The following is a 56,181-nucleotide window of genomic DNA, read 5'->3' on the forward strand; positions in this document are numbered from 1 at the left end:
TTTTCCTGATGTAGGATGAGAGCGCCACCGCATCAAGCGCGGCGGAAATATCCGCGTACCACTGGATGGGCGCAAAGGCTGGCCAGAATGGCAAGCGCTGCGCCGAGCGCGAAGCCTGCGAACAGCCCGCCGAGCAGGCCTGCGATCATCAACGTCTTCTTGCCGGGACCGTCCGGCTTTACCGGCGGCTCGGCTTCGGAAATCACACGAATGTTACTCTGCGGCAGGTTCTGTTCTTCCGCCGTCTGGCTGGAGCGCTTCAGCAACGTCTCGTAGATGTTGCGCACAGCAGTGGCCTTGCGCTGCAACTCATTGAGTTCCACCTGCTTGTCGGATGCGGTGGCCTGCAGCGCCTTCTGGATATTCAGTTCCTTGGCAACTGCGTCTTCTGCCTTCTTGGCCTGATCATATTCGGCCTTGGCCGAAGTCACCATGCGCTGCAGTTCACCCTTGATCTCGTCGCGGGTGCTCTGCAGGGACGAGCGTGCCGCCTGGAGGCGCGGATGGCGGGCGCCCATCTGGCTTTCGAGGCTGCCGACGATGGCTGCCTGCGTCGCATATTGCTGCCTCAGGCTTCCGAGCGCCGAGTTGACCGAAGAGCTGCCGCTCTCTGTCTGGCCGCTGGCGACGACCGCTTCGAAACTCATGCTGGCGGCGGCATCGGCACGTGTCTTGGCCTGGATCGTCTTGTCCTGAGCGGTGACGAGCAGCGTATTCAGCGAACCAAGGCGCTGGTCGGAGATCAGCTTGCCGTCGGTTTCCGACATGTCGTTGTCGGAGCGGAAGCTTTCGACCGCCTGTTCGGCATCCTGAACCTGCTTGCGAAGATCGGCGAGCCGCCCGTCCAGGGTCGCGGTGGTGTTTTCGTAAAGCCCGGTCGAGGCACTGCTTTCCTCCTGCATGAAGGAGGCAACGACCTGGTTTGCCAGTTTGGCCGACTTTTCGGGGTCATGGGTGACCGCCGTCAGAGAAACCACGTAGGTGCCGGTCTGGCGGGCAATGGTCAGCGACTTCTGAAGTGCGCTGATGACAGCCGCGTCATCCGTCCGCCCGCCGTTGAAATCGGGATCCTCGTTGAGCTTCATCGTGTCGGCAACGCGCTTCAGCACATTGCCCGAGGTCAGGATCTGCACCTGGCTGTCGATCATCGACGAAATCATTTCGGGCGAGATCGTCGATTGCTGCGTGGAAGGGTCGGCAAGCCCGATCTGCCGGGGATCAAAATAGAGGCTGGCCGTTGCAGTGAATTTCTGCGGCAGCATCGGCAAAACGGCAGCGCCCGCGACCGCGCCGAGTGCGGCGAGTGCGGCAATGAGCAGTTTGCGGTTCCAGATAGCGAAGATCGCCGAGCGGACATCGAGCAGCGGTTCATCGGCATGGATGACGGCGATGACGGGCTCAGGACGGACGACCGACGCTTCGACCGCTGCCGGCGCGGGCGGTGCAGCCTGCGGAGCCGCGGGCTCGCTGCGCAAGGCCTCGGGCTCCTGCGGCAATTCGGCAGTGACCTTGGCAAAATCAGAGGGGCGCAGGACGGGCGAACGCGGACGCACGGGTTCGGATGCAGCCTGCGCGGGCTCGAAGCTCCGCCAGCCCGGCAACCGGCTCACCCTGTTCCTGTCGAATTGGCTCATCAGCGCTCTCGTGGCCCGCCGGCAGACTGCAGCGGAGGTAGGTTAATTTTAGAAATCCTTAGCTAACGGACCGTTAAGATGCGCCCACCGATATTAGCGGCTACTTCTGAAACCTGGGAAAACCATGAGAGCCACCTCCTGCCACTGGCGCCGCCTGCTGACGATCGCCGCAGCACTTCTGCCGCTGCAGGCGAGTGCTGCCGGCACTGCCGGCCCATGCCTCCGAGGAGTCAATCTCTCCGGCGCCGAATTCGGCAACCCCGATGGGACGGTTTTCAAGGACTATGCCTATCCCTCCGAGGAAACCGTTGCCTATTTCCAGAAGAAGGGCATGAACACCGTGCGCCTGCCGTTCCTCTGGGAGCGGCTGCAGCCGGAGCTTGGCCAATCCCTGAACGAAGACGAGCTTCAGCGGCTGAAGGATGCGGTGGCGCTGCTGCGCAAGCACAAGATGACCATCATCCTCGACCCGCATAACTATGCCGAATACAAGAAGACGCAGATCGGCAACGCGCCGGTGACGACGCTCGCCTTTGCCGATTTCTGGACGCGCCTGGCGGCCGAATTTTCCGATCAGGACGACGTGGTCTTCGGGCTGATGAACGAACCGCACGACATTTCGGCAGCCAAATGGCTCGAGGCCGCCAATACCGCCATTCGCGGCATCCGCACCGTCGGCGCCAAGAACTATATCCTCGTTCCCGGAACGCGCTGGACCGGCGCGCATTCCTGGCAGAGCGGCGATGACGATGCCAACGGCACCGTGATGCTCGGCATCAAGGATCCGCGCAAGAATTTCGGCTACGAGGTTCACCAGTATTTCGACAGCGACTCCTCAGGCACCAAGGACGAATGCAGCGGCAACGCCAGCGCCAAACAGGCCATTCTCGACATGTCCGACTGGGCCCGCAAGAACGACACCCGAGTGCTGCTTGGCGAATTCGGCGTCTCGCAGGCACCCGAATGCGTTGCAGGGCTGAAGGATGTGCTCTCCGCCATGCAGGACAATGCCGACGTGTGGCTCGGCTGGACTTATTGGGTGGCGGGCGACTGGTGGCCGGAGGCCGAACCGCTCAACGTACAGCCGCATGATGGCAAGGACCGCAAGCAGCTGGCAGCCTTGCAAGCCGCCGCCAAGGCGCCCGCAGCCGCCAAAGATGCATGCGTGCTGATGGGCAAATGACGCGATGAAGGCGGCGGGCACAAAAACGGTCGAACCGATACAGTGGGGCATTCTCGCCGCCGGCGTGCTGTCGGTGACCTATAACGCCATCCTCGCCTTCATCAATCACAACATTATGCCGCTTTCGCCGGCCTATGTGGTGCTGAGCGAAATGCTGATCCTCGGCTACAGCTTTGCGTTCATCCTGCGAAAGGGCATTTTCGAGGAAGATCTTGTCCCGCTCGGCTACCTGCTGGCGACGATCGTGCTGACTGTTTACGTCATGGCGATCAGCAAATCGGCCTACATTGACCACCTGCGCAATATCCTGATCGTCTTTGCCTTCGTCGTCATGGGGCGCTGGACGAACGAGCGGACGCTGAAGCTGGTCTTCAAGATCTGCTGCCTGGCGGTTCTTTCGGTGCTGATCTGCGAAATCGTTTCGGTGACGGCCTATGTGGCGCTCTTCCATCCTGCGGAATATTTCGAGAATACGCGCGGCGTGCCGCGAGCAACTTATAGCGATCTCGGCCTGTTTCGCGGCGCGCTTGGCTTTCCCGATCGCTTCTCCTTCGGCATCATCGACCACCGCTCGTCATCGATCTTCCTGGAACAGGTTTCGCTGGCAAATTTCTGCGGTGTGATGGTGATCTATCTCGTCAGCTTTTCGAACCGGCTGACGTTCTTCGATCGCATGATCTTCGTGGCGACTGTCGTCCTTATCCTGCTCACCAATGACACCCGCACCATGCTGATCTTCAGCGTCGTCTGCCTTGGCGGCTATGTCATTTATCCCTGGCTGCCGAAAATCCTCGACTTCTTCATGATGCCCGGCATCATCGTCGTTGGCTTCATCATCCACGCCTTCAAACCGAACGCTCATGACGACGACTTCGTCGGCCGCATCAGCGGCACGGTGCGCAACATCATCGCCATGGACCTCCCGGCGACGCTGGGGCTGGAGCTCGAAAAAGGACTGGGCTACGTCGATAGCGGCTATGTCTTTATCACCTACAGCGCGACGATCTTCGGGCTCCTTCTTTTCTGGCTGTTCGTTTCCTTTTTCCCGGCGGGAGAGACGCCGAACCAGAAGCGGCTCAGCCATTCGCTGTCGCTCTTCATGTTCCTCAATCTGATGATCGGTTCGACAGCGATCTTCTCGATGAAGACCGCAGGGGTGGCATGGCTGCTCGTCGGCTTCCTGAAGGTCAATGAGGGAACGCGCCGGGCACCGGCACGAGCAACAGGCCCCGCCGTGGTGACCGCTGCCGTCAGATAGCTGCGCGGCGGGGATATGCGACGACGCAAGCGGAACGGACTTTCTTCAAGTCAGCGGTCATTGATAGATGCATCGACAGAATGCGGGAGCTTGCAAGCGCCTGATAGCTTGCCTTGCAAAATGTTGCACGAATGAAAGAGCCGTGGCCTATTCGACGGGCGACGTTTGATCTAAGCAGCCTGCCGGCGAAGCCGCGAGAGGGAAGACGGACATGACGAACTATGTTTTGACGGTGACGTGCAAATCGACGCGCGGGATCGTCGCGGCGATTTCCAACTACCTTGCCGACAAGGGCTGCAACATCGTCGATTCCAGCCAGTTCGACGACCTCGACACCGGCAAATTCTTCACCCGCGTCTCCTTCATCTCCGAAGAGGGCGTGAAGCTGCCGGCTCTCGTCGAAGGCTTCAAGCCGATAGCCGAGAAGTTCGAGATGGACGCCGAAATCCACGACGGCCAGAGCCGCATGAAGGTGCTGCTGATGGTGTCGCGCTTCGGCCATTGTCTGAACGACCTTCTCTACCGCTGGAAGATCGGCGCGCTGCCGATCGACATCGTCGGCGTCATTTCCAACCATTTCGAGTACCAGAAGGTTGTCGTCAATCACGACATTCCTTTCCACCACATCAAGGTGACCAAGGAAAACAAGCCGCAGGCCGAGGCGCAGATCCTCGAGATCGTCGAGCAGACCGGCACCGAGCTGATCGTGCTGGCTCGTTACATGCAAGTGCTGTCGGATGCGATGTGCAAGAAGATGTCCGGCAAGATCATCAACATCCACCACTCCTTCTTGCCGAGCTTCAAGGGCGCCAACCCCTACAAGCAGGCCTATGAGCGTGGCGTGAAGCTGATCGGCGCGACGGCGCATTATGTCACCGCCGATCTCGACGAAGGCCCGATCATCGAGCAGGACACGGCCCGCATCACACACGCGCAGTCAGCAGACGACTATGTCTCGATCGGCCGCGATGTCGAGAGTCAGGTTCTGGCCCGCGCCATCCATGCCCATATCCATCACCGGGTCTTCCTGAACGGCAACCGCACGGTGGTGTTCCCGGCGAGCCCGGGCTCCTACGCATCCGAACGTATGGGCTGATTGCGCCCGAAAGGCGTGCTGCCAGACGCTTGCCCATAGCATGCATTCGATTATCTGCTTAGTGTGAACAATCGAATCATGCCCTGGGGGATGCGATGACCGACGAAGCGCTCACCGATCGTATGGAGCTGCCGCGACCGGACGTGACGCCGGATGAAGCCTTAAGCATCCTCGAAACCCGCTACGGACTGTCGGGTACGATCATCGAGCTCGGCAGCCAGCAGGACCGGAACTACCGGCTCGACACCGGCAACGGCCGCTTCGTCCTGAAGATCTGCCACATGGCCTACGAGACTTTGGAGCTCGAGGCGCAGAATGCTGCCATCCACCACCTGACCACGATCGAAGGCGCACCGCGCGTGCCGCGGCTGCTGACATCGACCGACGGGCAGGAAATCATTGCGGTGGCCGTTCGCGAGCAGACCTATCAGGTTCGCGTGCTCGAATATCTGGAAGGCGAAAGCCTCACCCATCGCAAGTATCTGCCGAAGAATTCGGTGACGGCTCTCGGCGCCCTCTGCGCCCGTTTGGCCCAAGCGCTCGCTGATTTCGATCATCCGGGTCTTGAGCGCAGTCTTCAATGGGATCTGCGCCGGGCCGGACCTGTCGCCGTCCAGCTTCTGTCGGCGATCACCGACAGCGCGGCCCGAGACCGGATTGCCAAGACGATGGTGCTTGCCGTCCGCCGCATCCAGCCGCTGGCCTCGGCGCTTCGCGTTCAGGCCGTCCATCATGACGTGACCGACGACAATGTCGTCAGCCTTCCCGATGCCCATGGCCGGCTGATCCCCGACGGGGTGATTGATTTCGGCGACATCATTCGCGGCTGGCTGGTTGGCGATCTGGCCGTGACATGCGCTTCGCTGCTGCATCACGCCGATGGCGATCCGCTCTACATCTTGCCGGCCGTCAAGGCCTATCACGAGATCTACCCGCTGACGGCGGAGGAACTGAAGGCGCTCTGGCCGCTGATCGTGGCGCGCGCCGTCATCCTGGTTGCCAGCGGCGAGCAGCAGATTTCGATCGACCCTGGTAATGACTATGCCCGCGGCAATCTGGAGCATGAACGCATCATCTTCGACACGGCGATGTCGGTGCCGTTCGAGCTGATGGAGGCCGCGATCCTGAAGGTTGGCGGAATCGAGCCTGCGCTCCCGGACAATTCATCCTGGCTGCCGCTTCTGCCCGATATCAACACGGCCGACATCACCTATCTCGACCTCGGCGTGCAAAGCCGCCATTTCGCCGGTGGCAACTGGCTGAATGCGGAGATGGACTGGCGGCTGCTTGCCCGCGTCGCCAATGACAGCGGCGCTGCGGCAACGCGATACGGCGAATACCGGCTGTCGCGCGCCAGCACGCTGAGCGCCAGGCCACATTCGACCTTCGCGCTGCATAGCGATATCTGCCTTTCCGGCGGCAACCCGGTCGCGGCTCCCTTTGCGGGGCGGATCGATCTGAAAAACCATCACCTGGTGCTCGCAGGCACGGGCGTCAGCCTGCATCTCGACGGCATCGAGCCGACAGTGGAGGATGGCGCAGAGGTCGAGGCCGGGCAGCCGATCGGCACGGTTTCGGGTGACAGCGCATCGCTCGGCGGCCTGCGCATCCAGCTTTGCACCGTTGCCGGCCTGGAGCCGCCGCTCTTTGCCACGGCAGGCGATGCTGGCGCCTGGGCAGCCCTTTGCCCCTCGCCTTCGCTGCTACTCGGCGATGGCTGCAATGCGCCGAAGCCCGATACGGAGAGTTTGCTTTCCAAGCGGCAGGCGCATTTCGCCAAACCGCAGAAGAATTATTACGACCAGCCGCCGCAGATGGAGCGCGGCTGGAAGGAGCATATGTTCGATGTCGAGGGACGCGCCTATCTCGACATGGTCAACAACGTGACGATTCTCGGTCATGGCCACACGCAACTCGCCGACGCGATCGCCGACCAGTGGCTGAAGCTCAATACCAATTCGCGCTTTCACTACGAGGCGCTTGCCGATTTCTCCGAGCGTCTCGCGGCACTCGCGCCCGAAGGGTTGGACAGTGTCTTCCTCGTCAACAGCGGTTCGGAAGCCAACGATCTGGCTCTGAGGCTTGCCTGGGCGCATAGCGGCGCGCGCAACACGCTTTGCCTCCTTGAAGGCTATCATGGCTGGTCGGTGGCGAGCGATGCGGTTTCCACGTCGGTGGCCGACAATCCGCAGGCGCTGTCGACACGGCCTGCCTGGGTTCATCCGCTCGCAGCGCCGAATACCTATCGCGGCGAATTCCGCGGGCCGGAATCAGCGCGCGATTATCTGGCCGCCGCCATTCCGGTGCTGCAGGCGATCGACAACAGCGGCCAGGGGCTGGCGGGCATCATCGCCGAGCCTGTCTATGGCAATGCCGGCGGCATTCCGCTGCCCGAGGGCTATCTCGCCGGTCTCTACGCGGAAGTTCGCGCCCGCGGCGGCGTGTGCATCGCCGACGAGGTACAGGTCGGTTATGGCAGGCTTGGCCACCACTTCTGGGGCTTCGAACAGCAGGGCGTAGTTCCCGATATCATCACTATCGCCAAGAGCATGGGCAACGGCCACCCGCTCGGCGCCGTGATCACCACGCAGGCAATCGCCGATTCGCTGGAGCGCGAGGGATATTTCTTCTCTTCGTCCGGCGGCAGCCCCGTCAGCTGCGTCGCCGGCATGACGGTGCTCGACATCATGCGCGAGGAGAACCTGCAGGAGAACGCCCGCGAGGTCGGCGACCATCTGAAGGCGCGGCTTGTGAACTTGATCGAACGGTTTCCGATCGCCGGTGCCGTCCATGGCATGGGCCTCTATCTCGGCCTCGAATTCGTTCGCGACAGGGATACGCTGGAACCGGCAACAGGAGAGACCGCGGCGATCTGCGAACGCCTGCTGGAACTCGGTGTTCTCATGCAGCCGACCGGCGATCACCTGAACGTGTTGAAGATCAAACCGCCGCTGTGCCTGACGATCGAGAGCGCCGATTTCTTTGCAGACATGCTGGAAAAGGTGCTTTCCGAAGGCTGGTAATGAGCCCGCCCAGCATTAACGAATTCGGTCATTTCGCGGCATACCGCTTTTTAATGAATTGCACCATTGCCGGAATCAGACAGGCTTCTATGTCTGCTGCGGTGATCGAAGGAGCTGTTCGACCGTCACGTGAATTGCACAAAGTCTTGATAAGTTCTTTCTGCCAATTCGGATATGATGGAATGAAATTGTTCCGATCGCCGACATTTTGACACGTTTCGGAATATGTTTCTGACTGACGATCCGCTATTCTCTACTAGGTAAGTAGATTATTGGAAGTCAGTCATCGCCGGTCCTGGCTCTACGGGACCATCACGAGTGCAACGCTAACGCAAGGAACGAGACATGATTGAAATCGATATTCTCGCCTATCTCCTTGGGCGCCCTGTGCTCGGCAATGACCGTCCGGGCGCCCTCTCCCGCCCGAACTGTCGAACGTGACGTTCGTCCCCCTTTCAACGGTACAAGACAAGTCAATTCGCCGTCGCTCGCGCAGTCCGCGCGGCAGGAGTTCTACGCATGAAAAAGCAAGTCATAGAATATGCAGGCGTTCCCGTCGGGATCGTCATTCCGGATGAAGACCGGCTGAAGTTCATCGCCGTGAAGTTTCACGTGCACGACCTCGACGAGCAGCGTTTCCGCTCGCCCGACGAGGTGAAGCTCGCGATTCACGACCTGATGACCCGCCGTCATCCAAAGCCGCTGCATGCCTGATTGCGGGCACGGGCTTCCCCAATTCGTTTCTTCGGAAGAATTCTGACCGGCCCCATCACATGGGGCCGGTCTTGTTTTTTGCCTGTTGTTGCGCTCCTAATCGCCGCACTCACCGGGGACCGATCTTGCTCAATCTCATCACCGATATTGCCGGAATTTCCATCGGCCATGCCACCGACCTGACGCTTGGCTCGGGCGTGACCGCCATCCTTTTCGACGAACCGGCCGTGGCGTCGGGCAGTGTGCTCGGCGGCGCGCCCGGCGGACGGGACACGGCACTGCTCGATCCCTCGATGACGGTCGAAAAGGTCGATGCCTTCGCGCTGTCGGGCGGTTCGGCCTTCGGCCTGGATGCCGCGGGCGGCGTTCAATCGTGGCTGCGCCAAGCCGGGCGCGGTTTTGCCGTCGGCGACATCCGCGTGCCGATCGTGCCGCAGGCGATCCTCTTCGACCTCCTGAATGGCGGCGACAAGGATTGGGGGCTGCACGCGCCCTACCGCGACATGGGCTACGAAGCCTGCCGCAATGCCGCCAAGGGCGTTTTCGATCTTGGCACAGTCGGCGCCGGAACCGGCGCAACAACCGCGACGTTCAAGGGCGGGCTCGGTTCGGCCAGCGCGCTCGGCAGCGGCGGGCACGTGATCGCCGCCATCGTCGCCGTCAATGCGCTTGGCTCGGCAACGATCGGCAGCGGCAAGCATTTCTGGGCCACGACCTTCGAGCAGGGTGGCGAGTTCGGCGGTCTCGGAATGCCTCCGTCTGTCGACCACCGCATGCGTCTCAAGGGCATGAATGCGCCGGCGACGACCATCGGCGCCATCGTCACCGATGCCATGCTGACCAAGGCGGAGGCGCATCGCCTGTCGATCGCCGCGCATGACGGACTGGCGCGGGCCCTGCTCCCCGCCCATCTGCCGCTCGACGGCGATACCGTCTTTGCCGCAGCGACAGGCGCCAAGCCGATCGAAACGCCCGGGACCTTCATGGAGCTTTGCCATCTTGCCGGTATCGTCATGGCCAGGGCGATTGCCCGCGGCGTCCACGAAGCAACGGCGCTGCCGCACGAAGGAGCGCAGCGCGCCTGGCGCGACCTCTAGCCTCGTTCGGCGCGATTGCCTAAAGAGAAGCGCAGAGCAGAAGGCGGGAGAGACGCATGCAGATCCGGGCGCTGATGTATTTCGACGAACTGGTCAGAACCAGCTCGATGCGCCAGGCGGCGGAGAACCTGAACGTTGCACCGACAGCCGTCAGCCGCCAGATCGAAAACCTTGAGGAATTCTTCGGCACGCCGCTCGTCGAACGCAGCGCCCGCGGGGTGACGCTGACGGCCGCCGGCGAATTGCTGGCCACCCGCGCCGGGCGGACGCTGCGGGAGCTCGAGCACGTCCAGCAGCTGATCGAGGACCTGAAAGGGTTGGAGCGTGGCCGGGTAACGGTCTTTGCAAACGGCGCCATCGTCGCCAGCCTGCTGACCCCGGCGCTGGCCGAATTCGGGCAAAGCTATCCGAATATCCGCTTCGAGGTGATCATCACTAGCGCGCGCCAGGCGATCGAGGCGGTCAATTCCGCTCAGGCCGACATGGCATTGACGCTCTTTGCGCCCGCGACGACAGAAGCCAAAGTCATCGCCCGCTCGGAAATCGCCTATGACGTCATCGCCTCCAGCCGGCATGCGCTTGCCGGCCTCAAGGAGGTGACGCTGCGCGAGCTTGCCCGCCATACGCTGGCGCTTCCTGAAAAATCCTTCGGCTTCCGGCAGAGCTTCGATGCCGCTGCCGGGCGGCAGGGCCTGGCCATCGAGCCGGCATTCACCGTCAGCGCGCTTGAGATGCTGAAGGAACTGGTGCTGAGCGACATGGCGGTGACGCTGCTGCCGCAGCTTTCCGTGCGGCGCGAGATCGAGGCCGGGGCGCTGACTGCCATAAAGCTAGCCACCGAAAGCGCGATCCGCACTCATGCCGAACTCTCGATCGCGCCGGACAGGCAGCTTTCCTTTGCCGCAGCGAAACTTAGCGGCTTTATCGAGGATTTCATGCGCAGCCAGCTAAAGACGTGCTGATGCCGTGGTGGGCGAACCTCTTGCATTGCCCCCGGTTTTAGTGTGTATCGCTTTTCGATACACAGAGAACACAATTTGTGTTCGCCGAAACCGACGAGATATCGATGATCCGCCTTGCCCCCTCCGTCCGCCTTCTTCCCATTCTTGCCGTTCTCTACGCTGCCGGTCCGGGCGCCATTGTCTCAGCCGATGCTGCGGCGAAGACGACGCTCAATCTCGGCATGGGCGTGGAACCGACCGGGCTCGACCCCACCATCGCGGCGCCTGTGGCAATCGGCCAGGTGACGTGGCAGAACGTCTTCGAAGGCCTCGTCTCGATCGACGAGAGCGGCAAGGTGCAGCCGCAGCTCGCCAGGAGCTGGAACGTGTCTGCAGATGGCCTGACATACACATTCAAGCTGCAGAGCGGCGTTAGCTTCCACGATGGCGAAATCTTCGACGCGGCTGCGGCGAAATTCGCGCTCGATCGTGCACGTGGCAAGGACTCGGTCAATCCGCAGAAGCGCTTCTTCGCCTCGATCGCGTCGATCGATACGCCGGATGCCGAAACGCTGGTCCTGCATCTGTCTGCACCCACTGGAAGCCTGCTCTACTGGCTCGGCTGGCCGGCATCGGTGATGGTCGCCCCGAAATCGGCCGGTAACGACAAGACCGTGCCTGTGGGCACTGGGCCATTCAAGTTCGTCAATTGGGCGAAAGGCGACAAGGTCGAGCTGGCGAAGAACGAGACCTACTGGAACAAGCAGGTTTCGGTGAAGCTCGACACGGTGACCTTCCGCTTCATCGCCGATCCGCAGGCGCAGGCCGCAGCCCTCAAGGCAGGCGACATCGATGCGATCCCGGAATTCGCCGCGCCGGAGCTGATGAGCTCATTCGATGGCGACCCGCGGCTGACGACGAAAATCGGCAACACCGAACTCAAGGTCATCGCCGGCATGAACAACGCCAGGAAGCCCTTTGACGACAAGCGGGTCCGCCAGGCGCTGATGATGGCGATCGACCGGCAGACGGTGATCGAAGGCGCGTGGTCCGGTCTGGGCACCGCGATCGGCAGTCACTACACGCCGAATGATCCCGGCTATCAGGACACGACGGGCGTGCTGGCCTACAACCCGGAAAAGGCCAAGGCGCTGCTTGCCGAAGCCGGCTATCCCGAAGGATTCAGCTTCACCATCAAGGTGCCGCAGATGGCCTATGCGCCGCGCAGCGCGCAGGTGATGCAGGCGATGTTCGCCGAAATCGGCGTGACGACGAACATCGAGCCGACGGAATTTCCGGCAAAATGGGTGCAGGATGTCATGAAGGACCGCGCCTTCGACATGACCATCGTCGCTCACGCCGAACCGATGGATATCGACATCTATTCGCGCGATCCCTACTACTTCAATTACAAGAACCCTGGCTTCAACGCCCTGATGACAAAGGTGCAGCAAACGGCGGACCCGGCCGAGCAGAACCGGATCTACGGCGAGGCCCAGAAAATCCTGGCAGAGGACGTGCCGGCGCTTTATCTCTTCGTGATGCCCAAGCTTGGCGTTTGGAACAAGAAGCTGACGGGCCTTTGGGAGAACGAGCCTATTCCGTCCAACGTTCTGACGAATGTTTCGTGGACGGAATAATCGGAGGTTCCTCGGCTGGATGCCGGATGATCAACGGGGATTGCGATAGCGTGGCGTCAGTGCACGAGCTTCATTCGCCGTCATTCCTATGCCTGTCACAAGGATTCGGCGCCCCCCGATCATGGGGCGCAGGAGAGCTTCTTTCTATGTTTCGATTCATTCACCGCGCCGACGCGCGGTGGCTGGACCGCTGTAACGAGCACAATGATGGGGGAGCGTGGAGAGCACGCGCAGCCCTTGCCAGCGTGGCCGTCGCATGATGCATCTGCTTGCCCGCCGCATCGCCGGTCTGGTGCTCACGCTGGCCATCGTCTCCTTCCTGATCTTTGCGGTCATGGACCTGTTGCCCGGCGATCCCGCCTCGATCATGCTGGGCACATCGGCAGCGCCTGACACACTTGCAGCCTTGCGCCATGAACTCGGGCTCGATCAGCCTCTGATCCTCCGCTACGGGTATTGGGCGGCCGGCGTTCTCAGCGGCGATCTCGGCCAATCCTATACCTATGGCGTTCCCGTTGCCGGGCTGATTGCCGAACGGCTGGCTGTCACCCTGCCGCTGGCAATCTTCGCGATCGCTCTCTCGGTGATGATCGCACTGCCGCTCGGCAGTTTTGCTGCGGTCCGGCGCGGCGGGATCGCCGACGTCGTCGCAACCCTGTTTTCGCAGATCAGCATCGCCGTTCCCGCTTTCTGGGTCGCCCTGCTGATGATCATTCTGTTTTCGACGTCGCTTGGGCTGATGCCGGCTGGTGGTTTCCCGGGATGGGGAAATGGCATCTGGCCAGCACTGCAGGCGCTCGTGATGCCCGCCGTGGCACTCGCCTTGCCGCAGGCCGGCGTGCTGACACGGGTGACACGATCGGCGGTGCTCGACGTGCTGCACCAGGATTTTTCGCGCACGGCAACGGCCAAGGGGCTTTCGTCTGCTGCCGTGCTGTGGCGGCATGCGGTGCCGAATGCGCTGTTGCCCGTCATGACAATCCTCGGGCTGCAGTTTACCTTTCTGGTCGCGGGGGCAGTGCTGGTCGAAAACGTCTTCAATCTTCCCGGTCTCGGACGCCTGGCGCTGCAGGCGCTGGCGCAGCGCGACATCATCGTCATGCAGGACGTCGTGCTGTTCTTTGCGGCGCTAGTGATCGTCATGAATTTCGTCGTCGACATGTCCTATCTGGCGATCGACCCGCGGCTGCGGAGGGCGGCGTGATGGCAAACATCTCTGCGGGCACCATGTTGCCGGTCAGAAAAATTAGCCGGCAAATTACATTGTCTACAGGCGCGCTGATTGTTGGCGCACTGCTGGCCGTCGCTGTCATCTCGCTGTTCTGGACGCCGCTGCCGCCGGCGAAGATGCAGATCGTCCACAAGCTTCAGCCGCCGCTCGCCTATGGTTTGCTCGGCACGGACCAGTTCGGGCGCGACGTGCTGTCGATGCTGATGGCCGGGTGCTGGAATTCTTTATCGATCGCCCTCACTTCCGTTGCGATCGGCGGCGCGATCGGCTCGATCATCGGCATTTCGGCCGCAGCGATCAGGGGCATTTTCGAAGCCCTGCTGATGCGGGCTTGCGACGTGATTTTCGCGCTGCCCCCGATCCTATCGGCGATGATCCTCGGCGCGTTTCTCGGAACCGGGCGCTTCACGGCGATCATTGCGATTGCCGTCTTCATGATCCCGGTCTTCGCGCGCATGACGCTGGCGACCGCGCTGCAGGCCTGGAGCCGCGATTATGTGCTGGCGGCACAGGCGATCGGCAACAGCCGCCTGACGATCTCATTGCGGCATGTGGCGCCCAACATCATGAGCCAGATCATCGTGCAGGCGACCATTCAGCTGGGATTGGCGATCCTGACAGAGGCGGGCCTCAGCTTTCTTGGCCTCGGCATGGCGCCGCCTGCGCCGACCTGGGGGCGCATGCTGGCGGATTCGCAGACCTTCATGGGGGCGGCACCGTGGCTCGCAATCCTGCCCGGCCTGGCGATTGCGCTTGCCGTTCTTGGCTTCAACCTGCTCGGCGATGGTCTCAGGGACTGGCTGGACCCGCGGCAGCGTTAGAACGGGCGGCGATAGCCGTTTGGCTGCTCATAGAGCCAGCCGATGCGCTCGACTGCTTCCTCGAAATTTTCTCGGGCGACGGTCATGGTGTGACCATTGGCATGGATGATGGTTTCCGCATCCTCCATGACAGCCACATGCCCCTTCCAGAACACCAGATCGCCGCGGCGAAGCTCGGAGCGGTCGATCGGTGTGCCGAGGCCTGCTGCCTGCATGTCGGTATCGCGCGGCGCGGCGCGGCCGGTCATCAGCAGCGACAGCTGGACGAGGCCGGAACAATCGATCCCGAGGCCGGAGCGCCCGCCCCAGAGATAAGGCGTGTTCAGGAACTGCAGGGCGATCTCGACATAGTCGATATCCTTGCCCGAGCCGATCGGCTGCAGATGCTTCGAGAAGATAGCCGTGCCATCGGCAAGCAGGTGATAGTGATTTCCCCTGGCTTCCGCCTCGCCGGTAATGTGCACGCGGCTGCCCATGGACAGGACCGACCGGTAGGGTTTGCGAAGCTCAGGCTCCTGATAGACGAAGGTCCGCTGGACGTTGACCACATGCGTGGGCTCGGAAGCCGCCGTTGTCAGCATCTCTTCCGGCATGTAGCCGACATAGCCATCGGACGCCGCCTTCAGCCAGCACCAGCCGCCGGAGCGCTCGAAGATCGTCACGTCTTCGCCCATCAGCAGTTCGGTATCGATACCGCGCGCGAGATCGGCAACCGGGCGAAGCGGCGCGACCGGAACGGCGACACGTGCCGGAGAGCCTGAGACGAAGCGCGCGGCCTCGACCTTGCCCTCAAGCGAGGCATCGGCGAGATCCGGCCTGTGGGCATTGAGACGCCGGTCGAGCATGGTCATGACAGTCCCTTCAAGGCGAAAGCTTGCGGCCCTGCTCGCGCACGAGATCGCCCAGCTTTTCAAGATAGAGCGCACCGCCGACGGTGCGCTTGATGATGACATTACGCCGATCCGCGTCGTCGCGCACCCTGTCGACCAGCCCCATTTCACCCATCGTATCCAGGGCGCGGGTGATGACCGGCTTGGTCACCTCAAGCGTGGCAGCAAGACCGCGAACGGTGTGTGGTGGCGGCACGAGGTAGATGTGCAGAAGGATGGCCATCTGCCGAAGCGTCAGGTCGCGATTATCATGGCGCACCTGATCGAGGGCGACGCCATGCCAAAGCCCCAATGCCTGCGAGGCAGTCAGTTCGATCGGCACAGGCCCTCCGGAGATCGTTACGCTAACGTTCCTATTGTCCGCAGCGAGGACACATACGCAAGAGGCGGCAGAATCTGCCGCCTCTCAAGGTGAATAAAATTTTAACGATCGCCTCAGAAGCTCTGGCGGATATGGTGATAAAGCGCGCGGATCGCCTGCGCCTCGCCGCCGCCCGGGGAATGCGCCCGTTCCGATGGCGCCCAGCCATAGATGTCGAAATGGGCCCAGCTCTTCGTCTTGCTGACGAAACGTTTCAGGAAGAGAGCCGCGGTGATGGCACCTGCCATCCCGCCTGCCGGCGCGTTGGTGATGTCGGCGAGCTTCGAACGGATATCCTTGTCGTAGCCCATATAGAGCGGCAGGCGCCAGAGCGGGTCGTCCGTCTCCAGGCTCGCCTCAGTCAGGTCATGTGCCAGGCTCGCATCATCCGTAAAGAAAGGCGGCAGATCGGGACCGAGGGCGACACGGGCAGCACCGGTCAGCGTCGCCATGTCGATCAGCAAATCCGGGGACTCTTCGTCGGCATAGGTCAGCGCATCGGCGAGGATCAGGCGGCCTTCCGCATCGGTATTGTCGATCTGGACGGTCAGGCCCTTGCGGCTCTTGTAGATATCGCCAGGGCGGAAGGCGTTGGCGGAGATCGAGTTTTCGACAACAGGAATGATGACGCGCAGATCGACCTTCAGCTTGGCGTCCATGATCATCAGCGCCAGACCCATGACGTTTGCAGCGCCGCCCATGTCCTTCTTCATCAGCAGCATGGAGGAAGATGGCTTGATGTCGAGGCCGCCGGTATCGAAGCAGACGCCCTTGCCAACCAGCGTGACCTTGCGATGGCCCTTCTTGCCCCAGCGCAGCTCCAGAAGGCGCGGCGCATCGGCGCTGGCGCGGCCGACGGTATGAACCAGCGGAAAATTCTCCTTCAGCAGGTCATCGCCGATGATGACGGACATTTCCGCCTTGTAGTGCTCGGCAAGGCCGCGGAAAGCTGCCTCAAGCTGCTCCGGTCCCATGTCGTTGGTCGGCGTGTTGATCAGGTCGCGGGCGAGGAACACGCCGGCAAGCTGACGCTTGATATCGGCGGCATCGGCATCACGCGGGATCATCAGTGTCGCGGCGGCCGGCTTTTCGGAGCGGTAACGATCGAAGCGGTAGCTGCCGAGGCCGAAGCCAAGCGCCAGGCGATTGGCCGTCAGCGGCGCGGTTTCGATATGCCAGTCGCCAGCCGGCAGCGAGCGCGCCAGCTTGCCGGTGATGTATGGCTGTTCGGAAGGATTCGTGCCGAGACCGAAGAGCGCGCCGCCGAGATGGCCTTCGGCCGTCGGGATCAACAGCAGAGAGCCGCTTTCGGCACGATAGCCGGCCTTCTTTGCCCAATCGAGAGCGATCGGATCGATGGTGCCGGTTTCGATATGGGCAGGCGTCACTGCGAAAATCGGGAGTGTCGAGCCGCCCTTGTTGTTGAAAGGCGTCGGTCTCTCGATAAATTGATAGGGGGCCATTGGAGTCCTTCGGCGGTATCCGGAATCGTTTCTTAACGGTCTGTTAGGGTTAACAGACTATTGCTGGAGCGAAGATTGCGTCACACCTTTCCCTGTTCCGATTAGAGGTCAGGCGCCTGTTTCTGAATTCAGGAAAGCGCGATGCCTCGTTTGGCCACCACTTCGCTCAAGACCCGTCTCCTGCAGGGTGCCGTTGTGGCGCTGGTCGGCCTGACGCTCGCCGGCTGCGCAACAACCAAAGACAAGATGACCACCGGATCGATCCCCGCTTCTGCGAAGCCGGTCGAGACGATGGACCTCAACGAAATGCGGTCTGCCACCGAGCGTGCCGGACAGATATACGAGAAAAACCCGCGCGATCCAACCAATGGCGTCTATTATGCGAGCTTGCTGCGCTCGGCCGGACGTGACGCGCAGGCGCTGGCCGTCATGCAGCAGGTGGCGATTTCCAATCCGAGCGACCGCAACGTTCTGGCCGCCTACGGCAAGGCGCAGGCGGCGGCCGGACAGCTTCAGCAGGCGCTCGACACCATCAGCCGCGCGCAGACGCCCGACCGGCCCGACTGGAAGCTGGTTTCAGCCCAAGGCGCAATCCTCGACCAGATGGGCAAGGCCAGCGAAGCACGGGCGCGCTATCGCGACGCGCTGGATATCATGCCGAATGAACCCTCGGTTCTTTCCAATCTCGGCATGTCCTATGTACTGACGGGCGATCTTCGCACGGCGGAAACCTACATGCGGCAGGCGGCAGGCCAGCCCACCGCCGATAGCCGCGTCCGCCAGAACCTGGCGCTCGTCGTCGGCCTGCAAGGACGCTTCGCGGAAGCCGAGCAGATTGCTAGGCGCGAACTCTCCCCTCAGCAAGCCGACGCCAATGTCGCCTATCTGCGCTCGATGCTCTCGCAGCAGAATTCCTGGCAGAAGCTGGCTTCCAAGGATAGCCAGGCGGCGAACAACACCAACTGATCCGGCGATTCTCTATCTCAACATCACGCCCGCATAAATCAGGCGCAGGCCGAGGCCACCCATCACGAAGCCGGCGGCACGGTCGATCCATGCCTTTGCCGCCAGATAGGCCTGACGCGGTCTGCGGGCCGAAAAGGCCAGCGCGACCACGGTGTACCAACCCGTCTCGATGGCGAAAATTCCGATCGGCAAGCCGACGGCGACGGCGAGCGGAACGGACTTCGGCAGAAAAGCTGCGAAAATGCTGGCGTAGACGACAATGGTCTTCGGGTTGCTGAGCTGCGTCAAAAGTGCCGTCGAGAAGCTGCGCCGGAGTGACGAGCGGCCCTCGGCAACGCCTGTCACCTCAAGCGGTTCCGCGGCACCCTGCCAGATGCGGTAGGCGATATAGACGAGATAGGCGCCGCCTGCGATCTTCAGTACGAGATAAAGCCACGAGAACTGTGTCAGCAACGCGGTCAATCCGGCGAGCGCAAGCGCGCTGAAGATGACGCCGCCGATGCCCATGCCCAGGGCGGCGCAGAGGCCGTCGAAGCGCGATCGGGAAATGGCGATCCGGGAAACGACGACAAAACTCGGACCGGGGCTCATTGCCCCGATAAGCATGGCCGCGAAAATACTGGCGAGAATGGCAGCAGATGACATGAGAGCTCCTTGGTGACCGAAGAGCGCGATAGCGGCTCTTCCGGTCGATCAGGCTCCATGGCTAGACGGGTTGGCCGCGCTCTTCAAGCGCCTCAGAAGCGATCGGCGACCTGGATGCCGGCTGGTCCAAGGATGACGGCGACCAGAACCGGCAGAAAGAACAGGATCATCGGCACCGTCAGCTTCGGCGGCAGAGCGGCTGCCTTCTTTTCGGCCTCGTTCATACGCTCGTCGCGGCCTTCCTGGGCAAGAACACGAAGCGCCTGCGAGATCGGCGTGCCGTAACGGTCGGCCTGGATCAGGGCTGCCGTGACCGAACGGACGATGTCGATCTGCGTTCGAGTGCCGAGGTTTTCGAGCGCCTGACGGCGATCGGGCAGGAAGGACAGCTCGGCATTCGTCAGGACCATTTCCTCGGCGAGCGCTGGCGATTGTTCTCCCAGTTCTTCCGAGACGCGGCGCATCGCAGCTTCGATCGAGATCCCCGATTCAACGCAGATCAGCATCAGATCGAGTGCATCCGGCCAGGCGCGCTTGATCGAGTGCTGACGCTTGCCCATGCGGTTGGAGATAAAGATATTTGGTGCGTAGAAACCAATGTAGGAGATTCCGATAACCGTCAGCAGTCTGATCGGAAATGGTTTTTCGATCATGTAGCCAAGGCCGAAAATGTAAAATACGGCAACCCCGAGGAAGAGAAACGGCAACAGAAATCGCGCAACGAGGAACATGTTGAGCGCGTTCTCAGAACGATAGCCAGCGGCCTTCAGCTTGTTCATCGTATTTTCATCGACCAAAGCTTTTCGCAAATTGAAGCGTTCGACGATCTGGCGAACTGAGTGGTTGTTCTGGGCTCTTAGTGATGCCTTGTTTGCTGCCGTTTCAGAATTCATGCGGGCGCGCTCACGGGCGCGCATCTGGTCACGCTCGGTCGATACGGCCCGCATTCTCTTGTTCAGATCACCGCGCTCAAAAAACGGCACTGCGATCGTGTAAAGCGTTGCAAATACGGCGATCGCGACGAACAAGGCGACCAGCGTCGCCGGATCCGTGAGCCCTGATGCAAGTTCCGAAGACATGGCTTGCGCTCCCGTTAGATGTCAAAACTGACCATGTTGCGCATCACATAGATGCCGATCGACATCCAGACTGCGGACAGACCCATGATCAAGTGACCTCTGGGGTCAGTGAAAAGGATGAGCATGTACTGAGGCGACGTCATGTAAACGAGCGTCGCGACGATAAACGGAAGAGCACCGATGATACAGGCTGACGCCTTGGCTTCCATAGACAAAGCCTTGACCTTGGCTTTCATCTTTTTGCGGTCGCGCAACACCTTGGAGAGGTTGCCGATCGCTTCCGATAGGTTGCCGCCGGCTTGTGACTGGATGGCGATGACGATTGCGAAAAAACTAACTTCCTGCAGCGGCATGTAATTGGTCATACGCGAGCAGGCATCGGGAATGCTAAGACCGATCTGCTGCGATTCGACGACGCGGCGAAATTCACTCTTGACCGGATCCCGGCCTTCGTTGGCAATCAGCCGGATCGCATCGTTCAGCGGCAGACCCGACTTGATCGAGCGGACGATAACGTCCAGCGCATTCGGAAACTCGTCCAGAAACTTATTCTGACGGCGCTTGATAAGAAAACCAAGAATCCAGCGCGGCAAGCCAAGACCTGCAACTACAGGAGCGGCCAGTGTCAGCATCGTGGGAGCGCCTGCAATGAAGGCGATCAACATCAGGAAAAAGCCGAAGCCTGCGCTGAACATGTAGAATTTCGCCGGGGTGATGGAAAATCCAGCCTGCGTCAGACGCGATTTCAGAGAGAGCTTGCGCTTGTGGTTTTCCTGCTGCCGCTTCTCGAGATCCTTCAGATTGTCCTGCACCGACTTGCGGCGTTTGGACATTTCCTGAACGCGATCGCGCGCCGCTTTGACGTTTGACCGATCCGTTTCGGCCGAACCGACGCGACTGATGCGGCTCGCGGCCTTTTTCTCGGTCTCCATGCTGGTGAAGAGAAAGCTGTAGCAAACGGCCCCCGCAGCGATGGCCACGAGGAGAATGATGCCAAGGACGATGGGATCAAGACCAAACATCACGCCCCCTTCGACTTCGTTTCCATTTCGTCAAGGGCTGCGGCCAGGCGCTTCTCTTCGTTGTAATAGCGGGCGCGATCCCAGAAGTTCGGCTTGCCGATGCCCGTGGACATGTGACGGCCAATCAACCGGCCTGCAGCATCTTCGCCATCGATCTCGTAGCGCATCAGGTCCTGGGTGATGATCACATCGCCTTCCATACCGATCACCTCGGTGATCGCCGTGATGCGGCGCGAACCATCGCGAAGGCGGGCCGCCTGAACGATGACATCGATCGATCCGGCGATGATTTCGCGGACGGTCTTTGCCGGCAGGCTGAAGCCGCCCATGGCAATCATCGATTCGATACGGCTCAGGCATTCACGCGGCGAGTTCGAGTGGATCGTTCCCATCGAGCCGTCATGGCCAGTGTTCATCGCCTGCAGAAGGTCGAACACTTCAGGTCCACGCACTTCGCCGACGATGATGCGTTCAGGGCGCATACGCAGGCAGTTCTTGACCAGGTCGCGCATGGTGATCTCGCCTTCGCCTTCGATATTAGGCGGGCGGGTTTCGAGACGCACGACATGCGGCTGCTGAAGCTGCAATTCGGCCGTGTCTTCGCAGGTGATGACACGCTCATCGCGGTCGATATAGTTCGTCAAACAATTGAGAAGTGTCGTCTTGCCGGAGCCGGTACCGCCCGAAATGACAACATTGCACCGGACGCGGCCGATGATCTGCAGCAGAGTTGCGCCCTCGGGCGTGATTGCGCCGAAGCGGACCAGCTGATCGAGCGTCAGCTTGTCTTTCTTGAACTTACGAATCGTCAGTGCCGGGCCATCGATTGCCAACGGCGGCGCGATGACGTTGACGCGCGAGCCATCGGGAAGACGTGCGTCGCAGATCGGGCTCGATTCGTCGACGCGGCGGCCGACCTGGCTGACGATGCGCTGGCAGATCGACAGCAATTGGCCATTATCGCGGAATCGGATTTCCGATTCGATGGTCTTGCCGCCGACTTCGATGAAGGTCTTTCCGGCGCCATTGACCATGATGTCGGCAATGTCGTCGCGTGCGAGCAACGGCTCCAGCGGGCCGTAACCCAGGACGTCGTTGCAGATGTCCTCGAGCAGCTCTTCCTGCTCCGAGATCGACATCGCGAAATTCTTGATCGTGATGATGTCGTTGACGATATCGCGAATTTCTTCGCGGGCACTTTCGGCATCGAGTTTGGCAAGCTGAGACAGATCGATCGTATCGATCAGTGCGGAGAAGACCTGCGCTTTGGTGTCGTAATATTCGTCCGTGCGCGCCGGGCGGCGGCGCTGCGGTGTCTGCATCGGCGGCGGCGTTACCTGGGAGCGTGCGGGTTCGCGGTTCGGTTCGACGATGACGCTCGGAGAGGCCGACGGCGAAACAGCAGCGGCAACCGGCGGCGGCGGAGCTGCAACGCCGCCGGCCTTTCCGAAACCCTCATTTCCGCGTTTTCCGAACATGCCAGATTCCAATCTACACTTTTACGTCTGTCACTTGCCGCGCTTCAAAAGCCCGAGAAGGCTAGAGCGCTTCGCCTTCTTCATGGCGACACGGCCGGTGACGATATGGGCAACCTGCGAGAAGGTTTCTGCCGTGGGTGATTTCGCGTCCATTTCCGAGATCATCCGGCCACTGTTCGCAGCGTTTCCAAACAAGTTGATATCGAACGGAATGATTGCGATCGGGTCCGTTTCCAGTGGCTCGCAGAAATCCCCCGGGGTGATTTCCGGACGCTTGGGCATCCCGACCTGGTTGAGAATGAGATGCGGCGCCTTGTCATTGGGGCGTAGCTTGCGCAGAGCATCGAGCATATTCTTGGTGTTACGCAGGTTAGCCAGATCTGGCGCGGCGCAAATCACCACCTCATCGGCCGAGCCGAGAACGGAACGCGTCCACTCGGACCATGTATGCGGAACATCGAGCACGGTAATAGGTGCATTGCGCTGCAGCACATCGAGGACAGGCTGAAATGCCTGACCATCGAAGTCGTAGACCCGGTCGAGGAGAGACGGCGCCGCAAGCATCGACAGGTGCTCGGAGCATTTCGTCAACAGCCGGTCCAGGAAGACTTCGTCGAGCCTTTCAGGAGCGAAAACCGCCTCGGCGATCCCCAGCGTCGGATCTTGGTCGAAATTGATGTTGGCCGTTCCATAGGGAAGATCGAGATCGGCGAGGATCGTTTCCGTCGAGAACAGATTCGAGATGCCGAAGGCGCAGTTATGGGCGATCGTCGAGGCGCCAACGCCACCCTTAGCGCCGATGAATGCAATGCTCTTGCCAAGCGGCTCGGCGTCCGGATCGACAAAGATAGCCGCCATTGCCATCATCAAATCCGGCATTGCGACCGGCTGGACGATATATTCGGAGATCCCATTGCGGATCAGATCGCGATAAAGGGATATATCGTTGTAGTGACCGACGACGACAACCTTGGTCGATGGATCGCAAACGCTTGCCAGCGGCGCGAGCTCAGCCATGAGGTTTGCAGCATTGGCTCTGGTTTCAAGAATGATTAGATTCGGCGTCGGCGTGGTCTGAAACATGTTCGCGGCGGCCGCGATGCCACCACTGGTTATGCGCAGGCTGACCTTCGACATGCGGCGGTCGTTGCCGCAGCGTTCCATCGCGTCCTGGAGACCTTCGCTTTCGCAGAAGGCGTGAACCGAGATACGCGGAAGTGGTCGCATATTCTCGAGCTCCGCCATACGGACCGCTTCCTCCGCGTTGCGAAGCTCGGTCGTGTTCTTGATCTCGTAGTCGACTGCGCTCATTGGATCAGTTCCGCATTAGAAGTCAGAGCTACCGTTCGTCTCGATAGCCGTGCGATAGGTGCGATATTCGGTGATAGCGTCGTTACGCCGTGCCGCGTCGATCGGTGTCATGCCGCGGGGCGCGATGAAATCTTCCGGATTGGCGACCTGGGCAGCCAGATTGTTCTGATAGGCGCAACCGAAATTGTAGTAATTCTGGTTGTCGAAGCCGCCTCCGATATCCTTTGGCCACTGGCCGCATTGGGTCGTGACGGCCGTGGTCCCGGTGAAGGTCAGACGGATCGGGGCTGCATCGCCGCCGCCTGCGGCCGCATAGGACGCATAGACGATCTTCGACGTGGGGATACCGCGCGAGGCGAGTTCGGCACGTACCTGCCCGCGAACCTGGCTGACGGCAAACGCATTTGCGGAACCCTGCGGTGACATCAGATAGACAGGACCGGATGCGCGCGAAGTGTAGGTAGCCGCAAAGCCCCGGATCAGATCTCGCTGAGCAATCGTCAGACGGCGGTCCGTGGTCGCGACCGGAATGTCGACGGCCTGTTCGGCTTCGGTAACGACGATGGGATGACGCTGGCGATAGTCATCCGGGATGCCGCCGGTGGTCAGATTGTCACGCGGAGCGGCGCAGCTTGTCAGCGCGGCCGCAGCGAGCAGAGCGGCCGCTGCCAGCAACTTCGATGCGCTTCCTTTGATCTTCGTCATATCGGCCACCGCCTGATTGGGCTTCGTCATGATTGTGTCCCGCCGCATCGTTTTCATTTGTAGATAAACCCAATGGAGCCATGGAACTGAGCGTCGGCAACGGGCGCCTCGCGGCCGCCGTAGACCTTATTCACCCGGTTCATGAAGAAGGCCTGGCCATCATTTTCCGGGCTGAAATTGTCGTCGGGACGGTTGAGCAGATTGCGAGCAACCGGACGCACGAGATAGGGCGTCGCGATAATGACAAGCTCGGTTTCCTCACGCTGGACGCTGCGCTGGCGGAACAAGGTGCCGAGAAGCGGGATCTTGTTGACCCCGGGCGTGCCATTCGACGTCTGTGAGACATTATCGCGGATTAGGCCGGCAAGCGCGATCGATCCGCCCGAGGGCAGCTCAACGGAGGTTTCGGCAGAGCGGCGCTGGTATGTGGGTACCGATCCGCTTACTGATGGTGCAGGCTCGGAAACATTCGTCTTGATTTCCAAGCTGATACGTCCTGATGACAGGACGACAGGCTTGAACGCCAAATTGATACCGTAGTTGTAAGGAACCACGGTAACATTGCCGTCGTTGTCGGTCGTGGAATACAGGACCTGACCACCGGAATTGAAAGTCGCTGCCTGGCCCGAGATCGCCGTCAATGTTGGTTCAGCGAGGGTTCTCACAACCTTCGCCTGTTCGAGGGCATTTAGATAGGTCGATATATCGTATTTGCCGATCGACGACTTGAACAACGCGGCGAGGCCGCCTCCCAGAACGGCCGAGTTTCCATCCGGGACGGGCGAGCCCAGCCTAGCAACATTTAGGCCGGAGGCATTCGAGACGAGATTGTCAAACCCGATCTGCTTGAGGATCTCGCGGCGCACTTCGGCAATCGTCACCTTCAGTGTGACCTGATCCTCGCCCTGGATCTGCAGCAGGTTGACCACTTGCGACTGCTGCCGGGCTTCCGCGAACAACGCTACGTCGCCCTGCTGCGCGGTGCTGGAGGCGGTTTCCGTACGGGTGGTGGCTTCACCGCCCTTCAGAAAGGCCTGCGCCAGATCGGCAGCCTGGGTCGCGTCCTGTGGCGTACGGACCGTTCCCGTCAGAACAATGTTGTCCGAGACGATCTCGACATTGATATTCGAGTCCTGAATGAAGCGCTTGAGATTGGCTTCGAGACCGGAGACGTCGCGCTCAATCTCGATGTCGAGGCTAACGACTTCCTGACCGTCGCCGCCGAAAATGAAGATATTGGTCTGGCCGACCTTCTTGCCGAACAGATAGATACGGCGCGACGTGCGCGTGACGGCGTCGGCCATCGACGGATCGGAGACGAGGATATCGTGCGCATCCTCAGGCAGGTCGATGACAACCGCCTTGTTGAGGCCGATCTTGAGACGGCGATGTGCTCCGGGCCCCGTCTGCGAGATGCGGACAATACCATCGGAATCAGCAAATGCGCTTGAAGCGCCAAGAATTGGTGCAATGAAACCTGGCGTCAGGCCCGTAACGGCTGTGGTCAGCGACAGGAAACCGGTGAGCAGAAGTCTGGTGCGCCGCATTGTCTTGGTCATCTCAACGTCCTCATTCTGCCTTGGGCGCACTGCTGTCGGTAACGATCGATCCAGACTTGATGACCTGAACCAAGGCGTTTCCGTTGTCGCCGCTCAGGAGATAGTCAGCGGCGCTCGTATCCTGATCCTGCGCGTCGGCAATCGAGCGCAACGCCAGCGAAAGCCGGTCCGCCATCTGCTGCGCAACGACGAGGACCTTCGTCTGATCGGGGGTGAGCTCAAGCGTGGCAGTCGTACCGACGACGGCCTTGGAGCCATCGTCCTTTTCCTGGATCTGCTGGTCGATCGCGAGAACACGAACGTTGCTCAGGACAGTCTCGGTTATGAACTTCTCGGCACCCGTTCCCTTGCGAACCATGATCACGTCAACGCGGTCATTGGGGAGGATGAAGCCGCCCGCCCCTGTCGCAACCGAGATCTCGGTCGCGACAGCCCGCTTGCCGGCGGGCAGCAGAGCCGAAAGAATGCGGCTGTTGGAATCGGCGACCTTTTCAGGCCGGATCGGTTCGCCTTCGAATATCGGCAGTCGGACGACGGCGCCCTGCAGCTCCTTCAGAGCATCGGGCTTGTCCGCTTCTGTGATGAAGCCCTGCACGACGCCGCCCTGTGGCCAGGGCATCCAGTGCACGGCTTTATCATCGATGCGGGCGCCGACGGGAAGATTTGAGCTGGAGACGAGAACATTGACCGTCGGCTCTTTCTCGACGACCGACTGAACCTGGGTGACGACACCACCGCGTCCAGCGAGCTTCATCGCCAAAAGGCCGGCCAGGCCGGCGGCGACAACGGCCACTGAAAGTATGAGAAGACGCGCGGGCTTCATCGATCATTCCTCGAAACGATGCATATTCGTCCCGCAGAATGGTCAGGAATTGGTATAATTATAGTTAACGGAAGCCTTACATTTTAAGTTAACGGTCGATTAAAACGCCGTTATTTCAAGGCTTCGAGCGTCGCGACAAAGATTGGCGAAGACGGAAATGCAATAAAGCCGCCCGCCGCGATCGCTATGCCGTAGGGAATTTTCTTGGCAAAAATCAGCGAATTCGGCAAGGGAACACCCATCGCCAAGATTGCATTCGACTGCGTTCTCATCAGCAGGATCGTCAGTGTCAGAACACCACCGGCCAGTCCGACGGAGGAAACGAAGAGAAGCATAGCGGGCGTGAATCCAAACCATAAAGCGGCCGCCGAAAGCAACTTCGCGTCACCCCCGCCCATGGTATTCAAAGCAAAGAGTACAAAGCAAACGGCGAAGACAACCAACGCTGCCAGCACGCTAAAGGCAATTTCATTCAAGGAAAGACCGGCGAGCGGCGCGATAGCGAGAAAAGAAGCCGCCATAAGAAGAGACACGCGATTGGGTATCGTCATCGTAAGAAGATCGGAAGCTGCCGCCATTGCCAGGCAGAGCGGAAATACGACGAAAACAATTGCCGCGATCATGAAGCTCCCCGTATCAAGCTAAAAAGGCCCACCGGAAGGTGAGCCTTTTGGGCGGCGTCGTAAAAAAACGCCGCGTTTTGTCATTAGTTCGTCTTGTTGCCAATCGTATTGGCAAGGTTCGCGAATGTCGAGTTCAGCTTACCACCGAGGCTGGTGGCACCGGTGATGAGCGCTACGGAAATGAGCGCTGCGATCAGGCCGTACTCGATTGCGGTCGCACCAGATTCGTCCTTCAGGAAACGGCTTACAAGCTTGGTCATATCTAACTCCTAACTCCAGTTGATGTTCAGCACGTCCGCCAACTGTTTGCCGTTGATCGGATTGGCTCAACCTAGCGAGGCGCTGTTTCAATCGGCTTAAAGAAGAGGGTTACCAGAGTGTTAATGCTAAAGTAGAGCCGCTCATGGTAATCAGTTTCTTAGCGGATATATTATCATTTTATCTATACATGAAAGACGTTCACCGCCAAGCATTCACGGCGTTACATTTCAATACAACGGCCGGTCCCGGAATGATACGTCTCCCGCTGGCGCCGGCGAAAACGTCCTATTTCGGGATGCCGGGGGCCGCGATTTGGGGAAATCAGAGACTTTTAAGTCTTCATTCACCAATTTTTTCCATGCTGTTGAGAAATTCTGCAGAAATTCAAGAGAGAGTTCCATGTCATCACGCGGCAAGAGTGTATTGGTCGCCTGCATAGCAGCCTTGCCGTGGTTCGCTCTTTTGCAACCCGCGTCGGCGGAAGAAGACATGCTGCGGGTTTACATGGATCACGCGCGCGTGCTGAAGCTCGACCGGGCGGTCAGCAAGGTCATCGTCGGCAATGCCAAGGTTGCCGATGCGACTGTCGCCGATTCCAAGACGATCGTACTGACAGGCCGCAGCTTCGGAACGACCAACATCGTTCTGCTGGATGTCGACGGAAACGCAATTCTCGACCAGACAATCCTGGTATCGATCGACGAAGGCAACACCGTCCGGGTCTACCGCCAGACCGACCGCTCGGTTCTGTCCTGTTCACCGGCCTGCGAACAACACACGCAACAGGCCGCGACCGAAGCAACAGGCGGCTAGCATATCGGCCTCGGTCACCATCCGTTAAATTGTTGCTTCGCTCTGAAACGGAAAATCAACGATCGCGCCCTAGGATCGGTGCATGACAAACTCGCCCCAAAGCGCAATTCCCTGCCCGCAGGACCAGCCTGCGATGCCCGGCACGAAGAAGCGCGGGCGGTTTAGAGCGTTCGCGCGTTCCAAAGACGGCTCTGCTGCGATCGAATTTGCACTGCTCGCCATTCCCTATTTCATGGTGATCTTCGCGATCATCGAAACCTTCGTCGCCTTCGCAGCCGAAGAACTGGTATCCAACGGCGTCGATACGATGGCCCGCCGCATGCGCACCGGTCAGATCACATTCAACTTGGGCCGGGCCACGGATGTGGCCGACGTGAAGGACTTCAGGCAGCGGTTCTGCAACGAGGTTTCCATCCTCATCAATTGCTCCGCTGCCGAGGTGGCAACGCCGAACAAGCTCTGGCTCGACGTCCGGACATTCACGAATTTCTCGGACATACCGGTGACCATTCCAATGAATGCGACAGGCCTCGACACGTCCGGCTTGCAATACAATCCAGGCGGTTCCGGCACGAAGAATATGGTGCGCGCCTATTACAAGTGGCAGGTTATCACAGATCTGGTCCGCCCTTACATCACACCGTACAAAACGACGACTGGAGCCCGCCTCAATGAGTTCCTGATCGTCGCGACGGCAGCATTCCAGAACGAGCAATATCCATGATGATGATGCGCGCTCGGATCCTCGCAGCCAGGTTGAAACTGAAACAGCTTCTGCACGACAGCAGCGGTGTCGGCGCGATCGAGTTCGCGATACTGTTTCCGATCCTGGTAATGCTCTACATCGGCGCCTTTGAGATTACCATCGGCTTGAGCGTGAGCAAGCGCGCGTCACGCGCGGCGGGGTCAGTCGCCGATATCGTGACACAGCAACAAAACGTCACCAAGAGCACGCTGACGCAGATCAGTTCCGTCGCCAACGCCATCTTCGTCCCCTACAATACGACGAAAATGCAGATCAAGCTGACCGGCATTACGATTGACGCGAGCGCCAACCCCAAAGTGCTCTGGTCTTGGACAAACACCTCAACTACGGCGCCTTACACCGCTAACTCCGCGGTCACCGGCATCCCTGCCGACATGTTGAAGGCGAGCAGCTTTCTTGTCCGGTCGGAATTGAGCATTCCCTACAGGCTTCTAGCATTCAGTCCCGCCTTCTTGCCAGGCAACCTGCAAACGCTGACGATCAGCCGGACCTACTATTATCGCCAGCGTCAGAACGACAGTATTCCGTGCGGCGACTGCTGAGCCTCTCCCTGCCGCAATTTGCAATGATGGCCTCACCGTTATATGCCTGAGCGCCATCACGGCCTGCGGGCCGCATAGCAATTGGTCTGACGATGGCACGTGCATTTCTCTTCGTACTTGATTCCTTTGGTGTCGGCGGCAGCCCCGATGCTGCCAGCTACGGTGACGAGGGTGCCGATACGCTCGGCCATATCGCAGAGTTCTGTGCGGCAGGTGCTGCAGATCGCGCCGGGTTGCGATCTGGGCCGCTGCTTCTGCCAAACATGTCGGCGCTCGGTCTGCTCGATATCGCCAAGACCGCCACGGGACGCCTGCCGGCCGGCATGCCGATGCCGGAAAAGGTTTATGGCATCCATGGCTGCGCCAACGAAGTCTCCCGCGGCAAGGATACGCCGTCAGGTCATTGGGAAATCGCCGGAACGCCCGTCACTTCCGACTGGGGTTACTTTCCAACAGAGGGCGGTGCCTTTCCGCCGCATCTCGTCGAGGCTCTTTGCGCCGCCGCTGATGTGCCCGGTATTCTCGGAAATTGCCACGCGTCCGGCACAGACATCATCGCGCGATATGGCGAAGAGCATATCCGCAGTGGCAAACCGATCTGCTACACGTCGGCGGATTCCGTGTTTCAGGTTGCCGCGCACGAGAAGCATTTCGGGCTCGAGCGCCTGCTCGGCGTCTGCCGAATCGCCCGGGCTCTGCTCGACAGCTACAATATCGGCCGGGTCATCGCCCGCCCGTTTATCGGCGAAACCGTGTCGACATTCGAGCGTACCGGCAACCGCCGCGATTTTTCTGTGCCGCCGCCGGAGCCGACGCTGCTCGACCGGTTGGTGAAGGCCGAGCGCAAGGTGCACGCCGTCGGCAAGATCGGCGACATCTTCGCCCACCAAGGCGTTTCCCGCGTCATCAAGGCAAACGGCAACGAAGCGCTGATGGAGGCGTCGTTGACAGCGATGGACGAGGCGAAGGACGGCGATCTGGTCTTCACCAATTTCGTCGATTTCGACATGGTCTATGGCCACCGCCGCGACGTGCCGGGTTATGCCGCCGCGCTCGAGGCCTTCGACGCCCGCCTTCCCGATGTGCATCGCAAGCTGGCGCCCGGCGATCTCGTGATCCTGACGGCCGATCATGGCTGCGATCCGACTTGGCGGGGAACCGACCATACCCGCGAACGCGTGCCGATCCTTGCCTATGGCCCCGGTCTGCGCTCGCGCGATATCGGGATCCGCAGAACATATGCCGATATCGGCGAGACGGTTGCCCGGCATCTCGGTATTGCCGCCGGGCCGCATGGGAGAAGCTTTCTATGACATCGCATTTGAAGAAGGTCGAACTGCACTGCCACCTGGAAGGGGCGGCACCACCGGCGCTGACGCTGGCGCAGGCGCGCAAGTATAATATCGATCTCTCGGCTTATCTCAGCGACGGCGCCTATGTCTGGCACGATTTCGCCAGCTTCCTGGAGTGCTACGACAAGGTGTCGGAGGTCTACAAAAGCGAGGAAGACTACGCACTTCTGACCGAAACCTATCTCGAAGAGCTTGCCAGCATCGGCACGATCTATAGCGAGCTGATCGTGTCACCCGATCACGGTAAGCGCATCGGTCTCGGGGCCGAAGCCTATATTGCCGGCGTTTGCGAAGGTATCCGGCGAGCCAGGGAAGCTCACGGCATCGAGGCAAGGCTGATCGTCACCGGCGAGCGCCACTTCGGCCCCGAGAGCGTGATCGGGGCAGCGGAATATGCCGCCAAAGCGAAGAACCCGCTGATAACAGGCTTCAACCTCGCCGGCGAAGAGCGGATGGGCCGCGTTGCCGATTATGCCCGGGCCTTCGATATTGCGCGCGATGCCGGTCTTGGCCTGACGATCCATGCCGGTGAGGTCTGCGGTGCCTTCAGCGTCGAGGATGCACTCAATGACGTACGCCCTTCGCGGATCGGCCATGGTGTCCGCGCAATCGAGAACCCCGACCTCGTCAAGCGGCTTGCCGATCAAGGCGCTGTTCTGGAAGTCTGCCCCGGATCGAACATCGCGCTCAAGGTTTTCCCTGATTTCGCGGCGCATCCCCTGCGGAAACTGAAGGAAGCGGGCGTACGCGTGACCATCAGCTCCGACGATCCGCCGTTCTTCCACACGTCGCTGAAGCGGGAATACGAGCTGGCCTCGGAGGCCTTCGGCTTCAGCGACAGTGAAATCAACGATCTGACCCGGACGGGTATCGAGGCGGCCTTTGTTGATGAGGAGACGCGGCGGGCACTGCTTGCCAGGCTCTGAGGCCGCCGGACTGGGGATCATCCTCTGAAAATCGCCTGCACTCTTGCAGTCCGGGCGATTTCCATGGAAGAAACGTCCGATAACGATAATCAGAGGAAGGCTTGGCCATGGAAGGCGTCACCGTCATCGATCACCCGCTTGTTCAGCACAAACTGACCATCATGCGGCGCAAGGAGACATCGACGGGCAGCTTCCGCCGGTTGCTGCGCGAAATTTCCACCCTGCTCTGCTACGAGGTCACGCGCGATCTCGAGCTGACGATGGAAACCATCGAGACACCGCTGCAGACGATCGAGTCTCCGGTGCTTGAAGGTAAGAAGCTTGTTTTTGCCTCGATCCTGCGCGCCGGCAATGGCCTGCTCGAAGGCATGCTCGACTTGGTGCCCTCGGCTCGCGTCTCGCATATCGGCGTTTATCGCGATCACGAGACGCTGCAGCCGGTCGAGTATTTCTTCAAGGCACCCGAAGACATTTCCGAGCGCCTGATCATCGTCGTCGATCCGATGCTGGCCACCGGCAATTCGGCAATCGCGGCGATCGACAAGCTGAAGGAACGCGGCGCGCGCAACATCCGCTTCCTCTGCCTGCTGGCTGCCCCCGAGGGCCTGAAGAATTTCCGCGACGAGCATCCCGATGTGCCAGTCTTCACCGCTTCGATTGACAGCCATCTCAATGAGCAGGGCTACATCATGCCTGGCCTCGGCGACGCCGGCGACCGAATGTACGGAACGAAGTGATTTCAACGCCGAATTTACCAAATCAGTGCAGAAACAAGGCCCGGACAGTCGATCCGGGCCTTTTGATATCAGGCGTTAGCAACTTGTCAGCAATTATGGCGTAGCTGCTTGAAGCATGAGGCCTCGCATGATGCGCGGTTTATACAGGAAGGATTTCTGTTTCATGCTCATGCGTACGGTCATTTTCGCGAGCATTGCTGCGGCGCTGGCGACCCAGGTGCCATCGTTGTTTACGGCGACGAGCCCGGAACCCGCGAACCAGCCCATTTCAGCCAATTACGTTTCAGCCGCGCCTGATGCCGCGTCCCCTGCTGCGCCCGCTTACGGCAGCGGCACCATGCGCCTTCCGGCTGACGCACAGGGCCATTTTAGCGGCGACTTCAAGATCAATGGCAAGCCGGTGCAGGGCATGATCGATACAGGTGCCACCTATGTGGCGCTGAACGAGAGCCTGGCGCGCCGCCTCGGCTACGGCGGCAACCAGCTCGATTTCCGCTATGCGGTCAATACTGCCAACGGCCAGACGAAGGCAGCGCATGTGACGCTCGACCGCGTCGAAATCGGCGGCATTCGCGTTCAGGGCGTCGAAGCCTTCGTGCTGAAGGACGATGCGCTGTCCCAGACGCTTGTCGGCATGAGCTTCCTGAAGAAGCTGCAGTCCTACTCGGTCGCCGATGGCTCGCTAAGCCTCAAGCAGTAATCAGACGCGGCCGGAGATGACGGCGGGCAGATTGGGTTTGCCGCTGGCTATGCGATAGGTGGCGAGAATACCGGCTGCAGCCTTTGCGGCCGCAGTTTCATCTGCTGCGTGAACTGTTGCAACCGGTTGCCCCTTTTCGACCTGCGTTCCAAGCGGCATGAGATCGGAGAAGCCGACACTGTGGTCGATCTTGTCCGAAGGGTGTCTGCGCCCGCCGCCGAGATCGATGACGGCCATTCCAACGTCTCTGGCGTTGCAACTGGAAAGCCAGCCGCTCTCGGGCGCCAGGACCGTTTTCTGGACAGCGGCGGCCTTCAGATACTTGGATGGTTTCTCGACGAAGTCAGCTGGGCCGCCGAGCACGCTCACCATGCGCCCAAATATTTCGGCGGCGCGTCCCGAGGAGAGCGCGCTGCGCGCCATTGCCTCGCCTTCCGGCAACGAGGTGGAAACGCCGCTGCTCACCAAGATCTCTGCGGCAAAGGCAAGCACGATCTCTTCCAACCGCGTGCCGGACTTCTTGCCGGCGAGAAAATCGAGGCAGTTCCAGATTTCGACGGCATTACCGGCGGCATCGGCCAGAGGCTGGTTCATGTCGGTGATCAGTGCCGATGTCTTGACGCCGGCGCCGTTGGCAACTTCGACCAGCGCGGCCGCAAGGATGATCGCTTCCTCATGATCCGTCATGAAGGCGCCGTTTCCCGTCTTGACGTCGAGCACCAGGGTCTGCAGCCCGGCCGCCAGCTTCTTGGATAGGATGGACGCGGTGATCAGCGGAACTGAATCGACGGTCGCCGTGACATCGCGCACGGCATAAAGCCTGCCATCCGCAGGCGCCAAGGATCCGGTCTGGCCGATGATGGCGCAACCGGCATCTTTGACGGCTTTTCGGAACAAGGCTGCGTCAGGCGTAATTCCATAGCCGGGAATGGATTCCAGCTTGTCGAGCGTTCCGCCGGTATGGCCAAGACCACGACCCGATATCATTGGAACGGCGAGACCGCAGGCGGCGGCGATCGGAGCCAGCATCAGCGAGACGTTATCGCCGACACCGCCTGTGGAATGCTTGTCGGCGATCGGCCGGTCGATGTCTCTCCAGTCGAGCATATCGCCCGACCGCGCCATGGAGAGCGTCAGCGCCACCGTCTCGGCGCGGGTCATGCCCTTGAACCAGACGGCCATGGCAAAAGCGCCGATCTGGCCTTCCGATAGACGTCCGGCCGAGAGGGCTGCGATGAACGCCTCGATCTCTTCGGTGGAGAGCGTCTCACCGTTTCGCTTGCGCCGTATGATCTCCTGCGGAATCATGCTCAGTAGCTCGAGGCCTTGGCGGGCGCCGGCTGCGTACCACCAAGCACCGCCAGGATATCGTCGAGAACGCCAGAAGCGCCGAACCGGAAGGTCGACGGCATCGGCCAGTCCGGCGTCATGATTGTTTCAGCCAGGCTCAGATAGAGTGCTGCGTCTGCGACAGAGCCGATGCCCCCGGCAGGCTTGAAGCCGACCTTTCTGCCGCTCTGGCGAATGGCGCGAAGCATGATATCGGCAGCCTCGAGGGTGGCGTTGACAGCGACCTTACCGGTCGATGTCTTGATGAAATCCGCCCCGGCCTCGATCGCCAGTTCGGAGGCACGGCGGATCAATGCCGGATCCTTGATCTCACCCGTCTCAAGGATCACCTTCAGCAGCGCGCTGCCGCACTCGGCGCGGATCGCCGCAACCATGTGGGTCACGGCTTCTTCGTTGCCCGCGAGGAACTTCTTATAAGGAATGACCAGATCGATCTCGTCGGCGCCATCGGCGATCGCTTCGCGCGTTTCGGCCGCGACATCGGCAATTTCCATGTCGCCCGAGGGGAAATTGACGACCGTTGCGATCCTGACCTTGTGACCCTTGCCGAGTACTGTGCGGGCACGCGCAACGAAACGCGGCCAGATGCAGATCGCAGCGCTATTGCCATAAGGCGTTTGCGCGCGTTCGCAGAGCGCATCAATCTGCGCTTCGGTGCAATCGTCCTTGAGGTTCGTCAGGTCGAGCAGGGAGAGCGCGACAGCCGCTGTCTCCTTGTGCGTATGATTAGTCATTGTTGCTTCCTCCACCCGCGACCATTTCCTTGAGGATGGCTGCGAGACGCGCGCCGCCAACGGGCGCCATGTCTTTCGTTTCGTCGTGGCTGAGTTCGGCACCAGTCATGCCGGCTCCATAATTGGTGATTACCGAAGCTGCCGCAACCCTGAGGCCCAACATTCGGGCGATGATCACTTCCGGCACGGTCGACATGCCGACGGCATCGGCGCCGAGAATGCGCGCCATGCGGATTTCCGCCGGCGTTTCGAAGCTCGGACCGGAGAACCACATATAGACGCCCTGCGACAGCGTGATGCCGAGCTTTTCGGCGGCCTTGCGCATCGAGATGGAGAGTTCCGCATCATAGGCATTGGTCATGCCGACGAAGCGGTGATCACTCTCCTCGCCGATCAGCGGGTTGACGCCGGAATAGTTGATGTGGTCGGTGATCTGCATCACTGATCCTGGCGGCATGTCCTCGCGCAGCGATCCCGCCGAGTTGGTCAGGAACAGCGACTGAACGCCGAGGTCTTTCAGCACCTTGATCGGTAGCCGCATGGCATTGGCATCGCCCTTCTCATAGAAGTGCACACGGCCGGACAGCATGATGACGGGGATGCCGCCGAGGCGGCCGGCAACAACCTCGCCTGCATGGCCGGATACGGCGCTGACCGGGAAACCGGGCAGATCCCTGTAGGCAATGCGAACCGGGTTCTCCAGCTCGCCGACGAGCGAACCGAGACCCGAACCGAGAATGATTCCGTGCCGCGGCAGGAGCCCGCCGAGCTTGCCGGCGAGCAGGTCCGTTGCCGCGTTCATCCGAGTTCGGTCTCGAAGCTGAAGGGCAGAAGCTCCTCCATGGTCATGGTCTTCTTCACGCCGACTTCGTCACAAAGATAGATCTTGGTGTCCTTGGAGGCAAATTCCGAGATCTTCTGTCGGCAGCCGCCGCAGGGCGGGCAGAGCGGCAGCTTCTCGGCGATGACGGCCATTTCGACGATCTTCTTGGCGCCGCCCATGATCATGGCACTGATTGCCGTCGGTTCGGCACACCAGCCCTGCGGGAAGGACAGGTTCTCGATGTTGGCGCCGGTATAGATCTTGCCGTCCTCGGCGCGGATTGCCGCGCCGACGGGGAATTTCGAATAGGGGGCGTGGGCGAAGGCCATGGCGCCGCGTGCGGCTTCGAACAGATCGTGGGACATGGTTTAACGTTCCTTCGTATAGGGCACGCCGCCGGCCTTCGGCGGGGTTGCGACGCCGATGAAACCGGCGAGCAGCACGCAGGTGAGGATATAGGGCAGTGCCTGGAAAATCTGCACCGGCACTTCGCCGATCAGCGGCACTTCCTTGCCCTGCATGAAGTTTGCCAGCGCATCGAGGAAGCCGAAGAGCAAGCAGGCGAACATGACCGGGACCGGCTTCCACTTGGCGAAGACGAGTGCTGCCAGCGCGATATAGCCCTTGCCGGCCGACATGTCCTTGATGAAGGCCGCCGACTGGGCGATGGCCAGATAGGTGCCGGAGAAGCCGCAGAGAATACCGGCGCACATCACGGCGCGGTAGCGCAGCCATGTGACCGAAATGCCGGCGGTATCGACCGCGCCCGGGTTTTCACCGACAGCACGCAGGCGAAGGCCGAAACGCGTGCGGTAGAGGATCCACCAGGACAGCGGCACAGCGACGAAAGCCAGGTAGGTCAGGACGTTGTTGCCGGAGATGACATTGGCATAGAGCGGGCCGATGACCGGTACTTCGCGCATCGCATCGGCGCCGGGCAGCGTGATCGGCGTGAAACGGGCGTCGCCCGCCAGCTGCGGCGTACGTCCGCCCTGCCCGAACCAGGCCTGACCGAGCACGATGGTGATGCCTGCGACGAAAAAGTTGATGGCGACGCCCGAGATGATCTGATTGCCGCGATTGGTGATCGAGGCAAAACCATGGACGAGGCTGAGGGCCACGGAGCAGAGCACGCCCGCGACGAGGCCGAGCCATGCCGAGTCCGTGATGTAGGCGACGCAGGCAGCGGCAAAGGCCGAGCCCAGCATCTTGCCTTCGAGGCCGATATCGAAGACGCCGGCGCGTTCCGAGAAGAGACCGGCGAGCGCGGTGAAGATCAGCGGGATCGACAGGCGGATCGTCGAGCTGAGAACGCTGATGAAGATGTCATAGTAATCCATCGTGCGCCCTCACTTGCCCTTGAACTGCTGATAGATGCGGACCAGCGCCGGGCGGAACATATATTCGAGCGCACCGGCAAACAGGATGACCAGACCCTGGATGACCAGGATCATCTCACGTGTGATGTTCGGCATCTCGAAGGAGATCCAGTCGCCGCCCTGATAGAGGATGCCGAAGAGGATTGCCGCCAGAATGATGCCGACAGGGTGGTTTCGCCCCATCAGCGATACGGCGATACCGACGAAGCCTGCACCACCGACGAATTCGACCTGCAGACGCGCCGAAGCGCCCATCACCGGGTTCAATGCCATCATGCCTGCCAAGGCACCCGAGAGCAGCATGGCGATCATGACGGTCCGTGCGTAGGGAATACCGGCATAGGCGGCAGCCGTCGGGCTGACGCCGAGCGTGCGCATCTCGAAGCCGAGCTTGGTGCGCCAGATCAGCAGCCAGACCAGCCAGGCAACGACAAGCGCGATAACGAAGGAGACGTTGAACGGGGCCGCGCCGAGCTTGCCGCCGAACATTTCCATGACCCAGCCGAGCTTCGGCAGCTGGCCACCATCGAGGAAAGTGCGCGTTTCAGGGGCCATCTTGCCGGGTACGATCAGCACATGTACCAGCAGGTACACCATCAGCGCCGCGCCGATATAGTTGAACATGATGGTGGTGATGACGATGTGGCTGCCGCGCTTGGCCTGCAGATAGGCCGGAATGAAGGCCCATGCAGCACCGAAAATACCGGCGCCGATGACGGCGAGCGGCATCGTCACGTACCAGGGCACGTACTTATCGAGGGCGAGTGCCACCAGCGCACAGCCGAGACCGCCGAGATAGGCCTGTCCTTCGGAACCGATATTGAAGAGGCCCGCATGGATGGCGACGGCGACCGAGAGGCCGGTGAAGATGAAGCTCGTCGCATAGAACAGCGTGAAGCCGATGCCTTCGCCGCTCCCGAGCGCGCCCTCGATCAGCAGCGACAGCGCGTCGAGCGGGCTCTCGCCGATCAGCCAGACAACGAAGCCGGAGATCAGGAAGGCGACGAGGAGATTCAAGATTGGGATCAGGCCGTAATTGATCCATTTGGGCAGTGGGACTGAAGCAGTGCTCATAAAGGCCTCACGCGGCAATGCCGGCCATCATCAGGCCGAGGGTCTGTTCACCGGCATCGGGCGTCTTCTCGCCGACGACATGGCCGGCAAACATGACAAGGATACGGTCTGAAAGGGAGCGGATTTCATCGAGCTCGACGGAGACGAGCAGGATCGCCTTGCCCGCGTCGCGCATCTCGATGATCCGGCGATGGATGAACTCGATGGCGCCGATATCGACGCCGCGGGTCGGCTGACCGATGATCAGGGCTGCCGGATCACGCTCGATTTCACGGGCAACGACGATCTTCTGCTGGTTGCCGCCGGAGAAATTCGCGGTCTTCAGCCGCGGGTTCGGCGGGCGAATGTCGTATTTTTCGATCTTTTCCATGGCATCCTTGCGGATCGCATCGAGATCGAGAATCGGACCTTTGCTGTAGGCCGGATTGCGGTGATAGCCGAGGACCGAGTTTTCGTATTCCTCAAACTTGAGAACCAGGCCCATGTGATGGCGGTCTTCGGGAATATGGGCGAGACCGAGCTCGCGCAGACGCGCCGGATCTGCCTTTTCGATCGACTGGCCATCGAGCAGAATTTCTCCCGAGGCGGGCTTGCGGATACCAGCGATCGCTTCCAGCAGCTCCGACTGGCCGTTGCCGGCAACGCCGGCAATGCCGACGATTTCTCCGGCGCGGACGTCGAAGGAGACGTTATCGACCATGGTGACGCCGCGGTTGTCCTTCACCGTCAGGTTCTTGACCGACAGGATGACCTTGCCTGGATTGGCCTCGCCCTTCTGGACGCGCAGCAGCACGCGGCGGCCGACCATCAGCTCGGCGAGTTCCTCGACCGTCGTTTCCGAGGTCTTGCGGGTCGCCACCATCTCGCCGCGGCGCATGACCGACACCGTATCGGTGATCGCCATGATCTCGCGCAGCTTGTGGGTGATGAGAATGACCGTCTTGCCCTGGTCGCGCAGCACCTTGAGGATGCGGAAGAGGTGATCTGCCTCGGCAGGCGTCAGAACGCCCGTCGGCTCGTCGAGGATCAAGATCTCGGCGCCTCGATACATCGCTTTCAGGATTTCGACGCGCTGCTGCAGGCCGACGGGAAGCTGCTCGATCAGCGCATCCGGGTTGACCTCCAGGCCGTATTCCTTTTCCAGCCGCTTCAGCTCGGCGCGCGCCGCAGCAACGCCACGGGCGAGCAGCGCTCCGCCTTCAGCGCCGAGCATGATGTTCTCGAGCACCGTGAAATTGTCGACCAGCATGAAGTGCTGGTGCACCATGCCGATACCGGCGGCGATTGCCGTCTGGCTGTCGCGGATCGAGATCGGCGCGCCATTGACACGGATTTCGCCGGCGTCGGCATGATAGAAACCGTAGATGATCGACATCAATGTCGACTTACCGGCACCGTTTTCGCCGATGATGCCATGGATAGACCCCTTGGCAACGGTAAGATTGATGTCCTTGTTCGCGTGGACGGCACCGAATTTCTTATCGATGCCCACGAGTTCGATTGCGGGCGTGTCTGTCACAGCAGGCTCCAAATAAGAAAAGGGCGTATGGCGGTAAAATCAACACGCCATACGCCCATCTCAATCGCGGATCACTTCGGGCAAGCGTTGTCCGTGGTGTAGTCGTGAACCTTGATGGTTCCTGCGATGATGTCAGCCTTTGCCTTGTCGACAGCGGCCTGCATTTCCGGGGTGATCAACGCCTTGTTGTTGTCGTCGATCGCAGCCGCGACGCCGTCTTCCTTGACGCCGAGAGCCTGAACGCCACCGGTGAACTTGTCTGCCTTGGTGTCGGCATAAGCGTTGTAGACAGCCAGGTCGACGCGCTTGACCATCGAGGTCAGGACGGAGCCCGGATGCAGGTAGTTCTGGTTGGAGTCGACGCCGATCGACAGCTTCTTGTTGTCGGCAGCGGTCTGGAGAACGCCGAGACCGGTTGCGCCAGCTGCCGCGTAAACGACGTCAGCGCCCTGGTCGATCTGGTTCTTGGTGAGCTCGCCACCGCGAACCGGGTCGTTCCATGCAGCACCCGTGGTGCCGGTCATGTTCTGGAACACTTCGACGTCGGCCTTGACCGAGCGTGCGCCCTGCTCATAGCCGCATTCGAACTTGCGGATCAGCGGGATGTCCATGCCGCCAACGAAGCCGACCTTGCCGGTCTTCGATGCCAGGCCGGCGAGAACGCCAACGAGGAAGGAGCCTTCTTCTTCCTTGTAGACGACCGAGCGGACGTTCGGCTTGTCGACGACGGCGTCAACGATGATGAACTTGGTGTCCGGGAATTCTGCAGCGACCTTTTCGATTGCCGAGGTCCAGGCGAAGGAAACGGCGACAACCGGATTGAAGCCGCGGCTTGCGAAGTTGCGGATTGCCTGCTCGCCCTGCGTATCGCCTGTTGGTTCGAAGTCGCGGTAAGCGATACCGGTTTCCTTCTTGAACTTCTCAGCGCCATTGTAGGCAGCTTCGTTGAAGGACTTGTCGAACTTTCCGCCGGTGCCGTAAACCAGAGCCGGCTTGACGTCGGCGGCGAGCGCCGTCGTGGACATCGCGGCCACGGCCAAAAGCGAAAGGAGGGTTTTTTTCATGAGTTGCAGCCCTGTTGTTGCTATTTGTTTGGGGTCCTCCCGCAAGCCTTCTTCGAGGCATGTCTGCGGAACCACCGGCCTCCCCCCGGAGACCTGGCTTCGCGCATCCTTGCATGGCTGAATGAAAATTTCACGAGAAATTTTTCGGGTGGTAAAAATTTGCCGGGGATGCCGAAAAACAGTTCAATCAGGCTGATTCCTGCGCAAAAGCCGCCAACAAACTGCTTTTTCGGTGATCAGGCCGTGAACCGGCCTGCAACCGGGGGCTTCTTATATCCGACCATCCAGAGCAGCAGCGCCAGCACCAGAAACACGCCGAAAGCGGGCTGCAACATCAGCCACTGGAAAATGAAGGTGTAGAAGCGCGGATGAACATAATAGGCGATCGACGATTGCAGCGCCACCAGCGAAGCGGGGCTGACATCCTGCCAGGCATCCCCCATGGGCGTCATCACCACAGCTGAGGCCGCGACCGACTGGATGGAATCGATGGTTCCCGCGATCACCGCAACGGCAAGCGCGACAAGACTACTCAAACGCAACAAGAAACGCATAAAACCCTCCGGCGCACTCATGCCGAAAACCCCGGCCAGCCACGCCATTTTCCACCCTCACAAGCAGGATAAATCCGAGCCTTCTAAAGTGCAATGGATGACGCGAGCGGAGTTTTATCCGAAGAAGTCAAAAAACTGTTAGATTTAGGTTGATCCCCGAAAATTCATCGGTATATATCGCGCCGTTCCAACGATTTGTGTTTGACGATGCAGATCGAAATAGCAGGACAGGTGGCCGAGTGGTTTAAGGCGCACGCCTGGAACGCGTGTGTGCGTGAAAGCGTACCGTGGGTTCGAATCCCACCTTGTCCGCCATTTTCCTTTTCGTTTCCTCGACGTGTGCTTGAAGCAGGTGCCGCGCCGCATATGTTCCTGCGGATGAATGACGGGACGCTACCGCCTGAGACATCAGGGCTTACCAGCCTTCGCCAGAGACTGCGCGTGCTCTATCTGGGGCGCGAAGAGAAGGCGATCACGTTTCAGGCCGTTCTGGCTGTCGTCGATCTCGCAATTCTTGCCTTCTTCGTTCTTGGTCCTTATCTGCGCTCGGGCCCATCCTATCTGATCATCGACTACTCGATTGCCGTCTGGATCGGGCTCGAGCTTTGTGCGCGGGCGCTGATCGAACGCAATCTCGGCGACTGGCTGAAGAGGCCGATTACCTGGATCGACATATTCGTGCTGCTGACGCTGCTGTTGCCGGAGTTGCTGTTCAACTTCGCCTTCCTGCGGGCAATCCGCATCTGGACGATCGGCCAGAGCGCGCTTCTCAAAGTTCTGCTTCGCTATTGCGGTTTGAGGCATCTGGAAGATGTGATGCGGGCGTCGATCAACGTCATCGTCTTTCTGTTTCTCGTCACGGGCTTTGTCTACACGTTCTTTTTCCGCGGCCTTCCCGGCATCACTGGCCTCGTGGACGCTCTTTATTTTACGGTTGCGACAGTGACGACAACGGGTTTCGGGGACATCACCCTGCCGGGAACACTCGGCAAGCTGACGTCGATCGTGACGATGATCATCGGCATCTCTCTGTTCGTGCGCCTGGCTCAGGCCGTCGTACGTCCGTTCAAAGTGACGTTTCCCTGCCCGCAATGCGGGTTGCAGCGCCATGATGCGGATGCAGTGCATTGCAAGGCCTGCGGCCATATCCTGAACATTCCCGATGAAGGGGCATGAGAGGCAGATTACCTCTCCTCACCCTCCCAGCCGAACACACTGCGGCCGCCCCATTCCAGCGAGCGCCTGAATTCTCCGGCAACGATCTCCTTGAGATCAGGCCCGGTCACGTAGCGCTCCAGCTGGCGGGACTGGTCGTCAAGGCGCTTGAGGGCCTCAAGCTCTTCCTCGCGCCCGAGGCGGCCCTTGTGAACCGCCGATTTCATGACCTTGATCGTTTCGTCATAGACCTTCAGCGGCACCGGGAACGGATGCCGGTCCTTGCCGCCATGGGCGATCGAGAAGCGGGCGGGGTCTGAAAAGCGGTAGGGAGCCCCGTGCACCACTTCGGCGACCATAGCGAGCGCCTGGACGGTGCGGGCGCCGACGCCGGGAACGAGGAGAAGCTGTTCGAAATCCTCAGGGCCACGATCGGCGGCGGCGGCCAGATTGCCGTGCAGCCGCTTCATGTTGACGTCCTTTTCGCGGACATCGTGATGCGCGGGCATGATCAGGTGCGGTAAGAGCATCTGGTCGGGCAACGGGGTAGGCTTTGCCGGGCTGAACGCCAGCGCGACGGCTTCGCGGACGATGCGGTCGGGGCCGAGCGTTGCGAGGAGATCGAGCTGTCCGGCACGCGAGCGTTCCGCCCGCTTGTCGGCGAGATTGACGATATTGCCCTGGCTGCGGCCCTCGATCGCCGCGTGCGGCGAGTTGACGAAGCTTTCCAGCCCCTCGGATAGCCAGTGATAGCGGCGGGCCTGCCTGTTGTCGCCGTTCATGCCCTGCTGAACGACCACCCACTTGCCGTCGTCGGCGACGATGAAGCCGTGCAGATAGAGATCGAAACCATCCTGCAGGGCAGCGCTATCGACCTTGGCGACAAGGCGGCTTGTCCGCGCCAGCGAGATCCCGTCGATACCGACGCGATTGCCGATCGCGGCAAGCTCATCCGGTGTGCGCCGCGATTGCGCGCCACGACCGCCGCAGACATGCAGGCCGAGCTCACCGGAGAGCGGCGTCAGCCCGCGTTTCAGCGCGCCGAGCACACTGGTGGTGATGCCAGACGAATGCCAGTCCATGCCCATGACGGCGCCGAAGGACTGGAACCAGAAAGGATGTGCGAGGCGGCGCAGGAATTCATCGCGCCCGTAGTGATGCACGATCGCTTCGGTGATCACCGCACCGAGCTTCGTCATCCGGTCGCCCAGCCATTTGGGAACCCTGCCGCCATGCAGGGGAAGATCGGCGCTGCCTGCTCTTTGAGCCATGGACGCAATTATAGCTGCGTCGCGCGGCCGAAGGAAACCGGTCCTTCAAAAAGAAAACGCCGGCTGCAAGCAGCCGGCGCCCTTGAGAGGAAAACCTCTTTGGATTATGCAGCAGCCGAAGCGTAGCTTTCGGTCGGCACTTCCGAAATCGTCTTCAGAACCTGGGAGGCGATCTGGTAAGGGCAGCCCTGCGAGTTCGGGCGGCGATCTTCCAGGTAGCCCTTGTAGTCGTTCTTGACGAAGGAGTGCGGAACGCGGATCGATGCGCCACGGTCTGCAACACCGTAGGAGAACTTGTTCCACGGAGCGGTTTCGTGCTTGCCGGTCAGACGCTTGTCGTTGTCCGGACCGTAGACAGCGATATGAGCTTCGAGGTTCTTTTCGAACTGACCCATCAGGGCCTCGAAATAGGCCTTACCGCCGACTTCGCGCATGAACTTGGTCGAGAAGTTGCAGTGCATGCCCGAGCCGTTCCAGTCGGTGTCGCCGAGCGGCTTGCAGTGATACTCGATATCGATGCCGTACTGTTCGGTCAGGCGCTGCAGCAGGTAGCGGGCCATCCAGATCTGGTCGGCAGCGCGCTTGGAGCCCTTGCCGAAAATCTGGAATTCCCACTGGCCCTTGGCAACTTCAGCGTTGATGCCTTCATGGTTGATGCCGGCAGCAAGGCACTGGTCGAGATGCTCTTCGACGATTTCGCGAGCGACCGGGCCAACGTTGGAGGAACCGACGCCGCAGTAATACGGACCCTGCGGAGCCGGGTAGCCCTGCTCCGGGAAGCCGAGCGGACGGCCGTTCTCGTAGAAGAAATATTCCTGCTCGAAACCGAACCAAGCATCTTCGTCGTCGAGGATGGTTGCGCGGCTGTTGGAAGGATGCGGGGTGACGCCGTCGGGCATCATGACTTCGCACATGACGAGGACGCCGTTGGTACGGGCCGGGTCAGGATAGATAGCGACCGGCTTCAGCACGCAATCCGAGCTGCGGCCTTCAGCCTGCATCGTCGAGGAGCCATCGAAGCCCCAGAGCGGAAGCTGTTCCAGGGTCGGAAATTCAGCAAATTCCTTGACCTGCGTCTTGCCGCGCAGATTCGGTACCGGAGTGTACCCATCGAGCCAGATGTACTCGAGCTTATACTTTGTCATTGGCCAGTCTCTCAAACGTGTGCGTGTCACAAATCCTGAGGGTGCGTTTCACCAGCGGATGCACAGTACCAAGCACGTGGCGTGCCAGTTTGGCGGACGCGCCCGAGGGTGCGTCAAAACGCGCAGGCAGGGAGACCGCGGCGCAAGGCGTTAACTTTCAATAAAAGCTTGGGGTTAGACGGGAACCGGGCCGATAACGGCGCGTTTTTCTTTTGAAAGTGCAAACGCCTGAAAAAGATGCAGGAGCGCCATCGTATTTCGCGCACTTTATCAATCGCTTACGGAGAGCACAGCAATTGGCGATATTTTGTGCAATTTGCATAATTCATGTGCAATCTGCTATTATGACAGTCCGACTAAACGACGAATGTCGATAAGGGAAGGCAAATAGGATGCCGATAAACGTTCATGGCGAAACCGCCAAGATCTACCAGTTTCCGGTGAAATTGCGCCGCGCCGGCGAACGCTTCGGCGCCCGTCAGCCGCTGGATATCGATCCGGATATTTGCGATGCCGCTTTCGACAGCTGGTATCATCAGGATGCGATCCGCGAGGACGAAGAGAATAGCCGCAAGCCGCAGGCTTAAACGAAAACTGCCTGATCAACGCGATCTTCGCTTCCGAAGATCTTGAGATACCGCTCAACCTCGCCCGGTTCACCGGTGGCTTTTTGAGGATTGTCGGAGAGTTTGACGGCCGGCCGACCATTGGCGTCGCTGACCTTGCAGACAATCGAGATCGGATCGAGGCCGGACATATCGATGGGCGCGCAGCCCACGAAATCGTTGGTGAGGTTCGTCCCCCAACCGAAGCTCATGCGAACACGGCCCTCGAAATGCTTGTAGGTGTCGATAATCGCATCGACATCCATGCCATCCGAAAAAATCAGGAGCTTCTGGCGCGGATCGCGGCCCATCTTCTTCCACCATTCGATGATCTTCTCGCCGCCTTCGACCGGCGGCGCGCTGTCCGGGCGGAAACCGGTCCAGTCGGCAACCCATTCCGGCGCATCACGCAGGAAAGCGGCAGTGCCGAAGGCATCCGGCAGAACGATCAGAAGATTGCCGCCATAAAGCCGGTTCCAATCGCGCAGAACCTTGTAGGGCGCCTTGCGCAGGTCGTCGTCGGTCTCCGCGAGGGCCGCGGCCACCATCGGCAGCTCGTGGGCGTTGGTGCCAACGGCTTCGAGATCGGAATCCATGGCAAGCAGAACGTTGCTGGTGCCGGTGAAGGCCGGGCCAATGCCTTCCTTTAGCGCTTCAACGCACCAGCGCTGCCACAGGAAGCTGTGGCGGCGGCGCGTGCCGAAGTCGGAGATGCGCAAGCCGGGCAATTCCTTCAGGCGCTCGACCTTCGACCACATGCGTGCTTTGGCACGGGCATAGAGAACATCCAGGGTAAACGGTCCAAGCGCCTTCATCGCCGAGCGCGACCGCAGCTCGTTGATGATGGCGAGCGCCGGTATTTCCCACATCGTGGTTTCCTTCCACGAGCCGTGGAAATCCAGGACGTACTGGCCGTCTTTCTTCGACAGTTCATATTCCGGCAGCTGGAAGTGCGAGAACCAGGCGAGGAATTCGGGCTCGAAGATCTGGGCGCGGCCATAGAAGCTGTTACCGGCCAGCCAGATCATCTCTTTCTTGGAAAGGCGAAGAGTGCGCGCGTGATCCAGCTGCTCGCGCAATTCGCCCTCGTCGATCTCTTCGGCGAGATGCACGCGTTTGGTGCGGTTGATCAGCGTGAAGGTCGCATTCACATCCGGATAGAGCTTCCAGATCATCTGCAGCATCAAAAGCTTGTAGAAGTCGGTGTCGATCAGACTGCGGACGATGGGGTCCAGCTTCCAGGCGTGGTTATAAACCCGTCTTGCGATATCGGTCTTGGCCATGCTCCACCCCATACCAATCCGGTCGGGGGCCACCGCTGCGGCCGGCACACGACGACCGGCTCGTGCGCCTTCTTATCGAAAAATCAGCGGCCAAAGTCCAGTGCAAATACAAAGCCCTGCCGTCCGGGACGGCAGGGCTTGCGATGACCGCCAGACCCATGCGCGGTTATTGCGCGGAAGGTGTTGCCGGCGCGTTGGGCTGCGCGCTACCTGCAGGGGGCGTTTCCGTCGGCACCGCGGTGCCGTTCTGCAGCGATGGTGATGTCGGCTCTGCAGGTTGCTGCGACTGCATCTGCTGGCCGGGCTGCTGCGGAGCGACTTCGCTTGCCTCACGCCCGCCCCAGATCTCCACTGGAATCCAGACGATGAACGCGAGCACCAGAGCGACGATCAGAACCGTCAGGACACGGCGGCCGGTCCGGCCCTGTTTGGCCTTGACCGGAGAAATCTGTTCTTCCTCGTGCAGCTTGCCATCGGATTTTTCCCAACGGGTTTCCATCTGATGCGCCATTCATGTCTCCTTCCGGTAAGCGGACAGCCGGAATGCGGCCTGCCCGAAAGCTTCCGGTGAGAACAACGAAGAGAAACGGCAAATGTTCCCGGCCGGACCGGTCAGTATCCCGCGCCGCGATCGACGAGGAACTGCAGCGGCTCGCCCTTTTCGAAGCGGACGATCTGCTGCTCGACATGCCGGAAGAGCGCGTTTTCTTCCGAGATCGCGGCGTCGTGTGGCGTGATGAAGACGCTGTCGAGACCCCAGAGCGGATCGTCAGCCGGCAGCGGCTCGACTTCGAAGACGTCGAGCGATGCGCCGCCGAGGATACCGCCTTCGATGGCCGCGACGATATCGCTCTGGACCTGGCTCTTGCCGCGCCCGGCATTGATGAAAACAGGTTTGCCGAGCGCGCCGCCCTGGCGCAGCTTCCTGAACAGGCCGGCGTTATAGAAACCCGTCGTTTCAGGCGTCAGCGGCAAAAGGCCGACGAGAATGTCGGTCTTCGACAGAAAGACATCGAGTTCGGCGGCATCGAATGTATCGATACCGTCGAGATCTTTTCTGGTGCGCGACCAGCCGATGACGTTGAAGCCCATGACCTTGAGCTTGCGGACGGCATCCTGTCCGAGCACGCCAAGACCCATGACGCCGACGGTGATTTCGGCAGCTTCTGGCGGCGCCATCTTGCCCCAGATCCGATCACGCTGATGCCGATCGTGCCCGCGCTGATCGCGCAGATGCATCAGGCACTGCATCACCACCCATTCGCTCATCCGCACCGTCAGGCTGCGATCGACGAAGCGGACGATCGGCACGTCGGGCAGGCCCGGCAGCGTCATGATGCTGTCGACGCCGGCCCCGCCGGAGAAAATGATCTTCAGGTTCGGCGCCCGGTCGAAAAGGTCAGCATCCGGCTTCCAGAGCAGCGCGTATTCGCAGGCGCTGATATCCCTTCCCTTGCTCGTGGGATCGGCGAGGCTGATGCTGCCGCGATCCGCAAAGGCGGTTTTCAGGATGCGGGCGATACCTTCAGGATTGAACTTGAGATCGACGAGAACGGGCGGTCTTGCGGACATGGTCTTCTTTACTGCTGAACGGCAGGCGTCGGCACTGCCTCGATGTTGAACGCGGCGGCCATCAGCGCCTTGGTGTAATCGTCCTTCGGCGCCTGGAATATCTCCGCAGACGGCCCCTGCTCCACCACCTTGCCGAAGCGCATGACGATGACATCGTTGGCGAGCGCTTTGACGACTTTCAGGTCGTGACTGATGAAGAGATAGGCGAGGTCATGCTTTTTCTGTAGATCGCGCAGCAGATCGACCACTTGGGCCTGGACGCTCATATCGAGCGCCGATGTCGGCTCGTCGAGCATGACGAAGCGCGGCTTCAGCACCATGGCGCGGGCAATGGCGATGCGCTGCCGCTGGCCGCCGGAGAATTCGTGCGGGTATCGCCAGCGTGTCAACGGATCGAGGCCGACCTCTTCCAGCGCCCAGCAGACGCGCTGGTCACGATCTTCGTGCGAGAGCGAGCGCTCGTGCACCTTCAGGCCTTCGGCGATGATATCGCCGACCGACATGCGGGGGCTGAGCGAACCATAAGGATCCTGGAAGACCACCTGCAACTGATTGCGCAGCGGCCGCATCTGCGTGAACGAATAGCTGGCTATATCCTTGCCGACAAAGCTGATGCGGCCCTTAGACGAGATCAGCCGGGTGAGCGCCAGGCCGAGCGTGGTCTTGCCCGAGCCGGATTCGCCGACGACGCCGAGCGTCTGGCCGGCCCGCAGCGACAGGTCGATGCCATCGACTGCCTTGACGTGATCGACCACGCTGCGCATTAGCCCTGCCTTGATCGGAAACCAGACGCGGATATCCGAGCCTTCCATAACGACAGGCTTCGTCAGATCGGCCATCGGCGGCTCGCCACGCGGCTCGGAGGCCAGGAGGTGACGGGTATATTCGTGCTGCGGCCGGGTGAAGACCTCCTCGACCGTACCGGTCTCGACGATCTTGCCCTTGGTCATGACGCAGACGCGGTCAGCGAACTTGCGGACGATACCGAGGTCATGGGTGATGAACAGCATGGACATGCCATGCTCGCCCTTCAGCTTGCGCAGTAGTTCAAGAATTTGCGCCTGCACCGTGACGTCGAGCGCCGTCGTCGGCTCGTCGGCGATCAGCAGTTCCGGGCGGTTGGCGAGCGCCATGGCGATCATCACGCGCTGGCGCTGGCCGCCCGACAGCTCATGCGGATAGGCCTTGAGGCGCTTTTCCGGCTCGCGGATACCGACCTGGTTGAGGAGCTCCAGCACGCGCTTGCGCGCCGCTGCACCCGTGACGCCCTGATGCAGGTCGAGGATTTCGGCAATCTGCTTTTCGATCGAATGAAGCGGATTGAGCGAGGTCATCGGCTCCTGGAAGATCATCGTGATGTCGTTGCCGCGCACCTGGCGCAGCTCCTTGTCCGATGCCTTCAGCAGGTCCCTGCCCTTGAACAGAATCTGCCCCGTCGGGTGACTTGCCGTCGGATAGGGAAGCAGCCGCAGGACGGAGTTGGCCGAGACGGATTTGCCGGAGCCTGATTCACCGACCAGTGCCACTACTTCGCCCTTGCGGATATCGAAGGAAATGTGATCCACAGCCAGCGATGTTTCGCCACCCTGATGAAAGGCAACCGAGAGATCGCGGACCGAGAGGAGGGTTTCGGGGCTCTCGCTCATTGGAACGTCTTTCTTGGGTCGAAGGCATCGCGGACCGCCTCGCCGATGAAGATCAGCAGCGAGAGCATGATCGACATGGCGAAGAAGGCGGTGAGCCCCAGCCATGGCGCCTGCAGGTTTGACTTGCCCTGGGCGATCATCTCACCCAGCGACGGCGAGCCGGGCGGCATGCCGAAGCCCAGGAAGTCCAGCGAGGTCAGCGTGGTGATCGATCCCGAGAGGATGAAAGGCAGGAAGGTCAGGGTCGCGACCATGGCGTTTGGCAGCAGGTGGCGCCACATGATCGTGCGGTTGTTGACGCCAAGCGCCCGGGCGGCACGCACATATTCGAAGTTTCGGGCGCGGAGGAACTCGGCGCGGACGATGCCGACAAAACCAACCCAGGAGAACAGCAGCATGATGCCGAGTAGCACGAAGAAGCCGGGCGGCAGGATCGCGGCGATGATCAGCAGGATGTAGAGGACCGGCATCGACGACCATATCTCGATGAAGCGCTGCAGGAGCAGGTCGGTCCAGCCGCCGAAATAGCCTTGCACCGCGCCGGCGGTGACGCCGACGACGGCCGAGCAGATGGTCAGTGCCAGGCCGAAGAGCACCGAGATGCGGAAGCCGTAGATGACGCGCGCCAGCACGTCGCGGGCTTGGTCGTCCGTGCCCAGCCAGTTGAGATTGCCGTAGTTGCAGTTCGGGTCGTTGACGCCCTGCGGATAACCGGCGCAGCGTTCCTCGGCGCCCATCAGCCAGAAGGGGGCGGTCGGGGCGGAATGCGGGATGTTCGAATTGACCGAGCGGTAGGAATAGCGGATCGGCGGCCAGATCATCCAGCCATTGGCATTGATCTCATCGGTGATGACATCCGAGCGGTAATCGGTCTCGGCGAGGAAGCCGCCGAACTTCTCTTCCGGATAATCGACGACGACAGGAAAGAGAATCTCCCCCTTGTAGGAAGCGATGATCGGCTTGTCGTTGGCGATGAATTCGGCAAACAGGCTGAGGATGAACAGCACCATGAACAGCCACAGGGACCAGTAGCCGCGTCCATTGGCGCGGAAATTCCGCCAGCGGCGGATATTGGTCGGCGACAGCAGGCCCTTGCGCGGCGGTTTGACGGGTGTGGCGGTAGCGGGATTGGCGGCGGTATCCATCAGACATCCCTCCGCTCGAAATCGATGCGCGGATCGATCCAGGTATAGATCAGGTCCGAGATCAGGCCGACGAAGAGCCCAAGCAGCGAGAAAATGTAGAGCGTTGCAAAGACGATGGGGTAGTCGCGATTGACCACCGAGAGATAACCAAGACGGCCGAGGCCATCGAGCGAGAAGATATTCTCGATCAGCAGCGAGCCGGTGAAGAAGGCCGAGATGAAGGCACCGGGGAAACCGGCGATGACGATCAGCATGGCATTGCGGAAGACGTGCCCGTAGAGAACCTGACGTTCAGTGAGCCCCTTGGCGCGCGCCGTCGTCACATACTGCTTCTTGATCTCCTCGATAAAGGAATTCTTGGTCAGCAGCGTCGTCGTCGCGAAGGCGGCCAGTGACAGCGAGATCAGCGGCAGCGCCAGATGCCAGAAGTAATCGAGCGGCTTTTGCCACCAGGCGAGTTGATCGAAATTGTCGGAGACAAGGCCGCGCAGCGGAAACCAATCGTAGAAGGATCCGCCGGCGAAAAGCACGATCAGCAGGATGCCGAAGAGAAAGCTCGGCACTGCATAGCCGACGATGATCACGCCAGACGTCCAGACGTCGAAGGTCGATCCGTCCTTCACCGCCTTGCGAATGCCGAGCGGGATGGAGATCGTGTAGGAGAAGATCATGATCCAGACGCCGAGCGAGATCGACACCGGCAGCTTGTCCTTGATCAGATCGAGAACCGACGTGTTGCGGAAGAAGCTTTCGCCGAAATCGAAGCGGATATAATTCCACATCATCTCGCCGAAGCGGGTCAGCGGCGGCTTGTCGAAACCGAACTGCTTTTCGAGCTTGGCGATCAGCTCCGGGTCGAGGCCCTGGGCGCCGCGATATCGCGATCCCTCGTCACCACCCTGGCCCAGAAGATCGCCGCCACCGCCGGAAAGACGCTGGTCGGCGCTGTCGGCCTGGCCCGTCAGCTGCGCGATCACCTGCTCGACCGGGCCGCCCGGCGCAAACTGGATGACGGTGAAGGAGATCGCCATGATGCCGATGATCGTCGGTATCATCAGAAGCAGGCGGCGAAGGATATAGGCTCCCATCAGCGCGCGGCCTTCCAGGTCTTGAATTTCGCCGGGATGCGCATCCTGTCAGAAGTCGTCAATCGCTGGGCCTTTCACCGGTTAGCCCGGCTTTTCATGGTGATTCGAATGGACCATTTGGACCTTAGCGGCCCAGCCAATGCAAGTCCGCTATTTCGCGTCCTTCGACCACCAGACATCGGGGAAGCCGATGGAATATTCCGGATAGGCAGCCGGATGCGTGAGCTTGTCCCAATAGGCGATCCAATAGGTTTTCCGATAGAACAACGGAATGACGTAGTGATTGGCCAAGAGCACGCGATCCATCGCCTTGATCGCGGCGACCTGCTCGTCACGGTTGGGCGCAAAGATGATCATCTTCACCAGAGCATCGACTGCCGGATTGGCGATACCGGCATAGTTGCGTGAACCCTGTTGGTTCACCGAACCCGAACCCCAGTAGTCCGCCTGCTCGTTGCCCGGGTTCATGGTTTCACCCCAGACATTCCAGATCATGTCATAATCGAAGCTGCGTGCCCGATTGGTATATTGTGAGGCATCGACAGTACGGACCCGTGCATCGATACCAATCTTTTTCAGGTTGTTGGCATAGGGCACGGCCCAGCGTTCCAGTATCGGACTGGCAAGCAGGATTTCGAAACTCATAGGCTGACCGGTCGCGGAGTTCACCATCCGGTTGCCTTTGATTTCCCAGCCAGCCTCCTTCAGAAGGGCAATCGCCTTGCGGAGATTGTCGCGGCTCTTTTGCGGATCGCCGCCGACAGGGTTGCTATAAGGCGTGGTGAATATCTCCGGCGGCACCTTGTCCTTGAGGCCCTGCAGAAGCTCCAGTTCACGGCCCTCGGGGAGGCCAGAAGAGGCGAGATCGGTATTCCAAAAATAGCTGTCAACGCGCGTGTAGCTTCCAAAAGCCACCGTGCGATTGATCTCTTCGAAATCGAAGCCGTAGTTCAGCGCTTCACGGACGCGTTCATCCTTGAAGAGGTCACGCCGCATGTTCGGCACCAGTGCCTGCATGATTCCTGCCGCGCGAAGCGGATTGGGGACGTCTTCCTTCTTGACCCGGCCATCCTTTACGGCTGGAAAGTCATATCCGGTCGCCCAGCGGCTGGCCTGTGTTTCCTGCCAGTAGTCGGTGTTGCCGGCCCGAAACGCTTCGAACTCGACATCGCGGTCGCCGAAGTACGTGTAGAGAATATTGCGGAAGTTGTTCTGGCCGACGTTTACGGGAACGTCCTTGCCCCAGTAGTCGTCACGCAGTTCGTAGCGGACCGTCGCCCCGGCGGAGAAGGCGGCAATCTTGTACGGTCCCGACCCCATGACCGGCTCAAGCGTCGTCTTGGAGATGTCGCGCGGCTTCCCGTCGGCGCCCGCAGCTTCCCACCAGTGTTTCGGCAAGACGATGACCTGGCCGAGAATGTTCGGCAGTTCCTTGTTGTTCTTCTCGTCGAAGGTGAACTTCACGTCGCGGTCGCCAACTTTTTCGGCCTTCACGACGTGCTTGAAATAGTTCGACAGAAGCGGATTGAGCTCCTTGGATTTGTCGAAGCTGAAGATGACATCTTCTGGGGTGACGGGCTGGCCGTCCGCCCATTTGGCCTCGGCGCGGAGCCTGAAGGTGGCGCTTGAAACATCAGCGGGATAAGAAACCCCTTCGGCTAGCAAGCCGTAGGATGAAAGCACTTCGTCGTCGGCTGACTTGAGTAGCGTCTCGAAAACCAAACTCAAGCCGATCGCGGCATCTCCCTTCGAGAGCAGCGGATTGAATGTATCGAAAGTCCCTGCGGTCGACAGCCTGGCATCGCCGCCCTTCGGCGCATCCGGGTTGACGTAGTCGAAGTGCTTGAAGCCCGGCTGGTATTTGAGTTCGCCGATGGACGACGTGCCGATCTGGAAGTTCTGCTCCTGAGCTTTGACGGGCAAGGCCAGCACGCTCAGAGCCACAAGAGCAACGACCAGACTTTTCTTCGACCCGCCAAACGCCATTCGCCAACCCCTATTGTTTCTGTTCGAGCGAGAATAGGGGAAATGGAGGCGAAAAACAGGAGAGAGTTTGGTTTTTGCCGATCTCGCGAAATTTTGACCTGCCGTTCGGAGCTCCCATGTCCCTTTACGATCCCAAGACCACCGCACTTATCTCGATCGACCTGCAGGCCTTTATCACCAGCCGACCGGTTGCTCCTCACAGTGCTCAGCACGTCATTGAAAACACCGCGGCGATTGCCAGACAGCTGAAATCACAAGGCGGCACCGTCATACTCGTCACCGTCGGGTTCTCTGCAGACTATGCCGACGCCGTCAATCAGCCGGCCGACGAACCGGCGAGCTTCCCAAAAGGCGGACTGCCCGCCGCCGCACTCGAAGCGCCGCCGGAGATTGCGGCACTGACTGTCGATGCCCATGTCGTCAAGCGTCAGTGGAGCGCGTTCTACGGCACCGATCTCGATCTTCAGCTTCGCCGCCGAGGCATAACGACCGTCATCCTTACAGGGATCGCAACCAATTTCGGCATCGAATCGACCATTCGCGATGCCTATGCGCATAACTACGCGGTCATTGCCGCCGAAGAYGCGATGACGAGCTTCACCGCGGAGATGCACGGATTTGCGTGTGAGAAAATCCTGCCGCGGCTGTCGCGCGTCAGAAAGACCAGCGATATCCTCGCCAATCTCTAAGCAGAAGCGGCCCGCCTTTCGCGCGAAGCGTGATGAAAACATCGATTCACCAGAATTGCTTTTCACGGTAAATTCAACCGCAAATCACCTGGCAATTTCGGGAACCCGCATGACGCTCCRCCTCGCTTCGTCCAAGATTTTCGGCAAACTCGCCTTGGCGGGCGCATTGAGCGCCGGCCTCATATCTGCTGACGCCGATGCGCAGCAGAAACAGCCGAGCCCGGGGAGTGCAAAAGCGATCTTCGGGTCGGTTTCGCTTCCCTCTCAGGGGCCGGCGCAACCGATTGGGTTCTATGCCAAGGGCTGCATGTCGGGCGCCGTTGCGCTTCCGGCCGACGGCCCGACCTGGCAGGCCATGCGGCTGTCGCGCAACCGGCGCTGGGGCAATCCCGCGATGATCGCGCTTCTAGAGCGGCTCTCCCGCGATGCGCAGCAACAG

At 60.4% G+C, this 56,181-nt stretch carries 54 protein-coding genes and 1 tRNA gene (1 of these 55 running past the window's edge); 23 read left to right on the top strand and 32 right to left on the bottom strand.

Translation table 11 applies throughout. The annotated features are described in order from the left end of the window. Positions 1-32 precede the first annotated feature (32 nt). Complete coding sequence (locus AC1DIJ_RS11175; protein WP_112385116.1) at positions 33-1,634, bottom strand: GumC family protein; 1,602 nt, start codon at positions 1,632-1,634, stop codon at positions 33-35. A 124-nt stretch (positions 1,635-1,758) separates the two neighbouring features. Between AC1DIJ_RS11175 and AC1DIJ_RS11180 the strand changes: the two genes are divergently transcribed. The 10 genes from AC1DIJ_RS11180 (at position 1,759) to AC1DIJ_RS11225 (ending at position 14,638) form a co-directional block, all read left to right on the top strand. Further along, a complete protein-coding gene (locus tag AC1DIJ_RS11180) occupies positions 1,759-2,817 on the top strand; it encodes a glycoside hydrolase family 5 protein (protein ID WP_112385115.1) in 1,059 nt (352 codons plus the stop codon). A gap of 4 nt (positions 2,818-2,821) precedes the next feature. After that, a complete protein-coding gene (locus AC1DIJ_RS11185; protein ID WP_112385114.1) occupies positions 2,822-4,075 on the top strand; it encodes a hypothetical protein in 1,254 nt (417 codons plus the stop codon). Positions 4,076-4,286: 211 nt separating this feature from the next. Continuing rightward, positions 4,287-5,171 carry a formyltetrahydrofolate deformylase gene (purU, locus tag AC1DIJ_RS11190; RefSeq protein ID WP_112385113.1) on the top strand — a complete coding sequence of 295 codons (885 nt, stop codon included), beginning with the start codon at positions 4,287-4,289 and terminating at the stop codon, positions 5,169-5,171. 95 nt (positions 5,172-5,266) lie between these two features. Then, positions 5,267-8,194 (top strand): aminotransferase, encoded by a 2,928-nt coding sequence (locus tag AC1DIJ_RS11195; RefSeq protein ID WP_112385112.1) that lies wholly within the window; start codon positions 5,267-5,269, stop codon positions 8,192-8,194. Positions 8,195-8,713: 519 nt separating this feature from the next. Next, positions 8,714-8,908, top strand: a complete 195-nt coding sequence (locus AC1DIJ_RS11200) for a hypothetical protein (RefSeq protein WP_112385111.1) — start codon at positions 8,714-8,716, stop codon at positions 8,906-8,908. 59 nt (positions 8,909-8,967) lie between these two features. Continuing rightward, positions 8,968-10,005: a P1 family peptidase gene (locus tag AC1DIJ_RS11205; RefSeq protein ID WP_112385110.1), complete on the top strand. Its 1,038-nt coding sequence runs from the start codon at positions 8,968-8,970 to the stop codon at positions 10,003-10,005. Positions 10,006-10,061: 56 nt separating this feature from the next. Further along, positions 10,062-10,967 (top strand): LysR family transcriptional regulator, encoded by a 906-nt coding sequence (locus tag AC1DIJ_RS11210; protein ID WP_112385109.1) that lies wholly within the window; start codon positions 10,062-10,064, stop codon positions 10,965-10,967. A gap of 104 nt (positions 10,968-11,071) precedes the next feature. Beyond that, positions 11,072-12,586: an ABC transporter substrate-binding protein gene (locus AC1DIJ_RS11215; protein WP_112385379.1), complete on the top strand. Its 1,515-nt coding sequence runs from the start codon at positions 11,072-11,074 to the stop codon at positions 12,584-12,586. A gap of 256 nt (positions 12,587-12,842) precedes the next feature. Continuing rightward, on the top strand, positions 12,843-13,790 hold the full coding sequence (locus AC1DIJ_RS11220) for an ABC transporter permease (protein WP_112385108.1): 948 nt from the start codon (positions 12,843-12,845) through the stop codon (positions 13,788-13,790). 23 nt (positions 13,791-13,813) lie between these two features. Continuing rightward, on the top strand, positions 13,814-14,638 hold the full coding sequence (locus AC1DIJ_RS11225; RefSeq protein ID WP_477831407.1) for an ABC transporter permease: 825 nt from the start codon (positions 13,814-13,816) through the stop codon (positions 14,636-14,638). Here AC1DIJ_RS11225 and AC1DIJ_RS11230 read toward each other — a convergent pair. From AC1DIJ_RS11230 to AC1DIJ_RS11240, 3 genes are all read right to left on the bottom strand, one after another. Further along, positions 14,635-15,489, bottom strand: a complete 855-nt coding sequence (locus AC1DIJ_RS11230; protein WP_112385106.1) for a C40 family peptidase — start codon at positions 15,487-15,489, stop codon at positions 14,635-14,637. The genes AC1DIJ_RS11225 and AC1DIJ_RS11230 overlap by 4 nt on opposite strands. 10 nt (positions 15,490-15,499) lie before the next feature. Then, positions 15,500-15,850, bottom strand: coding sequence for a MarR family transcriptional regulator (locus tag AC1DIJ_RS11235; RefSeq protein WP_112385105.1), 351 nt, complete (start codon positions 15,848-15,850; stop codon positions 15,500-15,502). A 113-nt stretch (positions 15,851-15,963) separates the two neighbouring features. Then, entirely contained in the window at positions 15,964-17,352 is a 1,389-nt protein-coding gene (locus AC1DIJ_RS11240; RefSeq protein WP_112385104.1) for a leucyl aminopeptidase family protein, read from the bottom strand. A gap of 141 nt (positions 17,353-17,493) precedes the next feature. Here AC1DIJ_RS11240 and AC1DIJ_RS11245 point away from each other — a divergent pair, with 141 nt between their 5' ends. Further along, on the top strand, positions 17,494-18,318 hold the full coding sequence (locus AC1DIJ_RS11245) for a tetratricopeptide repeat protein (protein ID WP_112444455.1): 825 nt from the start codon (positions 17,494-17,496) through the stop codon (positions 18,316-18,318). Between the two features lie 12 nt (positions 18,319-18,330). On the opposite strand, the gene AC1DIJ_RS11250 is transcribed toward AC1DIJ_RS11245, so the two are convergent. From AC1DIJ_RS11250 to AC1DIJ_RS11295, 10 genes are all read right to left on the bottom strand, one after another. After that, entirely contained in the window at positions 18,331-18,963 is a 633-nt protein-coding gene (locus tag AC1DIJ_RS11250) for a LysE family translocator (protein WP_112385102.1), read from the bottom strand. A 92-nt stretch (positions 18,964-19,055) separates the two neighbouring features. Further along, on the bottom strand, positions 19,056-20,042 hold the full coding sequence (locus tag AC1DIJ_RS11255) for a type II secretion system F family protein (protein WP_112385101.1): 987 nt from the start codon (positions 20,040-20,042) through the stop codon (positions 19,056-19,058). Positions 20,043-20,056: 14 nt separating this feature from the next. Continuing rightward, the gene (locus AC1DIJ_RS11260; protein ID WP_112385100.1) at positions 20,057-21,064 is read right to left on the bottom strand and encodes a type II secretion system F family protein; all 1,008 of its coding nucleotides are present in this window, start codon (positions 21,062-21,064) and stop codon (positions 20,057-20,059) included. Beyond that, entirely contained in the window at positions 21,064-22,542 is a 1,479-nt protein-coding gene (locus AC1DIJ_RS11265) for a TadA family conjugal transfer-associated ATPase (protein WP_112385099.1), read from the bottom strand. Before AC1DIJ_RS11265 ends, AC1DIJ_RS11260 begins: the two co-directional genes overlap by 1 nt. Positions 22,543-22,572: 30 nt before the next feature. After that, complete coding sequence (locus AC1DIJ_RS11270; protein WP_112385098.1) at positions 22,573-23,853, bottom strand: CpaE/TadZ family protein; 1,281 nt, start codon at positions 23,851-23,853, stop codon at positions 22,573-22,575. Between the two features lie 15 nt (positions 23,854-23,868). After that, complete coding sequence (locus AC1DIJ_RS11275; RefSeq protein ID WP_112385097.1) at positions 23,869-24,588, bottom strand: CpaD family pilus assembly protein; 720 nt, start codon at positions 24,586-24,588, stop codon at positions 23,869-23,871. A gap of 23 nt (positions 24,589-24,611) precedes the next feature. Further along, on the bottom strand, positions 24,612-26,117 hold the full coding sequence (locus tag AC1DIJ_RS11280; RefSeq protein WP_112385096.1) for a type II and III secretion system protein family protein: 1,506 nt from the start codon (positions 26,115-26,117) through the stop codon (positions 24,612-24,614). 10 nt (positions 26,118-26,127) lie between these two features. Beyond that, positions 26,128-26,940 carry a Flp pilus assembly protein CpaB gene (cpaB, locus tag AC1DIJ_RS11285; RefSeq protein WP_112385095.1) on the bottom strand — a complete coding sequence of 271 codons (813 nt, stop codon included), beginning with the start codon at positions 26,938-26,940 and terminating at the stop codon, positions 26,128-26,130. Between the two features lie 110 nt (positions 26,941-27,050). After that, complete coding sequence (locus AC1DIJ_RS11290; protein WP_112385094.1) at positions 27,051-27,563, bottom strand: prepilin peptidase; 513 nt, start codon at positions 27,561-27,563, stop codon at positions 27,051-27,053. Positions 27,564-27,646: 83 nt separating this feature from the next. Beyond that, complete coding sequence (locus tag AC1DIJ_RS11295) at positions 27,647-27,823, bottom strand: Flp family type IVb pilin (protein WP_112385093.1); 177 nt, start codon at positions 27,821-27,823, stop codon at positions 27,647-27,649. A gap of 400 nt (positions 27,824-28,223) precedes the next feature. Here AC1DIJ_RS11295 and AC1DIJ_RS11300 point away from each other — a divergent pair, with 400 nt between their 5' ends. The 7 genes from AC1DIJ_RS11300 to AC1DIJ_RS11330 all read left to right on the top strand — a co-directional run bounded on the left by AC1DIJ_RS11300 (position 28,224) and on the right by AC1DIJ_RS11330 (position 33,660). Further along, the gene (locus AC1DIJ_RS11300; protein ID WP_112385092.1) at positions 28,224-28,637 is read left to right on the top strand and encodes a pilus assembly protein N-terminal domain-containing protein; all 414 of its coding nucleotides are present in this window, start codon (positions 28,224-28,226) and stop codon (positions 28,635-28,637) included. A 133-nt stretch (positions 28,638-28,770) separates the two neighbouring features. Continuing rightward, on the top strand, positions 28,771-29,361 hold the full coding sequence (locus tag AC1DIJ_RS11305; RefSeq protein WP_112385378.1) for a TadE/TadG family type IV pilus assembly protein: 591 nt from the start codon (positions 28,771-28,773) through the stop codon (positions 29,359-29,361). Then, positions 29,361-29,945 carry a TadE/TadG family type IV pilus assembly protein gene (locus tag AC1DIJ_RS11310; protein ID WP_477831408.1) on the top strand — a complete coding sequence of 195 codons (585 nt, stop codon included), beginning with the start codon at positions 29,361-29,363 and terminating at the stop codon, positions 29,943-29,945. The genes AC1DIJ_RS11305 and AC1DIJ_RS11310 overlap by 1 nt, the downstream gene beginning before the upstream one ends. Positions 29,946-30,037: 92 nt before the next feature. Continuing rightward, positions 30,038-31,258, top strand: a complete 1,221-nt coding sequence (locus tag AC1DIJ_RS11315) for a phosphopentomutase (protein ID WP_112385091.1) — start codon at positions 30,038-30,040, stop codon at positions 31,256-31,258. Next, on the top strand, positions 31,255-32,223 hold the full coding sequence (locus AC1DIJ_RS11320; protein ID WP_112385090.1) for an adenosine deaminase: 969 nt from the start codon (positions 31,255-31,257) through the stop codon (positions 32,221-32,223). Before AC1DIJ_RS11315 ends, AC1DIJ_RS11320 begins: the two co-directional genes overlap by 4 nt. 107 nt (positions 32,224-32,330) lie before the next feature. Beyond that, on the top strand, positions 32,331-32,960 hold the full coding sequence (upp, locus tag AC1DIJ_RS11325) for a uracil phosphoribosyltransferase (protein ID WP_112385089.1): 630 nt from the start codon (positions 32,331-32,333) through the stop codon (positions 32,958-32,960). A gap of 127 nt (positions 32,961-33,087) precedes the next feature. Further along, a complete protein-coding gene (locus AC1DIJ_RS11330; RefSeq protein WP_112385088.1) occupies positions 33,088-33,660 on the top strand; it encodes a TIGR02281 family clan AA aspartic protease in 573 nt (190 codons plus the stop codon). Here AC1DIJ_RS11330 and deoA read toward each other — a convergent pair whose 3' ends face one another. From deoA to AC1DIJ_RS11375, 9 genes are all read right to left on the bottom strand, one after another. Next, positions 33,661-34,968, bottom strand: a complete 1,308-nt coding sequence (gene deoA / locus AC1DIJ_RS11335; protein WP_112385087.1) for a thymidine phosphorylase — start codon at positions 34,966-34,968, stop codon at positions 33,661-33,663. A 2-nt stretch (positions 34,969-34,970) separates the two neighbouring features. Continuing rightward, positions 34,971-35,744, bottom strand: coding sequence for a deoxyribose-phosphate aldolase (gene deoC / locus AC1DIJ_RS11340; RefSeq protein WP_112385086.1), 774 nt, complete (start codon positions 35,742-35,744; stop codon positions 34,971-34,973). Continuing rightward, the gene (locus AC1DIJ_RS11345) at positions 35,737-36,546 is read right to left on the bottom strand and encodes a purine-nucleoside phosphorylase (RefSeq protein WP_112385085.1); all 810 of its coding nucleotides are present in this window, start codon (positions 36,544-36,546) and stop codon (positions 35,737-35,739) included. Before AC1DIJ_RS11345 ends, deoC begins: the two co-directional genes overlap by 8 nt. Beyond that, positions 36,543-36,932 (bottom strand): cytidine deaminase, encoded by a 390-nt coding sequence (locus AC1DIJ_RS11350; protein ID WP_112385084.1) that lies wholly within the window; start codon positions 36,930-36,932, stop codon positions 36,543-36,545. Before AC1DIJ_RS11350 ends, AC1DIJ_RS11345 begins: the two co-directional genes overlap by 4 nt. Before the next feature lie 3 nt (positions 36,933-36,935). After that, the gene (locus AC1DIJ_RS11355; protein ID WP_112385083.1) at positions 36,936-37,907 is read right to left on the bottom strand and encodes an ABC transporter permease; all 972 of its coding nucleotides are present in this window, start codon (positions 37,905-37,907) and stop codon (positions 36,936-36,938) included. Between the two features lie 9 nt (positions 37,908-37,916). Then, positions 37,917-39,020, bottom strand: coding sequence for an ABC transporter permease (locus AC1DIJ_RS11360; RefSeq protein ID WP_112385082.1), 1,104 nt, complete (start codon positions 39,018-39,020; stop codon positions 37,917-37,919). 7 nt (positions 39,021-39,027) lie between these two features. After that, complete coding sequence (locus AC1DIJ_RS11365) at positions 39,028-40,539, bottom strand: ABC transporter ATP-binding protein (RefSeq protein WP_112385081.1); 1,512 nt, start codon at positions 40,537-40,539, stop codon at positions 39,028-39,030. A gap of 71 nt (positions 40,540-40,610) precedes the next feature. After that, the gene (locus AC1DIJ_RS11370; protein ID WP_112385080.1) at positions 40,611-41,603 is read right to left on the bottom strand and encodes a BMP family lipoprotein; all 993 of its coding nucleotides are present in this window, start codon (positions 41,601-41,603) and stop codon (positions 40,611-40,613) included. A 236-nt stretch (positions 41,604-41,839) separates the two neighbouring features. Then, a complete protein-coding gene (locus tag AC1DIJ_RS11375; RefSeq protein WP_112385376.1) occupies positions 41,840-42,157 on the bottom strand; it encodes a hypothetical protein in 318 nt (105 codons plus the stop codon). Between the two features lie 225 nt (positions 42,158-42,382). Here AC1DIJ_RS11375 and AC1DIJ_RS11380 point away from each other — a divergent pair. Further along, positions 42,383-42,472, top strand: a tRNA-Ser gene (locus AC1DIJ_RS11380). A 51-nt stretch (positions 42,473-42,523) separates the two neighbouring features. Continuing rightward, a complete protein-coding gene (locus tag AC1DIJ_RS11385; protein ID WP_112385079.1) occupies positions 42,524-43,333 on the top strand; it encodes a potassium channel family protein in 810 nt (269 codons plus the stop codon). 8 nt (positions 43,334-43,341) lie between these two features. On the opposite strand, the gene AC1DIJ_RS11390 is transcribed toward AC1DIJ_RS11385, so the two are convergent. Together AC1DIJ_RS11390 and AC1DIJ_RS11395 are read right to left on the bottom strand one after the other, a co-directional pair. Next, a complete protein-coding gene (locus AC1DIJ_RS11390; RefSeq protein WP_112385078.1) occupies positions 43,342-44,583 on the bottom strand; it encodes a DUF763 domain-containing protein in 1,242 nt (413 codons plus the stop codon). Between the two features lie 104 nt (positions 44,584-44,687). After that, positions 44,688-45,728 (bottom strand): glutamine synthetase beta-grasp domain-containing protein, encoded by a 1,041-nt coding sequence (locus tag AC1DIJ_RS11395; RefSeq protein WP_112385077.1) that lies wholly within the window; start codon positions 45,726-45,728, stop codon positions 44,688-44,690. Between the two features lie 392 nt (positions 45,729-46,120). Between AC1DIJ_RS11395 and AC1DIJ_RS11400 the strand changes: the two genes are divergently transcribed. Next, positions 46,121-46,315, top strand: coding sequence for a DUF2735 domain-containing protein (locus AC1DIJ_RS11400; protein WP_112385076.1), 195 nt, complete (start codon positions 46,121-46,123; stop codon positions 46,313-46,315). Here AC1DIJ_RS11400 and pncB read toward each other — a convergent pair. From pncB to AC1DIJ_RS11435, 7 genes are all read right to left on the bottom strand, one after another. Then, entirely contained in the window at positions 46,312-47,616 is a 1,305-nt protein-coding gene (pncB, locus tag AC1DIJ_RS11405; RefSeq protein ID WP_112385075.1) for a nicotinate phosphoribosyltransferase, read from the bottom strand. The genes AC1DIJ_RS11400 and pncB overlap by 4 nt on opposite strands. Positions 47,617-47,782: 166 nt before the next feature. After that, the gene (locus AC1DIJ_RS11410; RefSeq protein ID WP_112385074.1) at positions 47,783-48,127 is read right to left on the bottom strand and encodes a hypothetical protein; all 345 of its coding nucleotides are present in this window, start codon (positions 48,125-48,127) and stop codon (positions 47,783-47,785) included. 101 nt (positions 48,128-48,228) lie between these two features. Beyond that, positions 48,229-49,188 carry a 2-hydroxyacid dehydrogenase gene (locus AC1DIJ_RS11415; RefSeq protein WP_112385073.1) on the bottom strand — a complete coding sequence of 320 codons (960 nt, stop codon included), beginning with the start codon at positions 49,186-49,188 and terminating at the stop codon, positions 48,229-48,231. Between the two features lie 8 nt (positions 49,189-49,196). Next, positions 49,197-50,834 carry an ABC transporter ATP-binding protein gene (locus AC1DIJ_RS11420; RefSeq protein WP_112385072.1) on the bottom strand — a complete coding sequence of 546 codons (1,638 nt, stop codon included), beginning with the start codon at positions 50,832-50,834 and terminating at the stop codon, positions 49,197-49,199. Then, positions 50,831-51,979: an ABC transporter permease gene (locus tag AC1DIJ_RS11425; protein WP_112385071.1), complete on the bottom strand. Its 1,149-nt coding sequence runs from the start codon at positions 51,977-51,979 to the stop codon at positions 50,831-50,833. The genes AC1DIJ_RS11420 and AC1DIJ_RS11425 overlap by 4 nt, the downstream gene beginning before the upstream one ends. After that, positions 51,979-53,067 (bottom strand): microcin C ABC transporter permease YejB, encoded by a 1,089-nt coding sequence (locus AC1DIJ_RS11430; protein WP_112385070.1) that lies wholly within the window; start codon positions 53,065-53,067, stop codon positions 51,979-51,981. The genes AC1DIJ_RS11425 and AC1DIJ_RS11430 overlap by 1 nt, the downstream gene beginning before the upstream one ends. Before the next feature lie 150 nt (positions 53,068-53,217). Next, entirely contained in the window at positions 53,218-55,053 is a 1,836-nt protein-coding gene (locus AC1DIJ_RS11435) for an extracellular solute-binding protein (protein WP_112385069.1), read from the bottom strand. A gap of 116 nt (positions 55,054-55,169) precedes the next feature. Here AC1DIJ_RS11435 and AC1DIJ_RS11440 point away from each other — a divergent pair, with 116 nt between their 5' ends. Both AC1DIJ_RS11440 and mepA read left to right on the top strand, forming a co-directional pair. Beyond that, positions 55,170-55,742, top strand: a complete 573-nt coding sequence (locus tag AC1DIJ_RS11440; protein ID WP_112385068.1) for a hydrolase — start codon at positions 55,170-55,172, stop codon at positions 55,740-55,742. Between the two features lie 109 nt (positions 55,743-55,851). Continuing rightward, on the top strand, positions 55,852-56,181 hold the start of the coding sequence (mepA, locus tag AC1DIJ_RS11445) for a penicillin-insensitive murein endopeptidase (protein WP_477831395.1). 738 nt of this gene lie beyond the right edge of the window; only the first 330 of its 1,068 coding nucleotides appear in the window; the start codon lies at positions 55,852-55,854; its stop codon lies beyond the right edge, outside the window.

Source organism: Rhizobium sp. 10N427, assembly GCF_056394605.1.

Excerpts from the sequence above, each read along its gene's own strand:
- AC1DIJ_RS11180 (WP_112385115.1), top strand. The coding sequence starts at position 1,759 with ATGAGAGCCACCTCCTGCCACTGGCGCCGCCTGCTGACGATCGCCGCA.
- AC1DIJ_RS11410 (WP_112385074.1), bottom strand. The coding sequence starts at position 48,127 with ATGGCGCATCAGATGGAAACCCGTTGGGAAAAATCCGATGGCAAGCTG.
- AC1DIJ_RS11185 (WP_112385114.1), top strand. The coding sequence starts at position 2,822 with ATGAAGGCGGCGGGCACAAAAACGGTCGAACCGATACAGTGGGGCATT.
- AC1DIJ_RS11395 (WP_112385077.1), bottom strand. The coding sequence starts at position 45,728 with ATGACAAAGTATAAGCTCGAGTACATCTGGCTCGATGGGTACACTCCG.
- purU (WP_112385113.1), top strand. The coding sequence starts at position 4,287 with ATGACGAACTATGTTTTGACGGTGACGTGCAAATCGACGCGCGGGATC.
- AC1DIJ_RS11275 (WP_112385097.1), bottom strand. The coding sequence starts at position 24,588 with ATGACGAAGCCCAATCAGGCGGTGGCCGATATGACGAAGATCAAAGGA.
- AC1DIJ_RS11225 (WP_477831407.1), top strand. The coding sequence starts at position 13,814 with ATGTTGCCGGTCAGAAAAATTAGCCGGCAAATTACATTGTCTACAGGC.
- upp (WP_112385089.1), top strand. The coding sequence starts at position 32,331 with ATGGAAGGCGTCACCGTCATCGATCACCCGCTTGTTCAGCACAAACTG.
- deoA (WP_112385087.1), bottom strand. The coding sequence starts at position 34,968 with ATGATTCCGCAGGAGATCATACGGCGCAAGCGAAACGGTGAGACGCTC.
- AC1DIJ_RS11305 (WP_112385378.1), top strand. The coding sequence starts at position 28,771 with ATGCCCGGCACGAAGAAGCGCGGGCGGTTTAGAGCGTTCGCGCGTTCC.
- AC1DIJ_RS11210 (WP_112385109.1), top strand. The coding sequence starts at position 10,062 with ATGCAGATCCGGGCGCTGATGTATTTCGACGAACTGGTCAGAACCAGC.
- AC1DIJ_RS11290 (WP_112385094.1), bottom strand. The coding sequence starts at position 27,563 with ATGATCGCGGCAATTGTTTTCGTCGTATTTCCGCTCTGCCTGGCAATG.
- deoC (WP_112385086.1), bottom strand. The coding sequence starts at position 35,744 with ATGACTAATCATACGCACAAGGAGACAGCGGCTGTCGCGCTCTCCCTG.
- AC1DIJ_RS11370 (WP_112385080.1), bottom strand. The coding sequence starts at position 41,603 with ATGAAAAAAACCCTCCTTTCGCTTTTGGCCGTGGCCGCGATGTCCACG.
- AC1DIJ_RS11270 (WP_112385098.1), bottom strand. The coding sequence starts at position 23,853 with ATGAGCGCAGTCGACTACGAGATCAAGAACACGACCGAGCTTCGCAAC.
- AC1DIJ_RS11205 (WP_112385110.1), top strand. The coding sequence starts at position 8,968 with ATGGGGCCGGTCTTGTTTTTTGCCTGTTGTTGCGCTCCTAATCGCCGC.
- cpaB (WP_112385095.1), bottom strand. The coding sequence starts at position 26,940 with ATGAAGCCCGCGCGTCTTCTCATACTTTCAGTGGCCGTTGTCGCCGCC.
- AC1DIJ_RS11230 (WP_112385106.1), bottom strand. The coding sequence starts at position 15,489 with ATGACCATGCTCGACCGGCGTCTCAATGCCCACAGGCCGGATCTCGCC.
- AC1DIJ_RS11330 (WP_112385088.1), top strand. The coding sequence starts at position 33,088 with ATGATGCGCGGTTTATACAGGAAGGATTTCTGTTTCATGCTCATGCGT.
- AC1DIJ_RS11265 (WP_112385099.1), bottom strand. The coding sequence starts at position 22,542 with ATGTTCGGAAAACGCGGAAATGAGGGTTTCGGAAAGGCCGGCGGCGTT.
- pncB (WP_112385075.1), bottom strand. The coding sequence starts at position 47,616 with ATGGCCAAGACCGATATCGCAAGACGGGTTTATAACCACGCCTGGAAG.
- AC1DIJ_RS11300 (WP_112385092.1), top strand. The coding sequence starts at position 28,224 with ATGTCATCACGCGGCAAGAGTGTATTGGTCGCCTGCATAGCAGCCTTG.
- AC1DIJ_RS11200 (WP_112385111.1), top strand. The coding sequence starts at position 8,714 with ATGAAAAAGCAAGTCATAGAATATGCAGGCGTTCCCGTCGGGATCGTC.
- AC1DIJ_RS11175 (WP_112385116.1), bottom strand. The coding sequence starts at position 1,634 with ATGAGCCAATTCGACAGGAACAGGGTGAGCCGGTTGCCGGGCTGGCGG.
- AC1DIJ_RS11345 (WP_112385085.1), bottom strand. The coding sequence starts at position 36,546 with ATGAACGCGGCAACGGACCTGCTCGCCGGCAAGCTCGGCGGGCTCCTG.
- AC1DIJ_RS11250 (WP_112385102.1), bottom strand. The coding sequence starts at position 18,963 with ATGTCATCTGCTGCCATTCTCGCCAGTATTTTCGCGGCCATGCTTATC.
- AC1DIJ_RS11430 (WP_112385070.1), bottom strand. The coding sequence starts at position 53,067 with ATGGGAGCCTATATCCTTCGCCGCCTGCTTCTGATGATACCGACGATC.
- AC1DIJ_RS11245 (WP_112444455.1), top strand. The coding sequence starts at position 17,494 with ATGCCTCGTTTGGCCACCACTTCGCTCAAGACCCGTCTCCTGCAGGGT.
- AC1DIJ_RS11360 (WP_112385082.1), bottom strand. The coding sequence starts at position 39,020 with ATGAGCACTGCTTCAGTCCCACTGCCCAAATGGATCAATTACGGCCTG.
- AC1DIJ_RS11240 (WP_112385104.1), bottom strand. The coding sequence starts at position 17,352 with ATGGCCCCCTATCAATTTATCGAGAGACCGACGCCTTTCAACAACAAG.
- AC1DIJ_RS11215 (WP_112385379.1), top strand. The coding sequence starts at position 11,072 with ATGATCCGCCTTGCCCCCTCCGTCCGCCTTCTTCCCATTCTTGCCGTT.
- AC1DIJ_RS11295 (WP_112385093.1), bottom strand. The coding sequence starts at position 27,823 with ATGACCAAGCTTGTAAGCCGTTTCCTGAAGGACGAATCTGGTGCGACC.
- AC1DIJ_RS11255 (WP_112385101.1), bottom strand. The coding sequence starts at position 20,042 with ATGTCTTCGGAACTTGCATCAGGGCTCACGGATCCGGCGACGCTGGTC.
- AC1DIJ_RS11310 (WP_477831408.1), top strand. The coding sequence starts at position 29,361 with ATGATGATGCGCGCTCGGATCCTCGCAGCCAGGTTGAAACTGAAACAG.
- AC1DIJ_RS11425 (WP_112385071.1), bottom strand. The coding sequence starts at position 51,979 with ATGGATACCGCCGCCAATCCCGCTACCGCCACACCCGTCAAACCGCCG.
- AC1DIJ_RS11315 (WP_112385091.1), top strand. The coding sequence starts at position 30,038 with ATGGCACGTGCATTTCTCTTCGTACTTGATTCCTTTGGTGTCGGCGGC.
- AC1DIJ_RS11350 (WP_112385084.1), bottom strand. The coding sequence starts at position 36,932 with ATGTCCCACGATCTGTTCGAAGCCGCACGCGGCGCCATGGCCTTCGCC.
- AC1DIJ_RS11375 (WP_112385376.1), bottom strand. The coding sequence starts at position 42,157 with ATGCGTTTCTTGTTGCGTTTGAGTAGTCTTGTCGCGCTTGCCGTTGCG.
- AC1DIJ_RS11220 (WP_112385108.1), top strand. The coding sequence starts at position 12,843 with ATGATGCATCTGCTTGCCCGCCGCATCGCCGGTCTGGTGCTCACGCTG.
- AC1DIJ_RS11280 (WP_112385096.1), bottom strand. The coding sequence starts at position 26,117 with ATGACCAAGACAATGCGGCGCACCAGACTTCTGCTCACCGGTTTCCTG.
- AC1DIJ_RS11415 (WP_112385073.1), bottom strand. The coding sequence starts at position 49,188 with ATGTCCGCAAGACCGCCCGTTCTCGTCGATCTCAAGTTCAATCCTGAA.
- AC1DIJ_RS11355 (WP_112385083.1), bottom strand. The coding sequence starts at position 37,907 with ATGGATTACTATGACATCTTCATCAGCGTTCTCAGCTCGACGATCCGC.
- AC1DIJ_RS11420 (WP_112385072.1), bottom strand. The coding sequence starts at position 50,834 with ATGAGCGAGAGCCCCGAAACCCTCCTCTCGGTCCGCGATCTCTCGGTT.
- AC1DIJ_RS11195 (WP_112385112.1), top strand. The coding sequence starts at position 5,267 with ATGACCGACGAAGCGCTCACCGATCGTATGGAGCTGCCGCGACCGGAC.
- AC1DIJ_RS11385 (WP_112385079.1), top strand. The coding sequence starts at position 42,524 with ATGTTCCTGCGGATGAATGACGGGACGCTACCGCCTGAGACATCAGGG.
- AC1DIJ_RS11435 (WP_112385069.1), bottom strand. The coding sequence starts at position 55,053 with ATGGCGTTTGGCGGGTCGAAGAAAAGTCTGGTCGTTGCTCTTGTGGCT.
- AC1DIJ_RS11320 (WP_112385090.1), top strand. The coding sequence starts at position 31,255 with ATGACATCGCATTTGAAGAAGGTCGAACTGCACTGCCACCTGGAAGGG.
- AC1DIJ_RS11260 (WP_112385100.1), bottom strand. The coding sequence starts at position 21,064 with ATGTTTGGTCTTGATCCCATCGTCCTTGGCATCATTCTCCTCGTGGCC.
- AC1DIJ_RS11400 (WP_112385076.1), top strand. The coding sequence starts at position 46,121 with ATGCCGATAAACGTTCATGGCGAAACCGCCAAGATCTACCAGTTTCCG.
- AC1DIJ_RS11390 (WP_112385078.1), bottom strand. The coding sequence starts at position 44,583 with ATGGCTCAAAGAGCAGGCAGCGCCGATCTTCCCCTGCATGGCGGCAGG.